Raw genomic sequence first — 52,200 nt, forward strand, 5'->3', positions numbered from 1 at the left:
GCTCGGCGTGACCTACGAGCCGATGGCCTCGGTCGACTTCAACCACGATCCGCGCTCGGGTATCGTGGATGCCACTCAGACACGCGTGGCCGGTGGCCGCCTGCTCAAGCTGCTGTGCTGGTTCGACAACGAATGGGGCTTCGCCAACCGGATGCTCGACGTCGCTCACCACTGGCTCGGACTGTCATCTTCCGTCTCCGAACCCGTCACTTCTCTTCAGCGTAAGGAAAGGATTTCATGACCGTACTCAAGATGTCTGAACTGGATCTCTCCGGAAAACGCGTCCTGATCCGCGAGGATCTCAACGTGCCCGTCAAGGGCGGCAAGGTCACCAGCGACGCCCGTATCCGCGCCTGCCTGCCGACCATCCAGGCCGCGCTCGATGCCGGTGCCAGCGTCATGCTGATGAGCCATCTGGGCCGGCCGACCGAAGGCGAACCGGCAGACGAGTTCACGCTGGCCCCGGTGGCCGAGCACCTTTCCGACCTGCTGGGCAAGCCGGTACGGCTGGAGAAGGACTATCTCGATGGCAAGGTCGAGATCGCCGACGGGGAAGTCGTGCTGCTCGAGAACGTGCGCTACAACAAGGGCGAGAAGAAGGACGACGACGCGCTGGCCAAGGCCTACGCGGCGCTCTGCGATATCTACGTGATGGACGCCTTCGGTACCGCCCACCGCGCCCAGGCTTCCACCCATGGCGTGATCCGGTTCGCGCCACAGTCCTGCGCCGGGCCGCTGCTGGCCAACGAACTCGACGCCCTGGAAAAGGCGCTCAGCGCACCCAAGCGCCCGATGGCCGCCATCGTCGGTGGCTCCAAGGTGTCGACCAAACTCGACGTACTCTATTCGCTGTCGGAGAAATGCGATCAGTTGATCGTCGGTGGCGGCATTGCCAACACCTTCATCGCCGCGGCCGGTTACGGCGTGGGCAAATCGCTCTATGAGGCGGATCTGGTCGACAAGGCCAAGGAGCTGATGGCCAAGGTCAAGATTCCGCTACCCACCGACGTCGTCGTCGCCACCGAGTTTTCCGAATCCGCCACGGCAACGGTCAAACCGGTGGATCAGGTCGGCGATGACGAGATGATCCTGGATATCGGCCCGGACACCGCCAAGCATCTGGCCAGCCTGCTGGAAAACGCCGGCACGATCCTGTGGAACGGCCCGGTCGGCGTGTTCGAGATCGATCAGTTCGGCAAGGGCACCGAAGTGCTGTCGAAGGCGATTGCCGCAAGCCCGGGATTCTCCATCGCCGGCGGCGGCGACACCCTGGCCGCGATCGACAAGTACGGCATCGCCGATCAGGTCTCCTATATCTCCACCGGCGGCGGCGCCTTCCTCGAATATGTCGAGGGCAAGACTCTGCCCGCCGTAGCGGCACTGGAGAAAGCGGGATCGGACAAAGCCGCTGGCTGATCAGGCCAACGGCTTGCGTTCACGTTCGAGGAGCTCGCGTGTCAAGGGAGGCGCGGCGTCACCCCGGTCCTCGAATCCCGATCATGCCGGCCACCTCTCTTCGGCGTGGCCGGCATTGGGCATTCTGCTGGCCGGCGCCCTCTGGGGCTTCTACTGGTTCCCCATTCGCCGGCTCGAAGCGCTCCAGCTCGGGGGCGTCTGGGGGTCGTTGATCATCGCCGCCACGGCGTGCGTGTTGCTCTCTCCCTGGGCCATTGCCCAGCGCCGCCGTCTCGCCCGCTCATCCGGGCTGGGGATCGCCTCGGTCACCCTGGGCGGCGCAGCCTTCATGCTCTATTCCGTCGGCCTGGTTCACGGCCAGGTCGCCGTGGTCATTCTGCTGTTCTACCTGACGCCGATCTGGAGCACGCTGATCGAACGGCTGTGGTGGCGCTGGCCGCTGACCGGACGGCGTATCGCGGTCATCATTGTCGGTGTAGCCGGGCTGGGACTGGTGCTCGGCGCCAACGGTTCACCGCTGCCCCATGGCATCGGCGACTGGCTGGGGCTGGCTTCCGGCCTGCTGTGGGCAATTGCCTCCAGCGGCATGCGTTCCCATAACACGCTCGGCCCCGGGGAAGGCAGTTTCCTGTTCGCCGTCGGCGCCCTGGTCGCCGCGGCACTACTGGCGCCGTTCCTCTCGGCCTGGCCCGGACTCCCGCCGGCGGAGAACGGGTGGCAGGTTATCGCCTGGATCCTGGCCGCCGCCGGCCTGTGGTGGTCAGCATCGTTGGCGATTCTGGTATGGGCAGCGAGGTATCTGTCGCCGGCGCGCCTCGGCATCCTGATGATGAGCGAGGTGCTGGTTGGCGTCTTCTCCGCGGCGCTGCTGGCTGATGAACCGCTGGCGCCAATCCAGATTGTCGGTGCCGTTCTGGTGATTGCCGCCGCGGTCCTGGAAGTGCTGCCTGCGAGAGCAAGCGGCTGAACGCCTCCATTGCGGGTCGTCCAGCAACGAAAAAGCCGGCCCCATAGGGCCGGCTGATTCATCATTCGTGGCGGAGAGGGAGGGATTTGAACCCTCGATACCCGCGAAGGTATGCCGCATTTCGAGTGCGGTGCATTCGACCACTCTGCCACCTCTCCTTGGCGAGACTCGCGCCGAACCGAATGACCTGCGCTCGAGGCGCCGGATTCCGGCTCACGATCATCCCGCGGCGCAAAAATAGCAGAAAAAAATCGGAACGTTAACGTTACGGGCTAAATATTCGATCTCTGCAATGTTTGCGAGTCAATCCGCCGCCTGCGTCTCGTCCTGACCGCTTTCCGCCAACGCGTGCTTCACTACCCCCTGCTGCTTCATGCGAGCGAGAAAATCCTCGACGTAGCGAATGACGGCGTCCGAAGCCTGCGCCTTGGGCACCGCCATGCACTGCTCGATGGCGGTGAAGCGCCCTGGCAGAACACGATAACCGGGATTCGACGCGGCATAGGCCGCGAGTGGCTGACGCACACCGGCGGCGGCATCCAGTTGGCTCTCGACGAACAGCTCGATCGCCGCGGCGGAGGTCGCCGCGCGAACCAGACTTGCGTGCTTCAGCGCACGTGTCAGGTAGAGGTCGTAAGCCGCCCCCTTGCCCACCGCGATCCGAATACCATCCTGGTCCAGCTCTTCGACTGCCTGAAACGGCGCGGTTTCCGGCACCAGGTAGGTGCCTTCGATGATGACATAAGGAGCGGTGAAGTGGATTTTCTCGGCTCGCACCGGATCACGGGCGAGAAAGCCGATTCGCCAGGCGTCATCGTCGATGGCCGCGAACACGTCTCCGGCGCCGTCGAAGGTAGTGAATTCGGGCTCGACCCCGAGTTCCGCCGCCAGCGCCCGCGCCAGCACTGCCGAGACACCGGCCGGCTCGCCATCCTCGCCTCGCTGCGCGAGTACGATATTTCCGTAGTTGATGGCGACACGCAGTCGCCCGTGCGGTGCCAGCGATTCGATGACCGCGGATTTTTCATCGTTCATGTAACTTTCCTCAGAGAGAAAGCGAGTCAGGATAATAGCTGATCGAACTCGTCAATCCTGGGTTTTGGCTCTGGCCGCCTGCATCCGGCGACGCAGGATCGGGCCTACGATGACCGGCAGCAGCAGGCCGATGATCGCCACCGCCCACAGGCCGATGGAGAGACCGCTGCTCCACAGGACCGACCAGTCGCCATCGGAGATCTGCATCGCGTGACGCAGGTTTTTCTCCATCTCCGGCCCCAGCAGCAGGCCGAGAATGACCGGCACCAGCGGAATCTCCAGCTTGCGCAGAATGTAGCCACCGACGCCGAAGGCGATCATGAAGTAGAGATCGAAGGTCGAGTGGCTGATCGAGTAGATGCCCACGAACGCGACCATGGTCACGATCGGCAGCAGATACATCGGCGGCACCGACAGGATCTTCACGAACACCCCGACCAGCGGAATGTTGAGCAGCAGCAGCATGAAGTTACCCACCAGCAGCGCGGCGATCACGCCCCACACCAGTTCGGCGTTCTGGGTGAACATCAGCGGCCCGGGGGTGATGTTGAGCGAGACCAGCATCGCCAGCAGAACCGCCGTGGTGCCGCTGCCCGGTACCCCGAGGGTCAGCATGGGAACCAGCGCACCGCTGGAAGCGCCGTTGTTGCCGGACTCCGGCGCCGCCACGCCACGCGGATCGCCTTCACCGAAGTAGCCTTTCTTGCCAACGATCTTCTTTTCCAGCGTGTAGGTGATGAAACTGCCCAGTGACGCGCCCGCGCCCGGCAACACGCCGGCGATGAAGCCCACCAGCCCGCCGCGGATCGTGGTCGGCAGGATCGACACGATCTCGCGCCACTTGAGCTTGAGCGGGTTGACCTTGATCATCTCGCGGCCGGCACCGGCCTTCTCTTCGATGAAGAACAGCAGTTCCGAGACCGCGAACAGACCGACGATGGCGATGATGAAATCGACACCCTCGTAGAGTTCCAGCACGTTGAAGGTATAACGCTGCGTACCGGTGGAGAGATCGATGCCCACGGTAGCGATGATCAGACCGATCGCCGCGGCCATCAGCGTCTTCATCGGATTCTTGCCGGTAATGCCACCCAGCGTGGCAAACGCCAGCACGAACAGTGCGAAGTACTCGGCCGGGCCGAACGTCAGCGCGAAGCGGGCCAGCAACGGCGCCAGCAGGATCAGGCCGATGGTCGCGATCAGACTCCCCATGAACGAGGCAATTGCCGAGATCGCCAGCGCTTCGGCAGCCTTGCCCTTGCGGGCCATCGGATAACCGTCGAGACAGGTCATCATTGCCGGCTCGTCGCCGGGAATGTTCAACAGAATCGACGAGATTCGCCCGCCGTACATCGCCCCGGCGTAGACCGCCGTCAGCATGATCAGCGCGGTTTCCGGCTTGAGGCCCAGCGTGAACGCCAGCGGAATCAGGATAGCCACGCCGTTGGCGGGGCCGAGACCCGGCAGCGCGCCGATCAACGTACCGATGAAACAGCCCATCAGGGCAAACATCAGATTCTCGGGCTGCAGCGCCACGCCGAAGCCGATCGACAGATAATGCAACGTCTCCATCAGTTGATCTCCAGCAGGCCGAGCGGAAGCGGCAGTTCCAACCCATAAGTGAACAGCACGAATACCACCGCGCCGCTGATCAGGCCCGTGAGATACGCTTTCACCGGCTTCGCGCCCATACGCCAGCACAGCGTACCGACGGCGAGCATGGTCGAAATGATGAAGCCGAGCGGCTCCAGCAGCAGTGCGTAGGCGATCAGCACCACGACGGCGATACCCAACTCCAGAAAGGTCGTGGCGACCGGCCAGGGGTTGTCCGCGTCAGGTTTGACGATCATGTAGAGACTGCAGACAGCCAGAATGACGGCCAACAGCTTGGGGAAGGTCTCCGGCCCAACGGCTTCCGATCCCCCGAAGGGGACCGGAAACTGGGTGGCGCCGTAGTAGTAGGCTACGGCGATCACCAGCATGACCAGGCCGAAGACACGGTCATTGAACTTGCTCATTGCTGAAGCAGACCCAGCTCGACGGAGAGTTCATGAATGTCCTTGACCTGCTGAGCCATGAATTCGTCGAACTCTTCGCCACTGTAGTGGAATGGCATCAGGCCATTGTTCTTCATGACCTGCTGCCATTCATCGCTTTCGTAGAGTTTATTGACGGCATCGATCCAATACTGCTTGGCATCATCATCGATACCTGCCGGCATATAGAAACCACGCCAGTTAGGACCGATAGCATCCACCCCTTGCTCTTTGGCAGTGGGGATTTTTGAAAACTCCCCCGGCAAACGTTCAGGTGACAGCACTGCCAGAATGCGGATATCTCCGGATTCCCAGAACCCACGCGCTTCCGAAACGTCGCCAGTAAAGGCATTCACGTGACCACCAACGACCTGAGTCAGCGCGCTACCGCCATTGTTGTAGGAGAGATAGGGAATCTCTCGCAGGGTCTTGATACCGGCGGCCTTGGCCGCGATCAGTACCTTGAGGTGATCCCAGCCACCGTTGGCGCTAGCACCGGCGAACTTGACAGATTTGGGGTCTTCCTTGATCGCTTCCATCAGGTCATTGAGATCCTGATACGGCGAGTCCTTGGGTACCGCGATGACACCATAGTCGGAACCGACAGTGGCGATCCAGTTGACCATATCCATGTTCATACCGGGGAACTGATTCTGGGCCAGGCGGGTGGGGACCGCCGTAGACGCCGCGATCAACAGGTTGTCGTCGCTGGCACGCTTGCTCACGACATGCGCGAACGCTACGCCCCCACCCGCGCCCGGCATATTGATCGTTTGCACGTTACCTGGCACTAAATTTAGGTCGGATAGCACGCGCCCCGCCGTTCGGCAGGTAAAGTCCCAGCCGCCGCCCGGGTCCGAAGGCGCGATGCATTCGGTACCGGATGAAGGCTCGTAAGCCATAGCAGGAATGGCCGTTGCGGAAAGGGCCGAGGCGACAGCCACGGCGAGTAGCGTTCTAGTCATGAATCATCCTCACTCAAGCGGAGCTACTAGGTTGCCGGCGTTGATCCAATTTACCGGTATACACGCCATTCAAAGACGTTGGAGCAAGCCTAAGGGGGCGTCAGGGCAGGGAGAATTCTCGAATGGGAAACGTCGTGTTATCGACAGGGACATTGAGATTATACTGTTGATATTAATGGTTTTTTAAAATCATCCCCATGCCCGGATGTAGACCTATGTCTAGCATTGCCGGCGTTTCCATCAAGGGTGAAATTGCCTCGCGACCAGGCAGACAGCCGCTCATGAAGACTTGCCTGCCTGCTTCTTATGAAGGCTTGGGGTTTTACTCTTGAATCAGGCGCGTGGTTTGCCGCAGCGCGTCGATCTGGTCATCGAGGAACGTTTCGAACGCTTGGCCGGTGATATGGAACGGCATGAGTCCGTTACGCTGCATGATCTCCTGCCAATGGTCGCTCGCGTACACTTGATCGATCGCATCGATCCAGAACGTCTTATCTGCATCGCTCAAGCCCGCCGGGGCATAGAAACCACGCCAGTTGGGCGCCACGACATCAATGCCCTGCTCTTTTGCGGTCGGTATGGTTTCCAACGGCGCTGGCAGACGCTCGTCGGACAGGACAGCCAACACTCGTAATTGACCGGCTTCTCGAAAAGCGTTGATCTCGGAGATATCACCCACCACGACGTCGAGATGGCCACCGAGCACTTGGGTAATGGCGCTGGCGCCGTTGTTGAAATCGAGATAGACGACTTCACGGATTGGCTCGAGGCCGCCTTGGGACAGGACTCGCAGCAGGTTGATCTGATCCCAACCCAGCACACCGCTACCCCCGGCGAACTTAACCGATTTGACGTTGCCTTTGAGCGCATCGAGGAGTTGCGATAAAGACGCGATCGACGAATCTTCCCGCACGGCGAGAACCGCGTAATCGGCGCCCAGCGTGCCAAGCCAAGTGACGTCATCGACACTCATGCCAGGGTATTGATCCTGCGCCAGGCGCGTCGCGTTCGATGACGAGGCTGCCACCACCGTACCGTCATTGCCCTGACGTTTGCTGACCACGTGAGCAAACGCGACGCCACCTGCGGCACCGGCCATATTGATCGTTTGCATGGACTGATCGGTTACGCCAGCTTCACGCAAACTGACGGCGAATTGCCGACAGGTAAAATCCCAACCGCCACCCGGGTCGGCAGGTGCGAGACATTCCAGACGATTTTGCGGTGACTCAGCACCGAGACACCAGGGCGATACGAAGACGGCGAGACACGCCGCCGCGCTCCAACGGGTTGCTGGCATGATGATTCTCCTGATTATTATCGTGGTTGGTGCGTCGATACCCGAGCCGTCACCGGCAGTTCGTACTGCCGGTGACGAGCGGACCTCATCGGCGCCTAGTCTTCGCGAAAGGCCAGGCACACAGGACTAGGCGTCGACAATCGATGGATGGGGGCGATGTCGAAGCTGGAAAGTACGGAGATATCGAAGCTAACGACCTCGTCGCTGTCTTCGTTGGCGACGTGCAGTAATCCCGGACCGGTATCGAAACCGAGAAACCGCGGTGTTCTGCCGCCGGAGGAGAATGTTTTCAGATGGGTCAGCTCGCCATTACTCGGCTCAACCTCATAGAGCGCGATGCTGTCCTCTCCGCGGTTTGAAGCCAGCACGTAGCGCCCCGTCGGATCGACGGCGACGCCGGCGGCGCGATTGTCTTGCGTGAAATGCATGGAGACACTGGGCAGGACCTGCCTTGGCGTCATGTCTGCCGTCTCGGCATGCATGTCATAGGTCACAAGCGTCGAGTCCAGCTCATTGACCACGTAGGCCAATGGTCGGGTCGGATGAAAATCGATGTGACGCGGCCCCGAGCCTTCACGAGCCGGGACTCTGCGAACACCTTCGCTGCCCAGCCGACCCCGCTGGGCATCGAAGGGAAAGACAAATAGGCAATCCAGTCCCTTGTCGGGTACGACGACGTGACGGCCATCCGGCGTAAACGGATTCGCGTGAGGCTTGGGGAACGGCTGCTCGATCCGATGCGGACCGACCTGGCCGAACAGTTCGATGAGATCGACCACACCCTTTAGATGACCATTGCTCTCCAGCGCGATCACCGCAACCGAACTCGAAATGTGGTTCGAAACCACGATGAATTGCTCACTGGGGTCCAGCGCCAGATGCACCGGGTTGGCGCCACCGGTACTCACGCGATTCAGAAAAGCCAGCTCGCCACTGACGGGATGCACCGAAAACACGCTGATGTCGCTGCGATCACCGTGGATGCAATAGAGACGATCTCCGGCCCGATTCAGCAAGAGATAGGACGGGTTGGTCAGCCCCTCGACGCACTGGACGTGCTCCCACGCCTGACCATGCTCGTCGACGCGGTAGACCTCGATACCTTTGCCTCGCGCCTGACGCCGTTTCGTGGTGCGACAACCGATATAGGCCAACATGTTAGGGCTCTCCTGCGACAGTCTGCGAGCTGGATCGGGCTTTTGGGGGTGGCTCGGAGGAGTGACTCGACTCTGACACGTTGACCGTCTTGCGCACCACATAAGGCAAGATCCCGCCATGGATGAGATATGCCAATTCCTGAGATGAATCGATGCTGAGTTTGAGTTCGACAGTGTCAGTTCCCGTTGCCCTATGCAGCCACATGACAACCGGGTTCTCGCCGACCGCCAGTTCGGTGGCAACCTCGAAGTCGATCGTCTCGTCACCGGTCAGTCCGAGTGATCTCGCGGTTACCTCCGATGGCAACAGTAGCGGCAGCACGCCCATGCCGATCAAATTGCTGCGATGAATGCGCTCGAAACTGCGTGCAACGACAGCGCGCACGCCCATCAACGCTTGAGCCTTCGCCGCCCAGTCCCGGCTGGAACCCGCGCCATAATTGATACCGGCAAAGACGACCAGAGGAACGCCTGCCTCGACATAACTCCCAAATGCTTCGAACAACGGCACTGGTTCGCCGCCATCCAACGGCTTGGCCCATACCCCTTCACCCACCTGAGTGCCTGGAAGTTGATTGGCCACCCGGCGATTGGTGTAGGCTCCGCGCAGCATCACCTCGTGGTTGCTGCGTCGCGTGGAATACTGGTTGAGATCTCCTTCGGCTTCGCCCATCTTCAGCAGATATTCGCCGGCCAGACTTTCGGTAGGAATCGCCCCGGCGGGAGAGATATGGTCGGTGGTGACGTTGTCGCCAAGCTGCATAATCACGCGCGCGTCGGCAACCGCCAGCGAGCTTCGAGCATGCTTGGGGACGTTGTCCAGATAAGCGGGGCGGCGCAGATAGGTCGACGTTTCCCGCCATGGAAAGCGCAAACTGCCTTCAGCATCCATGTGTTGCCAATGCTCGCTGCCGGTCCATAGGCTGGCGTTGCGGGCCGTGAAATCCTCCGGACGCACCACGGCCTGGATCATCGCCTCGACCTCTTCATCGCTTGGCATCAGCTCGTGCAGATAGACCGGGGCACCATCGCCATCATGCGTCAGGGGCTCGTGAGTGATGTCGCGATTGATATCGCCAGCGACAGCGAATGCGACGACCAGCGCCGGCGACATCAAATAGCCCGAGGAAACCCGCGGATTGACGCGCCCCTGAAAGTTACGGTTGCCCGACAGCACCGCGACGCCGTCGAGCCCTGCGTCGACACGGGCCTCGACTTCACGGATCAGGTTGCCCGAATTGCCGATGCAAGTCATGCAGCCGATCCCCGTCAGCCCGAACCCCAGCGCATCGAAATCGGCCTGCAGCCCGGCCGTGTTCAGATAGTCGATGACCACGCGGGAGCCGGGAGAGAGTGATGACTTCACCCAGGGTTTCCGCGTCAAGCCTCGCTTACGTGCGTTGCGCGCCACTAGCCCGGCCTGAATCATTTCCGCGGGATTGGCCGTATTGGTACAACTGGTGATGGCCGCAATCACCACCGCGCCATGATCCAGCGAATCGAGCCACTCAGGGGCTTGGGTCTGATCGCTACGACTCGTCGCTAGCAACGCCGGAACCGCGCCCGACGGGCGCCCCAGGTCGCGGTAGGAACTCGACAGCGCACTCAATGCATGGCGCTGATGCGGCTGATGCGGCCCGGCAACGCTGGGCTCGATCCGAGAAAGATCAATCGCAAGCCGGGTATCGAACTTAGGCTCGGGATCGTCGGATTGCCGCCACAGCCCCTGGGCGCCTAGATAGGCCGCGATACGTTCGCGCAGCGCTTCGTCACGTCCACTGAGTGTCAGATATTCCATGCTGATGTCGTCGAACGGGAAGAACATGACGGTGGCGCCATATTCCGGCGCCATGTTGGCGACCGTTCCCCGTGCGGCGAGACTCAACGAATCGAGTCCCGGACCATGGAATTCGACGAACTTGCCGACCACGCCCTCCGCTCGCAACAGCTCGGCGATATGCAGGGCCAGATCCATGGCCGTCACCGAAGGCGAAAGCGCTCCCGTCAAACGGATACCCACCACCTCCGGCAGGCTCAGCGTGACCGGCTCACCGAGTAGCGCCGCCTGCCCTTCCAGTCCACCTACCCCCCAAGCCAACACGCCTAGCGCATTGATCATCGGCGTGTGGCTGTCGGTCGCCACCATGTTGTCCGGATGAATCCAGTCGGGCTCGCCGCCTTCTCCAGGCGTGGTCCAGACCACGGTGGCCAACGACTCCATGTTGACCTGATGAATGATGCCCGTGCCCGGCGGGACTACGCGGAAATTGTCGAGGCTACGCTCCGCCCATTTCAGAAAACGATAACGCTCCGCGTTACGATGAAAATCGATATCGAGGTTGCGCGCGAAGGCATCAGGCTCGTCGAAATGTTCGACAATGACCGAGTGATCGATCGCCAGCACCGCCGGAATGGCCGGGTTGATTCGTCTGGCGTCCCCACCCATTTCGGCGACGGTGTCGCGCATACCGGCAAAATCGGCCAGCGCCGGCAGACAGGTGGTGTCGTGAAACATCAGCCGATTGGGAAAATAGCTGACTTCGCCTTCCTCGCTCACGCCGGTCAGAAACGCCTTGAAGTTCGGCAACGCCTGCGGCGTTCTGCGGGCGACGTTCTCCAGCAAAATTCGCAGCGAATAAGGCATCCGCGAGAGTTGCTCGGCCTCGACGATATCGGACAATGCCAGGTAGCGGTATGTCTTGCCGGCCACATTCAGCGTGCGCGGCGCTATCTCTTCTGGGGTGGGAAACATCTGCCATGATCTCCTTGGGTGCCAGGCGGCATCGCGATCATGGGAAATTACTGCATCTCCTCTGGAGGCAATATTGAAACCTCACTAAGAGAGCGTTCTCCGTCCGAGAACGACGCGCTAATGCTTCAACGCACACCAAGTAAAGTCACATTTCAGGCAAGCGGAGATGCTCGACGAAAGCCTTCGCCGTTGCCGGCAGCGTCGCGAAATCCCGCATGCCTATCTGCAGATCCCGCTTGGCCCAAGGCTCGTCCAGCCTGAGCCCGACGATGGGAATGGACTGCGCATAGATGTTGATGACGTGACGCGGCAGAATCGCGACGCCCAGGCGCCCTGCCACGAGCTGACACATGCAGTCGAAACTGCTGACCCGAATGCGCACCTTCAGCGACAGATTCAGTTTGGCAGCTTCCTGCATGGTCAACGCATACAGGGCACTTTCGGCATGAGAGGCAATAAACTCATATCGCGTCACCTCGCTGAACCGCACGACTTCACGCTCCGCCAGGGCATGATCGACGGCGACGGCCAAGGCGAGTTCGTCGCTACGATAGGGAATCGTTTCCAGGTCGGGAGCCGGCGTGCGGCTGGCGAAAACGCCGAGATCCGCGCGCCCATCGCTGACTGCTCTGACGATCGCCGCGCCCACCCGCTCCTCGATATCGAACTTGATACCGGGATAAAGTGACGTGAACGTTTCAATACTCTCAGGCAGGAACTGTGCCAGAGCGGATGTCGTCGCATGCAGGCGAATCTGCCCTTTGATACCGGACGAATAGTCGCCAAGCTCCTGCTCCATTAGTTGCAGTGTCTCGAAGACTTGACGCGTGTAGGTCAGCATCGACTGTCCGGCAGGCGTCAGCTCGACTCCTCGGGCAAAACGCGTGAAGAGCGGCGCGCCAACGCGATGTTCGAGCTCCGCGATTCGCTTGCTGATGGCAGAGACCGCCAAATGAGCCCTTTTCGAGGCTCGGGTCAGGCTCTTTTCCTCAGCAACTGCGAGAAAGATGTTAAGAGAGATGAGATCGAAGCGCATAGCGAATTACCGGAACATCGGGAGGCTCCACTATAGCAGCCGGACTCGTCAGGCCCAGGCTAGAACTGCCAACGACGATATTGGGGCTCGCTTCAGCGTCGTGAGTCGACGACAAAGGAAAAGCCCCGCCAGAGCGGGGCCGTCGAATACTTGCAGCACTATCCTGGGTGTCCGTATCAGGAGGCCTTGGCCGGCAGAAACTTCGCCTTGAGCTTACCCGCGAACATCGGCACTAATACCACCAGCGCGGCGGCGATCCACAGCCCGATAGAAAGGCCGGACTGGAACAGGATGGCGACGTCGCCGCCGCTGATCGACAGCGCCCGGCGCAGGTTCTCTTCCATCAGCCCGCCGAGCACGAAACCGAGCACTACCGGCGCCAGCGAGAAGCCGAACTTGCGCAGCAGATACCCGAACACGCCGATGACCAGCATCAGGTAGATCGCCATCAGATCGGAGTGAAGCTGGTAGACGCCGACAAAGGCGAGGATCGCCACGCTCGGCACCAGGATCCAGCGCGGCACCTGCAGCACGCGGGCGAACACGCCGGCCAGCGGCAGGTTCAATAGCAGCAGCATGACGTTGCCGATATAGAGCGAGGCGATCAGACCGCCCACCACCACCGGTTGTTCGCGGAACATCATCGGGCCGGGATTGATGTTGTAGAGCATCAGCGCGCCCAACAGGATCGCCGTGGTGCCCGAGCCGGGAATGCCCAACGTCAGCATCGGCACGAAAGAGCCGGCGGCGGAGGCGTTGTTGGCGGCTTCCGGCGCGGCCAGACCGCGCATGTCCCCGGTGCCGAACGTATTGTCGCGGTCACTGATGCGTTTTTCGGTGGTGTAGGCCACGGCGCTGGCGACCGAGGCGCCGGTGCCCGGCAGCACGCCGATGACGAAACCGATCACGCTGGAACGCAGGATCGCCCACTTGCAGTACATCACTTCGCTCATCTTGACCATGACCCGGCCGATCGGCGCCATTTCGCCGTCCTGGTCATGGCGGAAGGCGTGCTCGAGCATCAGCAGAATCTCGCTGACTGCGAACAGGCCGATGATCATCACCACGAAATCGATGCCGTCGTAGAGCTCGGGCATGTCGAAGGTGAAGCGCAGCACGCCGGTGCCGGAGTCGACGCCGACGGTGGAGATCAGCACGCCGAGCACGGCGCCGATCAGGGTCTTGAGCGGATCCTTGCCCATCATCGCGGACATCGAGGCGAAGGCGAAGATCATCAGCGCGAAGAATTCCGCGGGCCCGAACTTGACCGCGACGACCGCCAGCAGCGGCGCGAACAGGGTCAAACCGACGATCGCCACTGTGGCACCGATGAACGAGCTGACCGCCGACAGGCCCAGCGCCGGCCCGGCCAGGCCCTTCTTGGCCAGCGGATGGCCGTCCAGCGTGGTCATCACCGCACCGGCATCGCCGGGCACGTTGAGCAGGATGCTCGACATCCGCCCGCCGTACTCGGAGCCGGTGTAGATACCCGCCAGCAGGATGAGCGCAGATTCGGCCGGCAGACCCAGCGTGTAGGCCAGCGGCATCAGAATGGCGATGCCGTTGATCGGCCCGATGCCCGGCAGCGCGCCGAATAGCGTGCCCAGCAGCGCGCCCAGGAATGCCAGCCCCAAATTGAGCGGCGTCAGGGCGACACCGAAGCCCTGGATCAGAAAATCGAACATTCAGTTGGCTCCCAGCAACGGCTCGATCCAACTACCGGTCGGCAGCGAGATTCCCAGCCCATAGGTGAATAGCAGGTAGCTGCCGAGCGCCAGCAGCAAACCGCCGACGACCGCCTTCACCGGCGTGGCGCCAAACAGCCAGGCGATGACGATGCTGACCAGCGCGGTCGTCACCAGGAAACCGAGATTGATGAACAGCGCCGCGTAGGCGCCCAGTACCGCCATGGTGAAGACCAGGCGAAGCAGCAGCGCCCCCGTCGGCCAATCGCCGCTGGCACCGGGGCGAACGAACAGCACGATCGCCAGCACCGCCAGCAGGCCCGCCAACATCAGCGGGACGGCCTTCGGCCCCAGCGGGTCGTAGCTGAAAGGCACCTGCAGCTGCCAGGCCTGGACGGCGACGAACGCCGCCAGACCGAGCAACAGCAAACTCAGGATTCGGTCGGCGGCGAGTTTCATTGGGTCAGACCCACTTCCTTGGCGAGCTGCTCGAAGTCAGCGACCTGGTGCTTGACGTACTGGTGGAAGTCGTCACCGAACTTGGCCATCGGGAACAGTCCGCGACCTTCGCGCAGCTTCTTGAAGCTGTCGGTGTCATTCAGTTCGCGCAGACGATCAGCCCACTGCTTATAGGCTTCATCGCTGACATTGGGGCCCATGTAGTAACCGCGCCAGATCGGCCATTCGACGTCGTAACCCTGCTCCTTGGCGGTAGGGATATCGGCGTAGGGCCCGCCCATGCGCTCTTCGGACAGCGCCGCCAGAATGCGGATTTCGCCGCTGTCGAGCTGCGGCTTGAGCTCGGCCAGATCACCGGTGAAGACCTGAATGTGTTCGCCCAGCAGTGCCGCCAGCGCCTCGCCGCCGCCCTCGAAAGAGACGTAACGCAGCTTGCGCGGGTCGACATCGTCGGCCTTGGCCAGCAGCGCGGCTTTCATCCAGTCCTGGCTACCGATCGTGCCGCCGGCGCCGATCACCACGCTGGAGGGATCCTTCTTCATCGCCTTCATCAGCTCGTCGAGGTTGTTCCACGGCGCGTCCTTGCGAACCACCACGGCCCCATAGTCGACACCCAGCGCGCCCAGCCAGCGTACGTCGTCGACCTTGTGCTGCTGACCGAACTTGCCCAGCGCCAGATTGAGTGCGGCGCCGGTGCTGGCGGCCACGATCAGGTTGGGATCGTCGTCGCGCACGCCGGTCAAATGGTTATAGGCCACGGCACCGATCCCGCCGGGCATGTAGCTGACCATCATCGGCTCGTCGATCAGCTTGGCCTCCTGCAGGCCATTGGCCGCCAGACGACAGGTCAGATCGTAACCGCCGCCCGGCTTGGCCGGTGCGATACATTCGGGGGGCTTGGCCTGGGCCTGGACGGCGCCGGCCAGCAGCGCGCCGCCGGTCACGACGGCGACCAGCCAGCGAGGAATGATTCGAGAGTTTGGCATGCTGTGCGTCTCCTACCTGGGTTGTTATGCTCGCAAAGCTCATGGCGGGCACCGGACTCGGGCCGGCTTTGCCTACCGACAGCGCGATGCTAGAGCGCTAACCTTTCATCAACCTGTCATCTAAACCTTTGTCGTATAGGACATTAGTCGCATAGGACAAGAGCTCGATGACGCCGAGACACTGCCATGCACCTGCTCGTGATCGAGGATGACCCGCTGCTGTCGCGCTCGCTGACCCAGGCGATGACCCGCCACGGTTACACCGTCGATGCCCTGGCTCGCGTCGACGATGCCATCCAGGCGCTGCGCCAGGGCCGTTTCGATCTGGTCCTGCTCGATCTCGGCCTGCCCGATGGCAGCGGTCTCGGCGTGCTCGAATGGTTACGTGCCCACGCCGACCCCACGCCGGTGATGATCTTGACGGCACGGGACGCCCTCGAGGATCGCGTGCGCGGGCTGGACCTCGGCGCCGACGACTATCTTGCCAAGCCGTTCTCGATCACCGAGCTGGAAGCGCGGGTTCGCGCCCTGCTGCGTCGCAGCCAGCAGCGGCTCGATAACAGCGTGCGTTTCGGTGCGCTGGTGCTGGATACCCGCTCGGCCAGCGCCTGGTTGAACGACACTTCGCTGGACCTGCCAAGGCGGGAATTCAGCCTGCTGGAAGCGCTGATGCTCAATGCCGGACGAATCGTTCAGCGCGAGGCGCTGGAAAACCGGCTATTCGGCTTCGACGCGGTGGGCGCCAATGCTCTGGACGTCTACGTCAGCCGGCTGCGCAAGCGTCTAGCGGGGTCCGGCCTGTCGATCCGCACGCTGCGCGGCCTGGGCTATCGGCTCGAAGCCTCGCGGGAGACGTTCGACGAGGCGCGGCACGAGTGATTTCACCGCACACCTCGCTCAAGCGCCGTCTGACGCTCTGGCTGATCGTCATCGTCGCCGGCCTCGGCACGCTGTTGCTGATCGAGGCCTACACCAGCGCTCGCAAGGCAGCGGACCGGGCCATGGATGGCCAGCTCGAGGCCGCCAGTCTGACCATTGCCGAGTCGCTGCAGTGGCCGGAAGGGAAGCCGACCCTGGAAATGCCGGCCTCGGCGCTGCAGATCCTCGCCACCCGCTGGCAGGAGCGGGTGTTCTACTGGCTGCAGGCGGATAACGGGGTCTCGATGACACAAAACGCCGATCTGCCCATCACCGACGCGATGCTGGAACAGGCCCGCCATCAGCCGGTCTATCTCGATGCCGTCTACGATGGCCGCCCGATTCGTCTCAGTGGTCGCGAGGTGGATTCCGCCGGCTGGGACACCCAGGAGCCGGTGCAGCTGTGGGTGGGTCATACCCGGCGCGGCCGCGACCTGCTGGCGCAGGAGCTGTTTCGCAAGAGTGCCACCCGCTTCGCCGCGATGGTGCTGATCACCGCGGCGCTGGTGGCCATCGCCATGCGCACCATGCTGGCGCCGCTGCGTCGTCTCCGTCAGGCGCTGCGCAGTCGGCGCGCCGATGACATCAGCCCGTTGACCCTCGGCGTGCCCCGCGAGATGCAGGAGCTGGTCGAAACCCTCAACCGGCTATTCGCCGATCAGCGCGATCAGCGCGATGCCCTGCTGCGCTTCATCGCCGACGCCTCGCATCAGCTCAAGACGCCGCTCGCCGGACTCCAGAGCACCAGTGAGCTGGCGCTGACCAGCCGTGACCCGGACAGCTGGTATCAGGCGTTGAATACCGTCCACGACAGCGCCGAGCGCACCAGCCGCCTGGCCGGCCAGATGCTGAGCCTGACCCGACTGCAACATCTGGGCCCCGGGCACGAGCGTGAACCGCTGGCACTGGATCAACTGCTGCGGGAAGTCGCCGTCGACTGGGCCGATCGTCAGGACAGCCGCGAGCATGACCTCGGGCTGGCCATCGACCTGCCCACACCGATCTGGGTCGAAGGAGAACGCTGGGCGCTGCACGAACTGCTCAACAACCTGATCGACAACGCCTGTCGCTATACGCCGCCCGGCAGCGAAATCACGCTGAGGCTCAGCAACGATGAAGATGAGGACCCCAACGGCGCCGCCGAGCGGGTGACGCTGGCCATCGAGGACGATGGCCCCGGCGTCGATACCGAATCACTCGCCCGTCTGACTCAGCCTTTCGAGCGCGGAAGACGCCAGGATACCCGCGGCTCCGGGCTCGGCCTGGCCATCGCCGATTCCATCGGGTTACGCCATGGCAGCCGGTTGACGGTCACCAACCGCGAGCCTCGAGGACTCAAGGTTTCTCTGACATTGCCGCGCTGTCGGCCACCCGAGGGGAGCGTGACATGAACAGACGCCTTCACGTTGGCCTGGGTTCATGCCTGTGGCTATGGCTCGTTGTCGGCGGCGTTGACATAGCCCAGGCGGACGAAAAGCTGCTCATCGAAGCCGCGCTGGATCGTCAGATCGTCGAACCGGTGCTGGCCGCCTTCGCCGTCGAGAATCCGCAGATCGATCTCGACTATCGCGACCGCTCGACACTGGAGGTCGACCAGCGCGCCCGGGATCACGATTCGCCGCCGGACGTGGTGATCAGCTCGGCGATGCCGTGGCAACTGGCGCTCAGCAACGAAGGCATCGCCCAGCCGCTAGAGGCGCCGGAGGTCGATCAATGGCCGGCCTGGGCGAAATGGCGCAACGAAGTCTTCGGCTTCACATTCGAACCCGTGGTGATGGCCTATCGCCTCGAACTGGCCTCGCACATGCCGCCGCCGGAGACCCACCGCGACCTGCTCGATCTGCTGACCCACTATCGCCAGTGGCTCGACGGCCGCGTGGTCAGCTATTCGCCGCGCGACAGCGGGGTCGGCTACACCCTGCTTCAACAGGACGCCCGCTACACGCCGCGAATGTGGGATCTGATCGCCGCCATGGGCGCCGCCGACGTGCAGCTCGAAACCACCACCCAGCGCATGCTTGAAGGGCTCAGCGACGGCCGCTACTGGCTCGGCTACAACCTGCTGGGCTCCTATGCACTGCTCTGGGCCCAGACCCATCCCGACATCATCGTCCAGGTCCCCAACGACTACTCACTGGTGCTGATGCGCATGGCATTCATCCATCGCGACGCGCCACATCCGGCGGCGGCCAAGCGTTTCGTCCGCTTTCTGCTCAGCCGACGCGGCCAGCATATCCTGGCCGGCCAGACTCCGCTGTTCAGCGTCCGCGACGACGTGATCGGCCCCTACACCGCCCAGCGGCTGCGCGATCAGGTCGGCGATCATCTCTACCCGATTCCGATCAATGCCACGCTGCTCGCCTTCGTCGATCCGCTGCGCCGGCAGGCGTTCCTACGCCGCTGGGATCGGGAGATTCAGATCCTGTCGGAATGAAAGCTGGCGGAATCAGAGATGTCGGAATAAGAGATGTCGGCATCAAAGACGTCGGAAGGGAAGCTAACGAGCACGCGGGCATTACGGTTCAGGTTTGAACCTGTGTCTCTTCATTCAATGACGTAAGATACGGCGCCGCCAACGTGTCGATGCCACACCCTGTCGACACGCCTGGATATAAAGACACCGACGACCGAGAGTTCCGGATGAGCGTAGACGCAACGACCACCACACCAGCCCACTCGACAAGCCAGGCCCGACGCGCCGCCATCGGCAGCTTCGTGGGTGCCGTGGTCGACTGGTACGACTTCCTGCTCTACGGCATCGTCGCCGCGCTGGTCTTCAATTCGCAGTTCTTTCCCAATGTCAGCCCGGCGGCCGGCACGCTGGCGGCGCTGGCAACCTTCGGCGTCGGCTTTCTGTTTCGCCCGCTGGGCGGGCTGGTTTTCGGTCATTACGGCGATCGACTGGGTCGCAAGCGCATGCTGATCCTGACGGTGATCCTGATGGGCGGCGCGACGGCGCTGATCGGCCTGCTGCCGACCTATGCCCAGATCGGCGTGTGGGCGCCAATTCTGCTGGTGACGCTGCGGGCGATCCAGGGGTTTGCCGTCGGCGGCGAATGGGGTGGCGCGGCGTTGATGGCCGTGGAAAGTGCACCCAAAGGCCGACGCGCGTTCTACTCCAGCGGCGTGCAGGTGGGTTACGGCGTGGGCCTGATCCTGGCCACCGGCAGCATTTCGCTGCTCAGCTACTGGCTGAGCGATGCCGACTTCACGGCCTGGGGCTGGCGCCTGCCGTTTCTGTTCAGCGTGGTGCTGGTGCTGGTGGCGCTGAAGATCCGTTCCAGCCTGGAGGAGTCACCGGAGTTCGTCGAAGCGGTCGAACGCAATGACCAGAAGCCGGCCAGGCCACCGATCATCGAGGCGCTCAAACGCCATCCCGGCGCCTTCGGGACCATCATCGCCATGCGTCTGGCCGAACTGTTCACGATGTACATCGTGACCACTTTCGCGTTGAGCTACTCCACCGGCTATCTCGATCTGTCGCGGGATCTGTTTCTGCATATCGGGCTGCTGGTCGGCGCGATCAGCTGCGTCACCATCCCGTTGTTCGCGTTCCTGGCGGATACACTGGGGCGTCGGCGCGTCTACATCACCGGCGCCATCGTCGGCGTGCTGGCCGCCTTCCCGTTCTTCATGGCGCTGCAGGCCGGTTCGATCCTGTGGATCGTGATCTTCGCCGTGGCGCTCGCCAACCTCGCTCACGACATGGTAGTCAGCGTACAGCAGCCGATTTTCGCCGAGCTGTTCGGCACCGCCTACCGTTACAGCGGAGCCGGCGTCGGCTATCAGGTCGCCAGCGTGATCGGCGGCGGCTTCACCCCGTTCATTGCCGCCGCCCTGGTCGATCTCTATGACGGCAGCTGGACTCCCGTCGCGATCTATCTGGCCGCCGGCTGCCTGATTTCTGCCGTGGGCGCCACCTGGATGCTGAGAAGACGATAGCAGTACGGCGATCGATCGTCCGTTGCTCGGGCAGCACGGTCTTTTCAAACGACATTATTTGCGACCAATGTCGCACATCTTCGCCATAGACGAAGCCCCGCTTTGCCAAACGATAATGGCCATCCGTCGCCACGGATGGCTATAGTTCCCTCGCTCGCCGCCTGTGGCATTTTTCGGTCTATTGCGCCGAATTCGTCCTGCCATCGCGCACGCTACCGAGGTACCTCCATGAAGAAAAATATCAGTGAGCCGGTCAGGAAACCGCTGGTCTGGATCGGCTTCGTCGTGCTTTTTGCCCTGATCAATCCCTGGTATTTCCCCGCCGGTTCCTGGTCGCCGCTGGTCTTCGGCGTTCCCTACTGGGCGCTGATCATCCTGCTCGCCTCGCTTGCCTTGTCGATCTTCATTACCTGGGTAGTGATGACCCAGTGGGAAACCGGCGCCGACGAAGACGAGGAGCTGTGACGATGGAAGTGGAACTGGCCTTCAGCGGGTGGTCCGGCATCCTGGTGTTGATGCTCTACGGCGGCCTGATGCTGGCCGTGGGCGTCTATGCCTTCCTGCGCAACCGTGGTGTTCGCGAGAGTCTCGACGAGTACTATCTGGGCGGGCGCGGCCTCGGCGTCATGGTGCTTTTCTTCACCTTTTTCGCCACCCAATACAGCGGCAACACCGTGGTCGGCTACCCGCCAACGGCCTATCGCCTCGGCTATCAGTATCTGGTCTCGGTGCCGTTCTTCATCATGATCATCATGGTCTATCTGCTGTTCGCGCCCAGGCTCTATGCGTTGGGCCGGCGCTTCAACCTGCTGACGCCGGTGGACTGGATCGATCTTCGCTTCCGCTCGAAGAAGGTCACGATCCTGGCCGCGATCCTGATGCTTTACGGGCTGGGCAACTATCTGCTCGAACAGTTCGTCGCCATCGGTCAGGGCGTCTCCGGCCTGACCGGCGGCACGATCCCCTATCAGGTCGGCGTGGTGTTCTTCATCGTGATCATGGTCGCCTACAGCTGGCTGGGCGGAATGCGTTCGGTGGCCTACACCGACACGATCCAGGGCATCGCCCTGCTGTTCGGCGTGTTCACCCTGCTGATCGGCTCGCTGATCTATCTGGGCGGGCTGCCCACAGCGGCCGAGACGATGATCGCCGAGGCCCCGCAGAAACTCGGCGCGCCGACCGGAGGAAGCCTCACTACCTGGTTCTGCCTGCTGGTGCTGGTCGGCATCGGCGCAGCGATCTATCCGCATGCCTTCCAGCGAATTTTCGCTGCACGTAGCGAAAGGACGCTCAAGCGCTCCTTCATCCGCATGGCCTATATGCCGTTTCTGACTGCCGGTGTGGTGTTCATGGTCGGGATCATCGGCATCTCCGCCTTCCCCGACCTGACCACCGCGGAATCCGAACAGCTGGTCGGCATGATGGCCAACGCGCTCGCCAACCAGAATGCCTTTTTCTACTGGGCGATGGTGCTGCTGTTCGGCGGCGTGATCGCGGCGATCGTATCGACCGCCGACTCGGTACTGCTGACGTTCTCGTCGATCGTCTCCAACGACCTCTACGGACGTTACATCGCGCCGAACGCCGAGGAATCACGCAAGATCCTGGTGGGCAAGCTGGTCGGGGTCGCCGCGGTCGTGGTGCTGGTGCTGATCGCCTGGTATCCGCCGGGCACGCTCTATCAGATCTTCGTGCTCAAGTTCGAAGTCTTGATCCAGACCGCACCGGCGCTGATCCTCGGTCTCTACTGGAGTCGGCTCAATACGCAGGCGGTGTTCATCGGCATGCTCGCCGGCACCGTGCTCGCCGCCGCCTTCACCTTCGCTGGTTTGCGCCCGCTGGGCGTCTACAGCGGCCTGTGGGGGTTATTGCTGAATCTGGTGCTGTGCGTCGGTGGAAGCCTGGTCAGTCAGGTAACGGAAGCGCATCGACAGCGGGCGGTCGAGGTCATTGGCTGGCAGCGATGAGCGAGGTGGATCGTCGACAGCGGGATGGCGATCACAGCCAGAACAGCGGCTCGTGGTCGGCATCCCGAACATGCCGTTCGAGCCAGCGCTGATAGCGCCCCCCTGCTCTCTTCAATAGCCGATGGAGCCGCCGCTTCATTATCGATGGTTTACTCCAGGGCTTCATAGGGCAACCCCACGTAGTTCTCGGCGATGGTGGTCAGCCCTGCCTCGGAGCCAGTGACATAGTCCAATTCGGCTTGCTGCATGCGGGCGCCGAAATCCTCTTCCTCGGAGAACTTGTGGAGAACCGAAGTCATCCACCACGAGAAGCGCTCGGCCTTCCAGACGCGCTTGAGGCAGGTCCGGGAGTAACGTGGCACCAGGTCGGTTCGGCCTTCGCGATACACCTTGAGCATCAGCCGGTACAGCGTATTGACGTCGCTGGCCGCCAGGTTGATTCCCTTGGCGCCCGTCGGCGGCACGATATGTGCGGCATCGCCGACCAGGAACAGGCGGCCATATTGCATGGGCTCGACCACGAAGCTGCGCAACGGCGCGATGCTCTTTTCCAGTGAGGACCCCGTCACCAGATTGGCGGCAACGTCCTCGGGGAGACGACGCCGGAGTTCATCCCAGAAGCGCTCGTCGGACCAGTCCTCGACCTTCTCTTCCAGCGGTACCTGCACGTAATAGCGACTGCGCGTCCGGGAGCGCATGCTGCATAGGGCGAATCCCCGCTCGTGGCGGGCATAGATCAGCTCGTCGGAAATGGGCGGTGTGTCGGACAGCAGACCCAGCCAGCCAAACGGATAGCTGCGTTCGAAGGTCTTCAGCCGGTCTTCGGGAATCGACTGGCGCGAGACGCCGTGGAATCCGTCGCAGCCCGCGATATAGTCACAATCTAGCCGCCGTGTTGCGCCGTCATGCTCGAACGTCACATAGGGCGCATCGCTGTCGAGGTCGTGGGGCCGTACGTTATTCACTTCATAGAGCGTCTTTCCGCTCTCGGCCTCGCGCGCTTCCATCAGGTCACGCGTCACTTCGGTCTGGCCATAGACCATGACCCGCTTGCCGCCGGTATGCGCCGCCAGGTCGATACGCACTCGGCGATTGTCGAAGGCCAGCTCGACGCCATCGTGCGGCAAGCCTTCTTCGTCCATGCGGCGGTCGACACCGGCTTCGCGCAGCAAATCGACCATGCCCTGCTCGAGCACGCCGGCACGAATGCGGCTCAAGACGTATTCGCCGCTGCGCCGCTCGAGGATAACGTTGTCGATCCCCGCGCGCTGCAGCAATTGCCCCAACAGCAGCCCCGATGGCCCGGCCCCGATGATTGCGACTTCGGTTTTGATGGTGATCTCCTCTTATTCGGCTCTGAGCGTTGCTCAGTCATCGGGTTGCATTTTTCACCGATAAAAAGCCACGAATAAGACACAAACCTCGGATGAATTTATACTTTTCCAAGATCGGCAAGTAACTTTGGTCGAAGCACCGACTTTCGTCGCACAGGGAGAAAGGCATGACGACACGGCGACAGGGTGTCATCCCGGTCTTCCAACTCTATGGCGAGACGCATCAATGGCCGACACCGGACTTGCTGCACTGTGAGTCCATCGCCGAACGTAGCCGTCTGCATGACTGGCATATCCGCCCGCACCGCCATGGCGATCTGGTGCATGTCCTGCATATCGCCCATGGTGAGGTCCGCTTGACCTTCGATGACGACGTGCAGCGCGTCCAGGGGCCACTGCTGATCGTCGTCCCCGCTATGAAGGTGCATGCGTTTCGCTTTTCGCACGATGTCGATGGCCACATCATCACCCTGGCGATGCCGCTGGCGGCCCATATCGCCGACACGTTGCATCCCCAGGGCCAGGTGCTGGCGCGTGCGGGTTTTTATCCATTGGCCGAACAGGCCGAACGCGCCCCCATCGCCACGCTCGTTGCCCAGCTCGATGCCGAGTACCGCCTGCCGGCCGAAGGGCGCGATGCCTTGCTCGAGGCCTTGCTCAAAAGCCTTCTGGTCCTCGCCTCACGGCGTGCCACGCGGCGTCAAATTCGACACTTACGCCATCATGAACGCGGCGAAGCGCATCTCGCCCGCTTTCAGCAACTCATCGAAGCCCACTACCATCAGCAGCCCAGCATTCCCGAACTTGCCGAGCATCTGGGCATCAGCAGCGCGCACCTCAGCGCGGTCTGCCAACGGCTCGCGGGACGCAGCGCCCAGCAACTGCTGCATGAACGGGTACTTCTCGAGGCCAAGCGTCACTTGACCTATACCAACATGACCATCGGCCAGGTTGCCGAACGGCTGGGGTTCACGGAACCGGCCTATTTCACACGCTTCTTCAAACGCAGTGTCAAGCTGACGCCGACGGCGTTTCGTCAGCGTGGCGGGAGATGAACAAGCAGTTGAGACCTCAACTCTCCGCTGGACGTGGTGGAAGCCAGCATTTGCAACACCGCCTGAGAGTGCTGCTGGCTAGAACCTCCGACAGTCGTTACCGACGATCAGGTAACGCCTGTAAGGTGAAACGGTCACGCTCAGAAGTCGAAAAATACCGTCTCGCCCTCACCCTGGAGGCGAATGTCGAAGCGGTAGCGAGGCTTGTCTTTGCCCTCTTCTCGCGTGGCAATCAGCGTCCGGCGCCGTGTGGGCGACTCGACCGCATTGAGCACCGGGCAAGCCGCGTTGGCGTCGACCTCGTCATCGAAATACAGGCGCGTATGCAACTGGATATTGATGCCACGAGCGAATATGGCGAGCGTGACATGTGGCGCCATCAGGCGACCGTCGCGACACGCGACCTGGCCCGGTTTGACGGTGTGAAAGCACCACTCGCCGTCGTGCTCCGCCGTTGTCGCGGTGCGTCCGAAACTGTTGAAGGGCGCACGCAGATCGAACTCGTACTGATAGTTGCCATGGGCATCGGCCTGCCAGGCTTCCAGCAAGGCGTCACGCACCAGGTCGCCGTTACCGTCGATGACGCGACCCACCAGCTCGATGGCCTCGCCATCGGCTTCGGGTGAGGCGAGCCGGTTCCAGATTTCTTCCCCGCGCGGCGGCAAGCCGGCAATATCCAGGGCCAGGCCGATATGCACGTAAGGCCCTGCCGTCTGTGACGCGGTTTCACGCAGCATGTTTGCAGCGCAAGGCTGTGAGTTCGGCTGTTGCATGGTTTACCCCTGATTCTCGAAATAGGTTTGCAGTTCACCACGGACCACCAGGTCGAAACGGTAGGCCAGGCAATCCATCGAGCGGCTGCGCGCCATGTCGAGACGACCGGTCATCGTCTCCACGGCTTCGGGATCGCGCAGGGTTTGTACGATGGGACACAGCGGAATCAGCGGGTCGCCCTCAAAATACATCTGCGTAATCAGCCGTGTGGAAATCGACGGGCCCATCACCGAGACGTGGATATGCGCCGGACGCCAGCTATTGATGTCGTTGGGCCAGGGGTAAGGGCCGGGCTTGACAGTGCGAAAGCGATACCAGCCCTCGCCGTCACTCAGGCAACGCCCCACGCCGCCGAAATTGGGATCGAGCGGCGCCAGGTAGCCGTCCTTCTTGTGGCGGTAACGCCCACCGGCATTGGCCTGCCACATTTCCACCAGGGTATTGGGCACCGGCTTGCCGAACTGATCGACGACGCGGCCGAACATGATGATCCGTTCACCGATGGGCAACCCGGCCTGTCCGGCGCGCGCAGGATCTTCACGATAGTTGAGCAGCAGGTCATTGTCGTGGAGGCCCATGCGCAGGCGCGAGAAATCCGGGCCGCCGAGTTCGGAGACGCTGGGCACCTGCATGCTGACGTAGGCTTGATTGGGGGAGCGCGCCACCGAGGTCTTGTAGCCCGGCGCATAGGCCGGGGGGTGCCAGTTACGGTCGCGCTCGACGAAGCGCTTGTTATCGTTGCTGGGCATGTCATTCTCCAACTCTTAAAGCGTGTTTGAACTGGTTAGCCGGACAACCTGATCCCGGCGGTACACGAGCTTGCTTCCTGGAATCCGGCAGCTTCACGGCGTCAACCAGAAGAGACTCAGCGCCGGAAAGATGATCAGCAGCGCCAGGCGCACGAAGTCCGAGACGATGAACGGCGCCACGCCGCGAAATATCTCACCCAACCCCACATGCGGGGCCATCGCCTTGATCACGAACACGTTCATGCCTACCGGCGGGGTGATCAGGCCGAGCTCCACGGTGAGCACGGTGACGATGCCGAACCAGATCGGGTCTATGCCCAGCGCCTGGATGATCGGATAGACCACCGGCACGGTGATCACCAGCATGGCGATCGAATCCATGAACATGCCCAGCACGAAATACAGCAGCAGGATGCACAGCAGAACCACTATCGGCGACAACGAGAGGCCGAAAATGAAGTCGCTGATCGAGAATGATATCCGGGACACCGAGATGAAATAGCCCAGCGTATCGGCGCCCACCAGCATGAAAAATACCACTGTCGATAGCGCCAGGGTCTCCTGTACCGCGGCCCATAGCTCTCTGCCACGCAGTCCCTTGAGAAGGGCATAGAGTAACGTGACGAAAGCCCCGACGCTGGCGCCTTCGGTTGGCGTGAACAGCCCGAAGTAGATGCCCAGAATGATCACCAGGAACACGCCAAAAAACGGCAGCAGTCCGGCCAGCGAGGCGAACTTCTCGAGCCACGAGGTGCGTTCGCCCGACGCCGCCAGCGAGGGCCTGAGGTGCACCACCACGGTCACCGTCAGGGCGTAGAATAACAGCCCCATCAGCCCGGGAATCAGCCCGGCCATGAACATGTCGCCCACCGACTGCTCGGTCAGAATGGCGTAGATCAACAGCGCGATGCTCGGCGGGATCATGATCCCCAGCGTGCCGCCTGCGGCCAGCGCCCCGGTGGCCAGGCCGCGGTTGTAACCATGACGCTCCATTTCCGGCAGCGCGACGCGGGTCATGGTGCTGGCGGTGGCCAGTGACGATCCGGAAATCGCCGAGAAGATCCCGCACGAGCCCACCGCGGCGATCGCCAGGCCGCCCTTCCAGCCCCCGCAGATCACCCGTACGGAATTGAACAGCTTGCCGGCCATGCCGGAATGCGCCGCCAGCACCCCCATCAGAATGAACATCGGGATCGCGCTGAAGCTGTAGTTCGACAGCACCTCGACCGGCACCGACTTTACCATCGACAGCGCCGCGCCCCAGGAGATCACCTGAGCAAAGCCGCCGACGCCGACGATCAGCATGCACAATGCCACTGGAACGCGCAGCACCATCAGTACCAGCAGCAACCCGAGGCCCAGGGCGCCGATCATTTCACTACTCATTCGACGCTCTCCACTTGGTGGGCAAATATCGCCCCGAGCGCGGCGTGGAGCAGGCAACGCACGCTGAGCAATACACACAACCCCGAAGCGATGGCATAGATCGGCGCCATCGGCAGGCGCAGGTCCTGGGTAGTCTCGCCGTGAGAGGCAGCGCTGGCCGCCGCATCCCATAACCCAAACGCCAAAACCAGCCCCAGTACCACGAAGCCCAGCAGGTAAACGCCGGCGATGCGCGCCTTGAGGGAATCGCGCAAACCATGGCTGAAGGCTTCCACCACCACTTGGCTCTTCTCGACATTGGCGGCCATCGCCGCCAACAGCGCGAACAGCATCAGGTAGCTGACCAGCTCCACGCTACCCACCACGCTCAGCGAGAGGGCCCCGTCGCTCAAGCGGTAGAGATAACGCAACGCCACGTCGACCACCGTGACACCCAACAGGCCGATCAGGGCGAGGCCGGCGATGAGCCGCGAAAAGACTTCCAGCCAACGGCTGAACCGCAAAAGCGCATGCATGAATCGGGCTCCGAATTTATTGCGCGCAGGCCCGGCTTGCATCCTGCGCGGCCTGGTAGACGTCACGCGCCTGATCGCGACCACGCGATTCGAGATCGCTCAAATAGCCGTCGATGCCATCCTCGAGCGGCTTCTGCCAAACGGGGTCGTCAAGCGGGTTGTCGACCACGCGAATGGTATCGCCGGCCTCTTCGGCCTGCTGCTTACCCGCCCTGTCTTCAGCAGCAAACACCCGACCGGCCTTGTCCGCCCATTTCATTCCCGAGTTGTCGTCGATCACTTGCTGCTGCTCAGGGGTCAGCGACTCGTAGGTGTTCTTGTTCATGGTGGCGACGAAGATCAGCGTGTAGAACGGCACCTGGGTGTGATAACGGGATAGCTCGTTGAGACGGAAACCTTTCATGCCCTCCCAGGGAAAGCTCAGGCCGTCGATCACGCCACGCTGCATCGAGGTGTAGATATCCGGCGCGGGCATGCCCACCGGCTGAGCGCCCATGTTCTCGAGAATGTCTCCGGCGACCGCGGTGGGTCGGCGGATGCGCAGGCCTTCGAGGTCCGCCGGCTTCTGCACGTCGGTTTCCTTGGTATGGATATAGCCCGGCCCGGTGGTGAACATGAACAGCACATGGGAATCGTCATACTCGCCGCTGATCTGGCCGTCGTCGTAAAGCGTCTGCAACACGCAGGCACCCTGCGGAGCCGACTCGGCGACACCCGGCAGCTCGACGATCTGGCTGAGCGGGAAGCGACCGTTGGTATAGCCCTGGGCGGTAATGCCGATATCGGCAATGCCATTGACCGCGGCATCGTAGGTCTCGTCGGCCTGGCTCAAGGTCTGCGAGGGGAAGTTCTGGACCTTCAGCGAGCCGCCCTACTCCTCTTCGATGGTCTTGGCCCATTTCTCGAAGATCTGCTGGTTGATGGCCGAACCACCTGGCCAGAAATGCGACATGCGAAGCGTGGTGTCGGCTTGGGCGGCAGCGGCCGCTCCAGCTACCGAGAGTGCGAGAACGGTGCGAGCGAAGATGCGGTTCATGGTCGAGTCCCTGTTATCCGGCGGTTTTTCAATATCGACTGATATCTTTGCGGGCCAGCCGCACTTCGTCCATTAGACGAACGTTAGTTCGTCTTGCGAACTCGGCGAGAACTGATGCTCTCACTCGCTCTCCTCTCCCCACCCCAGCTGCTTGGCCAGAGAGAAGGCGTGATTGGCTGCCGGAACGCCGGCGTAGATGGCCACGTGCATCAGTACCTGGCGAAGTTCGGCTTCACTCAGACCGAGGCGCTTGGCAGTCTTGAGATGCAGCACCAGTTCTTCCCGACCCAGCGCGGCCAGAATGCCAGTGGTGATCATGCTGCGTTCTCGCCGGCTCAGGTCGTTGTTACTCCACAACTCGCCCCAGGCCAGCCGCGTGATCATCTGCTGGAAAGGCGCATCCAGGCTGGTGGCATTCTCCGTCGAGCGAGCGACGTGCTCCTCGCCGAGCACCTGCTTGCGAGTCTCAAGCCCGGTCGAGTAATCGACGCCGCGCTCGCCGACATCGCCAAGCTCCACCGCCAATGTCGCCAGTAGCAAAGCCGCGAATCGTTCGGGCGCCTCCACCGAAGGCACGTGCCCGACGCCGTCGAATATCTCCAGCGGCGCGCCGTCGCACTCTGCAGCCAATGCCTCGAGCGTCGCCGGCGGCGTTGCCGCATCCTCGCTGCCACCGAACAAGCGGATCGGCACATGCTTGCCGCTCAGGCGCCCGACGAAGGTGTCCCGACCCAGCATCTCGCACAGCCGGGCGTAGGACTCGGCGTCGCCGCACCCCATCTGAATGCACCAGCCGTCCTTGAGCGCCGGCTCGGCTTTGATCCGTGTCGGCGCGAACCAGCGTGGCACGATCTCACCGGCCATCGCTGCCAACCCTTCGTCACGGACGCGCCGCGCTCGGGTGTTCCACAGTTCCGGGCTGCCGATCACGGCGCCGGTATTGGTCAGGGTGGCCGACAGCAGGCGTTCGCCATGCGCGGCGATCATCTGCTGACCGATGACGCCACCGATCGAGGTGCCGACGAAGTGGAAGCGCTCCACACCGGCGAGCTGCACCAGGTCCAGTACTTCGCCGGCCAGCCGCGCCGGCGTTATCGCGCCGCCGTTCGCAGGCCAGGCCTGGCTGGCACCGTGGCCCGGCAGGTCCCAGGTCAGCACGCGATAGTGCGGCAGCAGTTGCGGCAATAGGTCGTCCCATACCGCCTGGGTCATCCCGAGTGGATGAGCCAGAACCACCAGCGGGTTGGCCTCGGCACCCAGCAACCGGTAGGCAACGGTACGCGCTTCAATGTTGGCAAAAGGCATGTCGCGGTCCTCGAGAAGTCAGTGTTTCCTGTCAGGCGAAAGTCGCCAGCGCGACGAAGGTGCCGGCAATCGCCACGCCGGATATCACCAGCCAGATCAACAAGTAGCCCATGATGTCACGCGCTGACAGCCCGGCAACGCCCAGCAGCGGCAGCGCCCAGAAGGGCTGGATCTGGTTGGTCCAGCCATCGCCCCAGGTAAATGCCATGATCGTGCGAGCGGGATCGGCACCGATAGCGGCCGCGGCCTGCATCATGATCGGCCCCTGGATAGCCCACTGGCCGCCGCCGGAGGGTATGAAGAAGTTCACCGCCCCGGCGGAAAGAAACGTCCACAGCGGGAATGTCTCCGGTGTCGCCAATGAGATGATCATTTCCGAGAACTGGGTCACCAGGTCGGCATGGGTCATCATTCCGGCGATTCCGGCATAGAGCGGAAACTGCACGATGATGCCGCGCGCCGCGCCGACAGCCTTTTCGACAGCACTGAGATAGGCCGCCGGACTGTTATGCAGCAACAGGCCGAGCGCCAGGAAGATCAGGATCACGGTATTGAGGTTGAGACTGAATCCCTGAGCGATCATCTGACCGACCAGATAGACCGCGGCCAACAGGCCCATGAATAGTGTCGGCAGGCGGCTATTCTCGATGCGATCCGAGAAGCTGCCATCGTGACGAGCATCCGATTCATTCCCCTCGTCATCGGCATCCGACGTTTCCAGGCGCACGATCTTGTCGGGCTGTTTCTGCAGCACGAAAAACAGCACCAGCAATCCCAGCAGCGCCAGGGTGAGCACGATGTTCCAGCTCGAATAGAGCGTCTCGGAGACCGGGACGATGCCAATGGCATCCTCCATGAAGTGCCCCGGCGTGGCGATGACCAGCGGAATCGAGGAAGACGGACCCCGCACCAGCTCGCCACCGTAAGCGGCGGCAACCAGCAACGGGAAGTGAATCGCGACCCGGCGCCCCATCTCGCGGGCCAGAATCGCCCCCGCGACCATACCGAAGCCCCAGTTGAGGTAGTAACAGACAAAGCTGACCACGATCGTCAGCACCAGCGCCTGACGAGGCGTACTGGCCTGCCGGGTCAATCCGCTCAGCAACTGCTGCATCACCGGCGTCAGCGCCAGCACATAGCCGGTCAACAGCACCAGCACCATCTGCATGCCGAACTTGAACAGCGACGAGAAACCGTCGCCCCAGTAACCGGCCATCGCCATCGGCGACTGGCCCCCCAGCGTCATGCCGAGAACGAAGACGATAGCGGTGAGAATCACCGCCAACACGAACGCGCTGGGCAGATAACGCTGCACGATATGCACGGAAAAACGGGTAACCGCTTCCATCGAAAATCCTTCCCTAAATCGAGCTATCGACGTCGATCACACCCGCTCGAGAACGGTGGCGATCCCCTGTCCGACGCCAATACACATGGTGCAAAGCGCGAAGCGACCGCCTTTCTGCTGCAGTTCGTGCATGGCGCTGGTGATGATGCGACCGCCCGACATGCCGAGCGGGTGCCCTAGCGCAATCGCGCCGCCATTGGGGTTGACGCGCGGGTCGTTGTCATCGAGACCGAGTTCGCGAAGACACGCCAGCGACTGGGAGGCGAAGGCTTCGTTCAGTTCGATGTGATCGAGCTGATCGAGCGTCATGCCCAGGCGCTTGAGCAACTTCTGCGAGGCGGGCACCGGGCCGATACCCATGATGCGGGGCTCGACGCCGGCGGTGGCCATGCCGTGAATTCGCACCATCGGCACCAGGTTGTAACGCTTCACCGCCGCCTCGCTGGCAACGATCATCGCTACCGCACCGTCGTTGACACCGGAGGCGTTGCCGGCGGTGACGGTGCCGGCAACGCTGGAACCGGCGGCACGAAATGGGGTTGGTAGTGTGGCGAGCTTCTCCAGGCTGGTCGCTCGCGGGTGTTCGTCAGTATCGAAGATCAGCGCTTCCTGCTTGCGCCGGGGAATTTCGATCGGCTCGATCTCCAGCGCCAGGCGGCCGCTGTCCTGGGCGCGCTTGGTCTTGCGCTGAGAATCAAAGGCGAACTGATCCTGATCGTCCCGCGAGATATTGAACTGTTCCGCAACGTTTTCCGCCGTTTCCGGCATCGAATCGACGCCGTACTGCGCTTTCAGCAGCGGATTGATAAACCGCCAGCCAATGGTGGTGTCTTCCAGGACCTGGGTGCGCGAGAAGGCGGTCTCGGCCTTGCCGACCACGAGCGGTGCCCGCGACATCGACTCGACCCCGCCGGCCAGCATCAGATTCGCCTCGCCGGCGCGAATCGCCCGCGCCGCGGTGCCGATGGCATCCATGCTCGAACCGCACAGGCGATTGATGGTCGAACCCGGCACGTTGGTGGGCAACCCAGCCAGCAGCAACGCCATGCGCGCGACGTTGCGATTATCTTCGCCTGCCTGATTGGCGCAGCCCATGATCACGTCATCGATAGCGGCGGGATCGAGATCCGGCGCCTGGCGTAACACGGCCTCGAAGATGCGCGCCGCCATGTCGTCGGGCCGCAGCGATGACAGCGCACCGCCGAACTTGCCGACGGCGGTGCGGCGCGGGTGGCACAGATAGACGTCGTTCATGAATTGGCACCCTTGTCCGCTTGATCGTCTGCCTGGTCGTCGGCGCGTCCACCAGCCTGATCGCCCGCATGGTGACGGTCGGTACGCGCCTTGAGCTCACGCAGAACCGTCAGTTCGGTGTCATCCGGTTCCGGTGTCGACTCAAGCGTCGCGGCGAAACGAATCTCCCAACCGGTCGCCTCCTGCACCTGCTGGCGAGTGACCCCGGGATGCAGCGAGACCACTACCAGCTCCTTGGTCTCGGGGTCCGGCTTCATCACGCAGAGATCGCTGATCACGCGGGTTGGCCCACGGCCGATGTTGGGCACACCGTTGCGCGCGGTTCCGTCGCGGCCGAAGCCGACCGTCGTAACGAAATCCACCGCTTCGACAAAGGTGCGTGTCGAGTGCTTGACCGTAATGAACACTTCCCGAGCACAGGTCGCGATCTCTGGCGCCCCGCCGCCGCCCGGCAGCCGCACCTTGGGCTCGCGATAGTCGCCGATCAGTGTGGTGTTGAGGTTGCAGTAACGGTCGATCTGCGCCGTGCCGAGAAAGCCGACATCGACGTGACCGCCCTGCAGCCAGTAGCGAAACATTTCGGGCACCGAGACCGTGGTCAGCGCGGTCTCGCATAGCTCGCCATCACCAATCGACAGCGGCAGCACATCGGGCCGGGTCTGCAAGGTGCCGGATTCGTAGATCAACACCACTTCCGGGGCGTGCGTCAGGCGCGCGAGATTGGACGCCTCGCTGGGCAGACCGATGCCCACGAAACAGGTAGAGCCATTGCTCAGCGCCCGGGCGGCGGTCACGGTCATCATTTCGGCGGCGGTATAGGGTCGAGTGACAGTCGTATCGCTCATGCATCGTCTCCCTGACTGAAGACATGGTCCTGAAGCCACGTATCGAAGGCTTGGCGATCGCGGGCGATGGCGTCCCAGGCCTTGTAGAAGGCGTTGTCCCGCGGATAGTAGCCGTGGGCGTAGGATGGATAGGCACCGCGTTCTGCTACCACGATGGCATCGATCGCCCAGCCTGGAATCACGCAGGCATTGGGGCCGGCGGCGAGATCATCGACGATCTCCTCGACCGTGACGATGCTACGCTCGGCCGCCAGCACGACTTCCTTCTGTACACCGACGATGCCCTCGACCAGCACGTTGCCCTGGCGATCGGCCCGCTGCGCGTGAACGATGCCCACGTCCGGCCGCACCGACGGCACTGCCGCCAGGCGCTCGCCGCTGAACGGACACTCGATGAACCGGATCTGAGGGTTGACCTTGGGTAGATCGCTGCCGACATAGCCGCGCAGCACCGCAAGCGGTAGCCCGGCCGCGCCGGCTTCGAACGCGCAGGCCATGGCCGCATGGCTGTGTTCGAATATCTCGATTGGATGGGGATAGCCCTTCTCGACCGCGTCGCGTAGCCGATGCAGCGAGCCGACACCGGGATTGCCCCCCCAGGAGAAGATCAACCGCTTGGCGCAACCGGCACCGATCATCTGGTCGTAGAGTAGATCCGGCGTCATCCGGATCAGCGTGAGATCACGCCTGCGCTGGCGGATCACTTCATGACCGGCGGCAAAGGGAATCAGATGGGTAAACCCTTCCATGGCAAGGGTCGCACCATCCTCGACGTAACGCGCAACAGCGTCGCGCAGAGAGAGAAATTCAGCCATGTGCGTTCGACTCTCGATAGTGTTCGCTAAACGAACACTGGTTTGTGATACGAACAAAGCTATCGTCTCGATACCCTGTGGTCAAACAGGGAAAAATCGGAAAATCTCATCGCCATGACGCTTTGAAAAAGACAATAAAAACCAAGTAATCAGTTGCTTAGTTGTTATCCAGCAGTCACCAAACGGGCGCTCCCGCCGGAAAAATTACGACCAATGTATAAGGGGTAGCAGGAATTTTTTGAGTGCATCGATGCCCTCTGTCATTACCCGGACACGGTCTACTGGAGGCAAGCGGGGGCGCAGGCAGCCCTGCTCCTGGCAACGGGACCGGCATCATTCGTGGCACAGGGTCAAGACCAGACAGGATCTGAGATCGATGAACATCCCCCGAAGTCGAGCCGATAGGAGACGAACCGATGGAAGCGAATCGTTGGAGAGTCGAATCAAAGGACAAACGACTCGCCCGAGCGCAATACCCCGACGCAATGTCGGGATACCGGATTCGAGCGCTATCGAGCGGATCGTGTCGTCATGACGCTAAGCCATGTTCCTGGTCACAGTTCTCGAGTCATGATTCTCAGGTCAATGATTCTCAGCAATTACAGCCCCAGCAAATGAGGAAGCCCGGTCACCACGACGGGCACGAAGGCGACGATCAACAACACCACGACCTGGACCAGAAACATGGGCAGGATGCGTCTTGTCATCCGCATCATCCCGACATTGGCAATGGAGTCGGCGACGAACAGACAGAGCCCCATGGGCGGGGTAATGAGACCGATCATCAGGTTGAAGATCACCACGATGCCAAAATGGACTGGGTCGATGCCCAGGCTCACGGCGATCGGGTGCAGGATCGGTACCAGCACCAGCATGGCGGCGATACCTTCGAGAAACAGCCCAACCACCAGCAACAGCAGGATCACGGCAACCAGGAATGTCCATGGCGTCGAGATGAACGACAGCGTCCAGTCGGTCAGCAGGTTGGGAATGCGATTGTAAGTCAGTAGCCAGTTGGCCGCGCCGACGGCACCGATGATGATCATGATGACGGCACTGTCGACCATGGTGCGCGAAAAGATCGCCGGCAGAGAGCGCCAGTGGATCTTACGGAAGATGAAGATCCCGACGACCAGCGCATAGGCCACGGCGAAAGCCGCCGCCTCGGTCGGCGTCACCACACCGAGCAGAATCGAGCCAATGACGAACACCGGCATCAACAGGGGAATGATGCCATCGATCAGGATCGTGACCTTCTGCTCGCGGGGCATCTCCACCGGGCGCTTCTGGTAGTGGCTGGCAAACAGCACGACATACAGCGACAGAAACAGTGCCAGCAGAATGCCGGGTACCACGCCCGCCAAGAACAGCGCCGGCACCGAAACGCCACTGACGATCAGGGCGTAGATGATCACCGGGATACTGGGTGGAATGATCGGGCCGATCACCGATGATGCTGCGGTCAACGCCGCGGCGAAGTCTCGCGGATAGCCCTCTTTCTCCATCTCCGGGATGAAAACCCGCCCCAGGGCGGAAGTATCCGCCACTGCCGAGCCCGACAAGCCTGCGAACATCACCGATGCCCAGATATTGACGTGGGCTAGGCCGCCCTTGACGCGTCCGATGACGACCTTTGAGAACGCGATGATACGCATGGTGATACCGCTTTCGTTCATCAGCTCGCCAGCCAGGATGAACAGCGGTATCGCCAGCAGTGAAAAGGAGTTCATGCCGCCAAAGAGCTGTGTAGTGACGCCCTGCAGGCTATAGGGAAAGCCTGCCGTGCCCATGAAATAGAACAGTGCCGCGAGAATGGCGAAGGCAACCGGCACGCCGATCACGAGTGCGATCAGCAAGATGGCATAGACCATGTCACACACCTCCCTTGGACATGGATGACTCGACAGCCGGCTGACGCCATGCCTGAACACGATCGATCAGGCGCAAGATGCCGGCCAGCCACAGCAGCACGCCGCCCAGAATCATGGCGAACTGATAGGGCGCCATGGTCTTGAGCGCTTGAAACATCGGCAACCCGGTGAGTGCCGTCACGTTATCGGCCAATCCGGTCATACCGGATATCCGCATACCTCCCCGGCTTTCCAGAAAGCGTTCCCCGGACAGGACGATCAGCGCACCAAGCACGATGACCGAGAGATCGACCAGGGCAAGGAGTCCCTCTCTGGCCTTGAGCGGCAGGAAATCCACGAGCAGTCCCAGACGCACATGACGATCCTGCAGATAGGCCAGTGCCACGCCGAACATGACCCCGTAGATTCCCAGGAAAATCGGCAACTGCCCGCCCCACGCCAACGAGCTGCCGACAAAGTATCGCAGCACGGCATTGGCGAAAATAATCACGAACAACAGCGCCATGCAGAGCCCCGCACCGCCTGCAAGCAACATCTCAACGCCGGAATGGAAGCGGCTATAGAATCGACTCATAGATGTATCCTGAGGTATCCAGATAGGGGACTAGATTCGGTTTTTCCAGACGGGGGCTTCGAGGCTGAATTTTGAGGCTGGGTTTCCAGACCGGGCCTCGAGACGAACTCTTCGAAACAGGCTCTGGGAGACAGACCCGCCGCCCCGACGGGTCTCCCCGCCGGGCCATCCCTTTACTGTGACTGAGTTTGGGACCGGACCTGGTCGACATTCTCCTGCAGCTTGTCGATCCAGTTGGCCTCGTCGCCGAGATCGCTTTTCAGCCACTCGATGACCGGCGGCTGAGCCGCATCGCGGAACTGGTCCATCTCGTCAGGCGTCGGAGTGTAAACCTCCATACCGGCTTCCTGGACGGCCTTGAGCCCCTTGGCAGCGGTGAACTCCTGGATGGAGCGCCCCATGTTGCCGGCCAGCTTACCGGCCTCCTCGACGATCGCCTGGTCCTCGGGAGAAAGCGACTGGAAATACTGGTCGTTGATCAACAGGAAGTCGGTCGCGTAGATGTGTCGATCCAACGTCATGTACTGCTGCAGTTCGTACAGGTTGTTGTTGTAGATGGTGCTGACCGGATTCTCCTGACCATCCACGACGCCGGTGGAGAGCGCAGTCGGCGTCTCGGACCACGGAATCGGCGCAGGTTCCCCACCCAACCCCTTGACCATCTCGACGTAGAGCGGGATGTCCTGAACACGAAACTTCAGCCCTTTCATGTCAGCAGGAGTCTTGATCGGGTGATCGCTGTTGGTGAAATTGCGAAAGCCGGTCTCGCCGTATGCCAGAGTGCGCAAGCCCGTTTGTTCCAGACAATGCTTCGCCAGCTCGTCACCAAACTGACCATCGAGCACCTTCCAGGCCTGAGGGGCAGTATCGAACATGTAAGGAATATCAAGAACGCCCGCCGCCGGGCAGATCTTGGACATCGCGCCCGAGACCATCACGACCTGAGTCATACCGTCCATCGCCTGCTGAACGGTTTCGTCCTCATCACCCAGCGCGCCAGCGGGGTAGAGCTCGACGGTGAGATCATCGCTCTTGGCCTCGACTGCCGCCTTGAACATGGCGGCCGCGGCGCCCTTCTTGGAGTTTTGCCAGTCATCGGGGTCGACGTGCGCAAAACGAATGGTTTCGGCCTGCGCCAGCGCCGTCACGCTCATCAATCCACCGACCGTGGCCACTTTCCAGACCGACGCTTTCCAGATCGCCATTGACATCGTACTACCCCTCCGAGACTGTCATTTTCGTCATGCGCCGAATCGGTCGCCGCACAAGTCGAACGTTGCGCAAAATCAAATGCCGCATAACGAACATAGGTTTGTGATACGAACTAAAGCTATCGAGCTGCTAAAGCGAGGTCAAATGCCTACAAAAACGGCCCGCCATGGGCCGTTCTGATTCAAGATATATTTTATCAATTTAAATCATAACGTTATTGAAAATCAGGGCGTGAGAGCAACCGATCCACCTGAACGCCACTACTACCAATGTATAGGTCAATGGCCAGTGCGGAGTGCACGGTATCGACGTCGAGACGACCAGCAACGTCAGGTTCTTCGAGCAGCACTCCAGCGTAATCGCGACGTTCCTGCCGCGCCTTTTCACTGGCTCGTTGTGCCAGATTCCGTGCCCTGCCGCTATCCATGATGCGCGACAGCAGACGCGTCGCCGGCTCAGTCATGACCACCCCGCCACTAACATGCAGATTACGGGTCATCGCCTCTTCATGGACTTCCAGTCCTTCGATCAGCGGCACCATCGATTCCAGCGCCCCTTCCAGGCTGATCACGGCGTCCAACAGCGGCGCCCACTCGGCATGCCACTCTCCCAGCCCCCGTTCCAGCGGCTGCGCCCCGGCATTGAGAATCACGCCGTGATGCGCGTGAATCTGTCGCGCCGCAGCACGAATGCGAGCGCAGGCGACCGGGTTACGTTTGTGCGGCATCGACGAGGAACCGCCCACACCGGGCGCGGCAGGCTCGCTGAGCTCGCCGATTTCACTCTGACACAGCAGCGCGATGTCCAGCGCCGTCTTCTCCGCTGCAACCGCCACGGCATCCACGGCGCCGATCAGTTCCAGAACCGGTTGGCGGTCGGTATGCCAGGGCAACATGGGCTCGGCCAGCGCCAGAATTCGCGCGAGATCGGCCATGACCGTCATTCCGCTCGCGTCCAGTCCGGAATGAACTCCCACCGCACCGCCGAACTGCACGTAGAGCCCCGTGTCCACAACCCTCTGCAATCGACGTTCCGCCTGAACCATCCCCCACGCCCACTGCGCGACTTTGACGCCGAAGGTGATCGGCAGCGCCTGTTGCATCAGGGTCCGGCCAATCATCGGCGTATCGCGATGACGTCGCATCAGTTCACCCTGCGCCCGCCGCAGTTTCGCCAGATGCGTGAGGCAGGCCTCCAGGCGTGGTTTCAACAGCAGCATCAGCGCGGTATCGACAATGTCCTGACTGGTGGCGCCGTGATGAAAGGCCGACCTAAGCCTCTCCGGCAACATCGCCTTGGCCTGTTTGACGAAAGGAATGGCGACATTGCCGCCCTTGCCGACATCATCCGCCAGCGCCTCGAGATCAAACGCTTCGGGGCGAAGCGCGCTGGCCAGCGCCTCGGCGGTGCCCGCGGTCAAAACGCCCTCGCTCTCTTCAGCCTGGGCCAACGCCAGTTCCACCTGGCATAGCGCGGCGACGACACATTCGGCACGCAGGGCGTCGATCCCCGTACGGCTCATGAAAGGATGACGAAAGAAGTGATCGAACATGTAGAGTTCCTGTCCCGACAACGTTTGGCATCTGACGCGATGTGACGTCCAGCCTGGTGGTCACGGGCTCGGTCGTCACGAAGAGGATCAACACACCGGTTATCGAGCGAGCGTTTGCCGATAGTGATCGAACAACGTTGCGGCCTGCGCGTCGACACTGGCATGCGTCTTCGCGTCGTCGCAGAAGAACTTGAAGGCATCGATCCCCTGAAAGACGAACAGGCTGACCCCGCTGATGACCTGTGCTCCCGAATCATGAGCGGCAGCGATCAGCTCGGTCACGGCAGGGACGTAGACGGCATCGAACAGCCACTGATCGGCACGGATGCCGTCAGCGGGAAACGGGCATCCAGGGCTCTTCTCATGGCCGATCGGCGTGCAGTTGACCAGGCCATCGCACTCGGACATGGCAGCCTCCAGTGCTGCTGAATCAGCCGCCGATGCCAGCACGCTGGCGTTGAATCCGGCCTCGTTGAGCTGGTCCGCGAGCTTTCCCGCCTTGGCGGTATCCAGATCCACCAGCCGGACCTCTTCGGCTCCGAGTTTACCCAGGCCGAAGGCGACGGCCTTGCCGACGCCGCCGGTCCCCATCAGCAGCACACGGCCCGGCGAACGCGTTCCCACCGTAGCGCGATAGCCGCTGATGAAGCCGGTGAAATCGGTGTTCTCGGCGCGAATGCCGTCGGCTTCGAAGACCAGCGTATTGGCAGCCCCGACCAGCGCTGCACCTTCTCCGTGCCGATCCGCCAGTGCCAGTGCCGATTCTTTATAGGGATACGTCACATTGATGCCACGATAGCCCGAGGCACGAATCTCGGTGACGGCCGATGCCAGTGACTCGATCGGCTCCACCAGCGTATCGAACAGATCGTAGGTGACGGAGAGCTGCGTGAAACGCCCCAACCGGGTGTGGAGATCGGGTGAACTCGAGTGAAGAATTCCCTTGCCAATCAAACCCAGGCGCATGCGTCTTCCCTCTTGTGGCACATCTCGTAGCGGCACGTTGTCATTCCTTCTGTGACAGCCGATCATTGCACGCCGGTTAACGGTCAGGGCTTCTGACCGGCCTGCGCAGCCAGGCGAATCCCCGCGTTGGCGGCACCGAACTGCGAATAGCCATTGCGGCGCTCTACCACTTCGAAGAAGAAGCGCCCCATGAACGTCCGGGTGTAAGCGTGGAAGAACTCACCGTCCTCGTTACGATCGTAGAGCACGTTACGTTCGCGCATCGCTTCCAGCAGCGATTCATCGAGATCGTAGCGGGAAGCCAGATCCTCATAATAGTTTGCCGGGATTTTGAGCATGGGCAGCCCCCGCGCCTGCATCGTCTCAAGCGTCGTGAAGATATCGGGAGTGGCGAACGCGATCTGCTGGACGCCCCCCTGATGCTCGGACAGGAAACGTCCCGACATCGTCTCGTGTGCGCGAGAGGCATTGAGAGGAATCCGAATGGAGCCTTCGGGGCTGGTCATCGTCTGGCTGATCACCATACCTCGTGGGTCGGCAATCTCGTTTTCACTGCCGGCGGTGAAACCGAGCACCGTACGATAGAAGAGCTGCCAGCCCAGCAGCTGGGTCGGTGGCAATACGTAGGAGAGATGGTCGACGTTGACCAGTCCCGCTTCCGGCTTCTCGTCATCGTCGAACAGCACAAAGTCCGTCGTCCATTGTTGCACTCGGGCCTGGGTTTCATCGACCAGATAGATCAGGCTCCCTTCGATACCGCGCAGCGCGGGGATTTCCATCTCGCCGTCGCCCACGGGCCCCTGGAATCTGGGCGCCCGATAAGCACTGGCTCTTGTTGTTGCCGCTTCCAGATCATCGACCCGGAAACCGACGGCGCAAACGGAAGTGCCGTGAAGCAGACGGAAGGTGTGAGCAAAACTGTCGGTCTCGAAGTTGAGCACCAGGTGGATGTCACCCTGCCGCCAGAGCTCGACGTTCTTGGAGCGATGACGGCCGATATGACGAAAACCCAGAGACGACAGCAGCTCACCCAGCGGTGCCGCACTCTCTTCATCGAGAGTGAATTCAATGAAGTGCACGCCATCGTAGGTCGTCTGCGGGGGCACCGGCCGAGACCAGGGCGCATCCTCCACCAGTTGCTCCAACCAGATCAGTGAACGCAAACCATCCTTGGCGTTGGCATCGGCGGGCGCTGCGCGGAAGACGTCGCTGAAGATTTCCAACGACAATGGCCCCGCATAGCCAGTTCGCGCCAGTGACTGCATGAAAGTGTCCAGCGGTAGACGTCCCTGGCCCGGGAAGCAGCGAAAATGGCGGCTCCACTGAAGCACGTCCATATCCATCAGCGGCGCGTCTGCAATCTGTACGAAGGCGATCTTGTCGGCGGGAATCGCCGCCATGGTTTCGAGTTCGAGATTCAGCGACAGAATGTGGAAGCTATCCAGCACCACGCCCAACGCAGGGTGGTCAGCGCGTTTGACCACCTCCCAGGCATCGCGATAGTCACTAATGTAGCGCCCCCAGGCGAGCGCCTCGAAGCCGATTCTGAGCCCCTGCTCGGCGGCGATCTCGGCCAGTTCGCGAAGGTCGGCGGCAGCCTGATCGAGGTCATCGATGCACTGTGGCGATACGTTGCTGCAGATCAGCATGAAATCGGTACCGAGCTCGCGCATCAACGCGAACTTGCGCCTGGCGCGCTCGAAATTACGCCCGCGCTGCGGCTCGGGCATCGCCTCGAAATCCCGAAACGGCTGGAAGGCGACGATTTCGAGACCAAGCCTGACGCAAAGCTCGCGAACGTCAGCCGGAGAGCCGTCGAAGGAGAGCAGATCGTTTTCGAAAATCTCCACGCCATCGAAGCCGGCTCGCGCAATGGCTTCCAATTTGCTGTGCAGATCCCCGCTCAGACAGACGGTGGCGATGGCTCGCATGATGGCCTCCATGACCTCACTGTTGACAATAGCCGCTGACAGTCGGGACAGGCATGTCGGTGAGACAGATAGACTCGGCGCCCGATTGTTCGAATAGCGTCAATAAGTTCGCATTATGAACTTTCACTATCGACGAGTGTCAAGTTTCCCCCGAAAATCCGCCGCCGCTATTCGCTGAAATTCAGGTAAAACGCAGCAACCGCGCGACCTGAGGCCTAACCACGACTTTGGTCTCATCCGCATCGAATCTATAACCGGCTGGCTATCACTCTCCTGTCCTTCCCCCCGCCCTTTTCCTGCCAACGGTGCTTAAACTTTTCATTGGCGAATCATTTCAGAACAGAAGTTCGGCTTTCGAACTTTTCTTTTACCCCTTAAGCTCGTGAACATCGCTTCGATAGACAGTAAGGAATTTCCAGGCATGCCCAGCAAGGATGAAATGCTCAACCCTGACGACCGCGACTTCGTCACCGCGCTGGCCAGCGGGCTCGAGGTAATACTCGCGTTCGATCAGCAGTCACCACGGATGACGCTCAGCGAGGTCGCCGCCAAGACGGGAATGAACCGTGCACGTGCACGGCGATTCCTATTGACGCTGCATGCGCTGGGCTACGTGCGCAAACAGCATCGCTCGTTCGAACTGGCGCCCAAGGCGCTCCAGTTGGGTTATGCCTTTCTCTCCTCCAACGGTTATCGCAGCGTCATTCAACAGCACCTCGAAGACATCACCGATGCCACGGGCGAATCTTCGTCGATGGGCGTACTCGATGGTGACGAGGTGACTTATATCGCGCGTTCGGCGGCCCATCACCGCTTGATGTCCATTTCGTTGTCGATCGGCACGCGTCTGCCAGCGGCGTATACCTCCATGGGTCGAATCCTGCTGGCGCAGTTGCCGGACGCGGAGCGCGCCGCCTATCTCGAGCAGGTCACTCTCTCGCGGCACACCGAACACAGCATCACCGACAAGGCAAAGCTGGCGGCCCACCTCGTCGAGATTCGCGAACAGGGTTACTGTATTGTGGACCAGGAACTGGACTCGGGGCTCCGCTCGCTGGCAATCCCAGCCTTCGACGCCAATGGCGAGCTGTTGGGCGCCATCAACATCAGCACCAATGCGGCACGCATCGACATACCGACATTGACGAAAGACTTCCTGCCGTTGCTTCGGGAGAAGGCAAAACTGATCGCGCAGCAGGTCAATTGAAGGGCTTGCCATGCGCGTTGCGAACACGCGACAGATAACAAGAAAACATCCAACGCCAGCCAGAGGATCCGTGACATAGAGCGAGAGTTGCCTGCGTGAATACCATCTTCGGCGCCATCATTCCCATCTTCATCCTGCTGGGCATCGGCTACCTGGCCGTGCTCAAACGTGTCGTCGACAAGGCCCATATCCAGGGGATGGGCCGATACGTGATCAATATCGCCCTCCCCGCGCTGGTCGTCCAGGCGCTGCTGGAACGTCCGCTGGACGATGTCTTCAACGTCTCTTATCTGCTGACCTACGGTCTCGGATCGGGCCTGGCCTTCGCCGCGATGTACCTATGGATGACTTGGCGCAGCGATCTGCCGCTGGAACGCCGGGCGATGTACGCGCTCGGCACTTCGGCCTCCAACAGCGGCTTCATCGGCTATCCGGTGGCGGTGCTGGTGATCGGCCCCACGGCGAGCATCGCCATGGCGCTCAACATGCTGATCGAGAATCTGCTGGTGATCCCCACAGCGCTGGTCCTGGCGGAGTTCGCGCGCCAGCCCGACAACGGCTTCTGGGCCACGCTCAAGCCAGTGGCACTGCGCATCCTGCGTCACCCGCTGATCATCGCCATCGCCGTGGGGACGCTGCTGGCCGCGCTGGACCTGCATCCACCGGAACCCATCGCCCGGGTGCTGCAGATGCTGGCGGCATCGTCGTCGCCGGTGGCGCTGTTCGTGATCGGCGGGACGCTGTGTGGCCTGCGAGTGAGAGGCATGGTCGGAGAAGTCGCGCAGATCGCGCTGGCCAAGCTGCTGCTGCATCCGCTCTGCGTACTGCTGATGATCCTGCTGATACCCGGCCTTTCGCCGGCATTCGCGACCGCAGCCATTATTTTTGCCTGCGCGCCGATGCTGAGCATGTACCCGCTGCTCGGCCAGCGTTACGGCTTCGCCGAGCTCGGCACCGCTGCGCTGGTGATGGCGACGGTGCTCTCCGCGGTAACGCTGGCGCTGGGGATCTGGCTGAGCCATCTGTGGTTGATGTAGAACGCGCCAGACTCTTTATTTTTCCATTCTTTTATTTTTCCATTCTTCTATCTTTCGATGCCAGCAGCGACTCCAGGGCGTGCTTGCCCTGAAGTGCGGCCATTCCCGTCGGCATGACCGAGAGCGAGTCGCTGAAAATCTCAAGCGACAGTGGCCCGGCGTAACCGGTTCGGTTCAGTGCCGCCAGAAAGCGCTCCAGAGGTAGCTCACCGTCGCCGGGAAACGCCCGCCGGTGGCGGCTCAGCGACTGCAGATCCTGCCCCCGCGGCCAGGGCGAGTCGGCGAGCTGCACCAGACCGATGCTGTCACCGGGAATCGTGGCGAGGGTGTCCAGCTCCAGCTCCCGAGCCAGGACATGATAGCTGTCCAGCACGAGGGAGAGCGCCGTATGATCCACCTGCCGGACGATCTCCCAGGCGTCGCGGTAGTCGAAGACATGACGCCCCCACGCCAGCGCCTCGTAACCCACTCGCATCTCCCGCTCGGCGGCCAGCATTGCCAGATCGTTCAGGGTCTCGGCGGCGCGTAAAGGATCGCTAGAGGCGTCCTCCCGAGTGTTGCTGCAGGCCAGCAGGAAGTCACCGCCGAGATCGGCCAGCGCATCGAATTGACGGTTGGCGTCGTCGAGCATCTTCCGATGCAGAGCGGGCGGTAGCGCCTCGGCGTCCCGAAACGGTTGTAGCGCCACCACGGTCAGGCCAAGCTCGCGGCAACGATCGCCCACGGCTCGCGGCGACAAGCCACTCGACTGCAGGTCGTCGACGAATATCTCCACGCCCTCGAATCCGGCTCGTGCGATCGCCTCCAGCCTGTTCCTCATCTCGCCACTCAGGCAGAGCGTCGCCATCGAAATCTTCGTCACCGGTTTCACCCCCGTTCCTCCCGACCAATGTGCGCCATCGCACTGTTTGCCCAAATCTTTAGCCTAGAAGAAAACGATCACGAGGCCATGCATTCGATACCTCGATACATCATCTACGCTGACCGCATGGTCGTCGATCGGATCCGCGCGGGCCTGGAGCGACAACGACAGATACCGACCTTGGCCAGGGAGGCCGATGCTTTATGTCAGGATCACTGAAGGGAACGCTCTTTATCACGTTGGCAGCGATGTTCTGGGGGATATCCGGCGGCCTGGCGAGCCTGCTAATGCAACAGGGCTGGGACCCTTACCTGATATCGTTCTATCGCGGCGCGATCGGCCTTGCCTGCATGCTGGCCTGGTTCGTCGTCCATCCCTTGCGCAACCTGCGTTTCGACTGGCGACTCGCCGCCTGGTCGGTCGTCGCGGGTTTAGGCGTGGCAGGCAACTTCACCTTCTATTTTCTGAGCATTTCGAACGCCAATGTGGCGATTGCCGCCACCTTGATGTACACCGCACCGCTGTTCGTTTTTCTGGTGTCGTTCGCCTGTGGCCTGGAGAAACCGACACTGGGCAAATGGGCCTCGATCGCCGCAGTGATGGTCGGTATCGTGCTGTTGACCGATATCCTGCGCAGCGGCACGGGCCAGGTCTCGGTCTGGGGAATCGCCTGCGGCCTGCTGTCGGGGCTGTCCTATGCACTTTTCATCTTCGGCTTTCGCTACGCCAGGGCACAGGGGCCGGCACAGGCCGTGCTGTCGATCGCTTTCCTTGTCCTGACGCTACTGTTGCTGGCGTTCGTCGACTTCGAACAGATGCAGAAAGTGCCATTCACCGACGATGCCTACGGTTTCCTGTTGCTGGGGTTGTTCGGCGCGGGTATCTCCTTTTACCTCTACTTGCCCGGGCTGAGGCGAACTTCGCCCTCGGCGGCTTCGATGGTCGCCATGGTGGAGCCTGTCACGGCATCGCTGTTCGGCTTCGTCGTGCTGGGGCAGACGCTCGCTCCGCTGCAGCTGGCGGGCATGGCGATCATTCTGATTACCATTACCTTATTGAGCCTGCAGCGCTGACGCCGAAAGAGATGGACCAGCGGTCGGATCACGCGCTGGTATACTGCCGCCTCGCTCGTCCCTGGATTCGTCGCGATGTCCTCTTCGGTTGCCGTTCTTCCCTGGCGTTTGGGGGTTTCACTGCTGGCCTTGCTGGGCGCGCTCGGCTGGCTGTTGCTGGGTAGCGCCGACGGCTCGGTGCTGCAGGCCGGTATCGTGGTGGTCCTGTGCATCGGCCTGTGGGCCACCGGTTGGCTGCCGCAATGGCTGACCGCACTGATCTTCTTCACCCTGTGTACCGTGGCCAAGGTCGCGCCGGCGTCGACGGCGTTCGCCGGGTTCGAATCGGCGGCGACCTGGCTGGTGTTCTCGGGCATGGTGATCGGCGCCGCGATCAATTACACCGGCCTGGGCGAGCGCGTTGCCGCCAGAGTCGGGCCTCATCTCGCGTCAGGTTATCCACAGGCGGTCGTCGGCGTGGGCCTGCTGGGATTGATCGCCTCGTTCTTCATGCCGTCGGCGATGGGCCGGATCGTGCTGCTGGTGCCGATCCTGCTGATGCTGGCCGATCGGTTCGGCTACGCCGAAGACGATCCCGGGCGTACCGGCGTGCTGCTCAGCGGCATCATGTCGAGCTTTTTGCCCACTTTCACGATCCTGCCGGCCAACGTGCCCAACAACGTATTGATGGGGGCCAGCGAAGCAGTGCTCGGCTTCTCGCCCAGCTATGGCGAATATCTGCTGTTGCACTTTCCGATCCTGGGACTGCTCAAGTGGCTGCTGATCATGGGATTGATCCTGTGGCAGTTCCGCGCTGCCGCGCCATCGCCGTTCTCGACGGAGCCGCCCTCGAAGCTTGGCCGCGGTGGCGCCATGATGGGGGCACTGCTGGCCTTCGCCGTGTTGATGTGGATGACCGATGCCTGGCACGGCATTTCGCCGGCCTGGATCGGCATGGTGGTGGCGCTGGCTTGCCTGTTCCCCGGCAGCGGCCTGCTGCCGGCCCGGCCACTGCAGCAGATGAATCTCGAGCCGTTCATCTACGTGGCCGGCATCGTCAGCCTGGGCGCCCTGGCGCATCAGAGCGGATTGGGCGAGGCGATCGCCGGCCGGCTGCTCGCGGTGCTGCCACTATCGCCGGATGCGACCGTCGGCAACTTCGCCTGGCTCTCGGTGATCGCCACGGTGCTGGGCATGCTGGTCACGCTGCCTGGCGTCCCTGCCGTGATGACGCCGCTGGCGCCGCAGCTGGCCGATGTCACCGGATGGTCACCCTCCGCGGTGGTGATGTCCCAGGTCATTGGCTTCTCGACCGTGGTGTTTCCCTATCAGTCCCCGCCGCTGATCATTGGCCTGCTTACCTCGGGGGTGAGCATCCGCCAGGCCATGCGGATCACGTTGCCGCTGGCGCTGATCACCATCGTGCTGCTGTGGCCGTTGGACTTCGTCTGGTGGCGATGGCTGGGGATCATCTGAGCGCGACCCGAATTTTTTGACATGGGCGAGGGAATAGATCACCTAGACTGAGCGTCATACGAGGCTTGCCCCACGAGAATCCGCACAAGCGGCCTGGGCAGCAAGCCTCGGCGCGCGCCGAATGGCCAAGGCGCATCCAGCCGCGCGCTGCCAGCGTATCCACGACATGCCACTATGGGCGGTTGGAGACTCATCATGTTGATCAAGATTGCCAAACCCAGCGATCTGCGCGAATCGGACGTCACCCCGGAGTCGGTCTATCTCTCGCGCCGTCGCTTCATGGGCGGCCTGGCGGGCGTCGGAGCCGGGCTGGCGCTGGCCGGGCGAGCCCAGGCCGCCGCATCCGACTATCAGGACGTACCGGCTGGCAGCCCGCCGGCCTGGTTAGTCTCCAAACTGGAAAACGCCGAGTGGGATAGCGTGGTACCCGCCGATCGCCAGCTGGACAAGCTGATGCCTTTCGAAGACGCCACTCACTACAACAACTTCTACGAATTCGGCACCGGCAAGGGCGATCCCGCGCGCAACGCCGACTCCCTCGAGACCCAGCCGTGGAGTGTGGTGATCGACGGCGAGGTCGCGAATGGCGGGCGCTTCGACCTCGAGGACATCGCCAAACCGTCGCGCCTGCAGGAGCGTATCTGCCGGCTGCGCTGCGTCGAGGCGTGGTCGATGGTGATTCCGTGGCTGGGGATCCCGCTGGGGGATGTGATCAAGCGCGCCGAGCCCACGTCGAAGGCCAAATACGTCAAGTTCGAGACGCTGGTGGCGCCGGACCAGATGCCGGGGCAGGACTCGTCGTTTGCGCTAATCGACTGGCCCTACACCGAAGGCCTGCGCATGGACGAGGCGATGCACCCGCTGGCGATTCTCGGGCTCGGCATGTACGGCCGCGAGCTGCCCAACCAGAACGGGGCGCCCTTCCGCCTGATCGTGCCGTGGAAGTACGGCTTCAAGAGCATCAAGTCGATCGTGCGCATCTCGCTGGTCGAGGAGCAGCCGGTGAACTCCTGGCAGGCGATCGCCCCGGACGAGTACGGCTTCTATGCCAACGTCAATCCCGAGGTCGACCATCCGCGCTGGAGCCAGGCTACCGAACGCCGGCTGCCCAACAGCCTGTTCAATCCCAACATCATCGACACGCGAATGTTCAACGGCTACGCCGACGAGGTCGCGAGCCTCTATCAGGGCATGGACCTGAGGAAGAACTTCTGATGTCGATGCCACGCCACACGCTGACGCTCTGGCGCATCGCGGTGTTCATCGCCGCGCTGGTGCCGCTGGCCTACTGGAGTTCTCAGGTCGCGATCAACGCCGCCGGCCCGGAGCCCGGACGCTATCTGCTGCTCAATATCGGCCAGGGCATTCTGTGGATGCTGCTGCTGACGCTCAGCCTGACCCCGCTGACCAAGCTGACGCGCTGGAAAGGCTTCACCCTGATCCGGCGCCAGCTCGGCCTGTGGACGCTGGCCTATGCGTTGCTGCACCTGTTCTGCTATGCCGTCTTCATTCTCGGGCTGGATCTGTCGCGGCTAGGCAGCGAGATCGTTCGTCGCCCCTACATCATCGTCGGCATGCTGGCGCTGACCGGACTGATCGTGATGGGCGTGACCTCCAACAAATGGTCGATGCGCAAACTCGGCAAGCGCTGGAAGCCGCTGCACAAGATCGTCTATCTGGTGCTCGGGCTGGGGCTGCTGCACTTTCTGTGGGTGGTCCGTGCCGACCTGGAGCAGTGGAGCCTCTACGCCGCCGTCGGTGCCCTGCTGATGATCCTGCGTATTCCGCCCATCGCTCGACAGCTGCCGAAGTTCCGCCAGCTGATCAAGCGCCCCGGCCGGGCCGACGCGTGACGCCCGTATCGAACCTTGCTGTGATTGGCGATAGAAGTCGCGATTGGCGATAAGTCGCGGCTGGCGATCAAAATCGCGTCGCGGCATACGGCGCGGGATCGATATAGGGCCTCTCGCCACAGATCATTTCCGCCAGCAGTCGGCCGGAAGCCGGGCCTAGGGTAAAGCCCTGATGCGCGTGCCCGAAATGGAACCACAGGCCCGGATGTTTCGGCGCCGGTCCGATGATCGGCTTCATGTCGCTGGTGCAGGGTCGCGCGCCAAGCCACGGGGAGGTTTCGACCGCCTCTCCGAGATCGAGAATCTGACGCGCCGCCACTTCGGCCCTGCCCGATTGCAGCGGCGTGGCGCGGGCGTCGAGACGCGCGAATTCGGCGCCGGTGGTGATCCGCAGGCCCCGGTTCATCGGTGCCAGCATGATGCCGTTTTCGGCATCCAGCATCGCCATGCTGAGCGGCTGCTTCATGGCGTAGTGTCGATGATAGCCACGCTTGACGAACAGCGGCAGACGATAGCCCAGTCGCCGCGTCAGTGTGTCCGACCAGGGCCCGAGCGCGATCACAGCCTGTTCGGCGTCGATGACTCCTTCACGAGTGATGACGCGCCAGCCATTGGCCTGCCGTGACAGCGTCGTGGCGTCGGCGCTGGCGAAATGGCCACCCTGCCGGCGAAAGAGTTCGGCGTAACCGGCAACCAGCGCGCCGGGATCGCGCACCGACCAGGGCTGGGTCCAATGCACCGCCCCGGCCATCGGATGGTTGAGGCCGGGTTCGAGCCGGCCGAGTTCGGCGCCGTCGACGACCGCATGCTCGACGCCGTACTCCTGCTCGAGACGCTCGGCGTAGGCCAGGCCCTGCGCCATGGCCGCCGGAGTGCGAAACGCCGTACGCCAGCCGGTCCGGCGCACCAGCACCTCGGTATCGGACTCCCGGATCAGACTCTCGTGTTCGATCAGGCAATGTTCGATCAGCCGGCTGTACTCACGTGCGACCCTGGCGTAGCGCGACGGTGACGACCACCACCAGTACTGCGCCAGCGGCGATGCCAGCGTCGGCAGCGCCAGCGGATGGTAGTTGACGTCGATGCCGCCCTTGCGCATGACCTTGAAGATCATGCGGCTATCATGAGGAAACGGGTAGGGCTCGACGGCCTCGCGCTGGATCAGCCCGGCGTTGCCGAAGGAAGTCTCCTCGCCCGGCGCCCGCCGGTCGATCAGTGCCACCTGCCTGCCCCGCCGCTGCAACTGCAACGCCGTCGACACGCCGATCATACCGGCACCCAGCACCACTACATCCGCTTGCATCGTCACGCCTCGCGTCATCACGAATATACCGTCCACATTACAAGGTTCCGCCAACGGCGCCACCCCAGGGCGGGAGCCATCGATCCGAGTTTCACTCGCCCAGGCGTTCGTCGGACCAGGCACGCGATGACATTCCCCGCCACTCGCGCGCTCACTGATCTAAGCTCTGTCTGAAAAATCGGCGAGCGATGGCAAGACCGGGGCGCGTAGCTAAGGCAAAAATTGACGAAAAAAGGACCGGGCTGGCGCTCCAGTTTACGAGGTGTA

Annotated in this window: 45 protein-coding genes, 1 tRNA gene and 1 pseudogene (1 of these 47 cut by a window edge); 16 read left to right on the forward strand and 31 right to left on the reverse strand. The window is 62.0% G+C overall.

What is annotated here, in order from left to right:
* The 3 genes in view from DOM36_RS18955 to DOM36_RS18965 are tightly spaced (at most 13 nt apart) and all read left to right on the forward strand, a layout consistent with a single transcriptional unit that may run on beyond the window.
* A protein-coding gene (locus DOM36_RS18955; protein WP_110644067.1) for a glyceraldehyde 3-phosphate dehydrogenase NAD-binding domain-containing protein crosses the window boundary here: on the forward strand, positions 1-241 show its final stretch. 824 nt of this gene lie to the left of the window's left edge; only the last 241 of its 1,065 coding nucleotides appear in the window; its start codon lies off the left edge, out of view; it ends in the stop codon at positions 239-241.
* Complete coding sequence (locus tag DOM36_RS18960; protein WP_110644022.1) at positions 238-1,416, forward strand: phosphoglycerate kinase; 1,179 nt, start codon at positions 238-240, stop codon at positions 1,414-1,416. Before DOM36_RS18955 ends, DOM36_RS18960 begins: the two co-directional genes overlap by 4 nt.
* A 13-nt stretch (positions 1,417-1,429) precedes the next feature.
* Positions 1,430-2,383: a DMT family transporter gene (locus DOM36_RS18965; RefSeq protein WP_198651337.1), complete on the forward strand. Its 954-nt coding sequence runs from the start codon at positions 1,430-1,432 to the stop codon at positions 2,381-2,383.
* A 68-nt stretch (positions 2,384-2,451) separates the two neighbouring features.
* On the opposite strand, the gene DOM36_RS18970 is transcribed toward DOM36_RS18965, so the two are convergent.
* The 12 genes from DOM36_RS18970 to DOM36_RS19025 all read right to left on the reverse strand — a co-directional run bounded on the left by DOM36_RS18970 (position 2,452) and on the right by DOM36_RS19025 (position 15,794).
* Positions 2,452-2,541 (reverse strand) — tRNA-Ser (locus tag DOM36_RS18970).
* 145 nt (positions 2,542-2,686) lie between these two features.
* Positions 2,687-3,418: a transporter substrate-binding domain-containing protein gene (locus tag DOM36_RS18975; RefSeq protein WP_110644024.1), complete on the reverse strand. Its 732-nt coding sequence runs from the start codon at positions 3,416-3,418 to the stop codon at positions 2,687-2,689.
* A 51-nt stretch (positions 3,419-3,469) separates the two neighbouring features.
* Positions 3,470-4,990 carry a tripartite tricarboxylate transporter permease gene (locus tag DOM36_RS18980; RefSeq protein WP_110644025.1) on the reverse strand — a complete coding sequence of 507 codons (1,521 nt, stop codon included), beginning with the start codon at positions 4,988-4,990 and terminating at the stop codon, positions 3,470-3,472.
* Positions 4,990-5,436, reverse strand: coding sequence for a tripartite tricarboxylate transporter TctB family protein (locus DOM36_RS18985; RefSeq protein WP_110644026.1), 447 nt, complete (start codon positions 5,434-5,436; stop codon positions 4,990-4,992). The genes DOM36_RS18980 and DOM36_RS18985 overlap by 1 nt, the downstream gene beginning before the upstream one ends.
* A complete protein-coding gene (locus DOM36_RS18990; protein WP_110644027.1) occupies positions 5,433-6,419 on the reverse strand; it encodes a tripartite tricarboxylate transporter substrate-binding protein in 987 nt (328 codons plus the stop codon). Before DOM36_RS18990 ends, DOM36_RS18985 begins: the two co-directional genes overlap by 4 nt.
* Before the next feature lie 322 nt (positions 6,420-6,741).
* A complete protein-coding gene (locus DOM36_RS18995; protein WP_110644028.1) occupies positions 6,742-7,719 on the reverse strand; it encodes a tripartite tricarboxylate transporter substrate binding protein in 978 nt (325 codons plus the stop codon).
* 95 nt (positions 7,720-7,814) lie between these two features.
* Complete coding sequence (locus tag DOM36_RS19000; protein WP_157958687.1) at positions 7,815-8,876, reverse strand: lactonase family protein; 1,062 nt, start codon at positions 8,874-8,876, stop codon at positions 7,815-7,817.
* Position 8,877: 1 nt separating this feature from the next.
* Positions 8,878-11,628 (reverse strand): aconitate hydratase AcnA, encoded by a 2,751-nt coding sequence (gene acnA, locus DOM36_RS19005; RefSeq protein WP_110644030.1) that lies wholly within the window; start codon positions 11,626-11,628, stop codon positions 8,878-8,880.
* A 145-nt stretch (positions 11,629-11,773) separates the two neighbouring features.
* Positions 11,774-12,664: a LysR family transcriptional regulator gene (locus tag DOM36_RS19010; protein ID WP_110644031.1), complete on the reverse strand. Its 891-nt coding sequence runs from the start codon at positions 12,662-12,664 to the stop codon at positions 11,774-11,776.
* 176 nt (positions 12,665-12,840) lie between these two features.
* Positions 12,841-14,349, reverse strand: a complete 1,509-nt coding sequence (locus DOM36_RS19015; RefSeq protein WP_110644032.1) for a tripartite tricarboxylate transporter permease — start codon at positions 14,347-14,349, stop codon at positions 12,841-12,843.
* Positions 14,350-14,808, reverse strand: coding sequence for a tripartite tricarboxylate transporter TctB family protein (locus DOM36_RS19020; protein ID WP_110644033.1), 459 nt, complete (start codon positions 14,806-14,808; stop codon positions 14,350-14,352).
* Positions 14,805-15,794, reverse strand: a complete 990-nt coding sequence (locus DOM36_RS19025) for a tripartite tricarboxylate transporter substrate binding protein (protein ID WP_110644034.1) — start codon at positions 15,792-15,794, stop codon at positions 14,805-14,807. The genes DOM36_RS19020 and DOM36_RS19025 overlap by 4 nt, the downstream gene beginning before the upstream one ends.
* Positions 15,795-15,980: 186 nt before the next feature.
* Here DOM36_RS19025 and DOM36_RS19030 point away from each other — a divergent pair, with 186 nt between their 5' ends.
* From DOM36_RS19030 to DOM36_RS19055, 6 genes are all read left to right on the forward strand, one after another.
* Complete coding sequence (locus DOM36_RS19030) at positions 15,981-16,673, forward strand: response regulator transcription factor (RefSeq protein ID WP_110644035.1); 693 nt, start codon at positions 15,981-15,983, stop codon at positions 16,671-16,673.
* The gene (locus DOM36_RS19035) at positions 16,670-18,103 is read left to right on the forward strand and encodes a sensor histidine kinase (RefSeq protein ID WP_110644036.1); all 1,434 of its coding nucleotides are present in this window, start codon (positions 16,670-16,672) and stop codon (positions 18,101-18,103) included. Before DOM36_RS19030 ends, DOM36_RS19035 begins: the two co-directional genes overlap by 4 nt.
* The gene (locus DOM36_RS19040; protein ID WP_110644037.1) at positions 18,100-19,146 is read left to right on the forward strand and encodes an ABC transporter substrate-binding protein; all 1,047 of its coding nucleotides are present in this window, start codon (positions 18,100-18,102) and stop codon (positions 19,144-19,146) included. Before DOM36_RS19035 ends, DOM36_RS19040 begins: the two co-directional genes overlap by 4 nt.
* 206 nt (positions 19,147-19,352) lie before the next feature.
* A complete protein-coding gene (shiA, locus tag DOM36_RS19045; RefSeq protein WP_110644038.1) occupies positions 19,353-20,654 on the forward strand; it encodes a shikimate transporter in 1,302 nt (433 codons plus the stop codon).
* A 228-nt stretch (positions 20,655-20,882) separates the two neighbouring features.
* The gene (locus tag DOM36_RS19050; RefSeq protein WP_110644039.1) at positions 20,883-21,119 is read left to right on the forward strand and encodes a hypothetical protein; all 237 of its coding nucleotides are present in this window, start codon (positions 20,883-20,885) and stop codon (positions 21,117-21,119) included.
* 2 nt (positions 21,120-21,121) lie between these two features.
* On the forward strand, positions 21,122-22,621 hold the full coding sequence (locus DOM36_RS19055; protein WP_110644040.1) for a sodium:solute symporter family protein: 1,500 nt from the start codon (positions 21,122-21,124) through the stop codon (positions 22,619-22,621).
* 149 nt (positions 22,622-22,770) lie between these two features.
* On the opposite strand, the gene pobA is transcribed toward DOM36_RS19055, so the two are convergent.
* Entirely contained in the window at positions 22,771-23,955 is a 1,185-nt protein-coding gene (gene pobA, locus DOM36_RS19060; protein WP_110644041.1) for a 4-hydroxybenzoate 3-monooxygenase, read from the reverse strand.
* A 167-nt stretch (positions 23,956-24,122) separates the two neighbouring features.
* On the opposite strand from pobA, the gene DOM36_RS19065 reads away from it, so the two are divergent.
* Positions 24,123-25,010, forward strand: a complete 888-nt coding sequence (locus tag DOM36_RS19065; protein ID WP_110644042.1) for a helix-turn-helix domain-containing protein — start codon at positions 24,123-24,125, stop codon at positions 25,008-25,010.
* Positions 25,011-25,150: 140 nt separating this feature from the next.
* Here the strand turns inward: DOM36_RS19065 and pcaG are convergent, their stop codons facing one another.
* The 16 genes and pseudogenes from pcaG to DOM36_RS19145 form a co-directional block, all read right to left on the reverse strand.
* Positions 25,151-25,783, reverse strand: coding sequence for a protocatechuate 3,4-dioxygenase subunit alpha (gene pcaG, locus DOM36_RS19070; RefSeq protein WP_110644043.1), 633 nt, complete (start codon positions 25,781-25,783; stop codon positions 25,151-25,153).
* 3 nt (positions 25,784-25,786) lie between these two features.
* A complete protein-coding gene (gene pcaH, locus DOM36_RS19075) occupies positions 25,787-26,533 on the reverse strand; it encodes a protocatechuate 3,4-dioxygenase subunit beta (RefSeq protein ID WP_110644044.1) in 747 nt (248 codons plus the stop codon).
* Positions 26,534-26,626: 93 nt separating this feature from the next.
* Positions 26,627-27,919 (reverse strand): TRAP transporter large permease, encoded by a 1,293-nt coding sequence (locus DOM36_RS19080; protein ID WP_110644045.1) that lies wholly within the window; start codon positions 27,917-27,919, stop codon positions 26,627-26,629.
* Positions 27,916-28,434, reverse strand: a complete 519-nt coding sequence (locus tag DOM36_RS19085) for a TRAP transporter small permease subunit (RefSeq protein ID WP_110644046.1) — start codon at positions 28,432-28,434, stop codon at positions 27,916-27,918. The genes DOM36_RS19080 and DOM36_RS19085 overlap by 4 nt, the downstream gene beginning before the upstream one ends.
* 16 nt (positions 28,435-28,450) lie before the next feature.
* Positions 28,451-29,470 (reverse strand): annotated as a pseudogene (locus DOM36_RS19090) (TRAP transporter substrate-binding protein).
* A gap of 120 nt (positions 29,471-29,590) precedes the next feature.
* The gene (locus DOM36_RS19095; RefSeq protein ID WP_110644047.1) at positions 29,591-30,775 is read right to left on the reverse strand and encodes an alpha/beta fold hydrolase; all 1,185 of its coding nucleotides are present in this window, start codon (positions 30,773-30,775) and stop codon (positions 29,591-29,593) included.
* Between the two features lie 31 nt (positions 30,776-30,806).
* Positions 30,807-32,123, reverse strand: coding sequence for a TIGR00366 family protein (locus tag DOM36_RS19100; protein ID WP_110644048.1), 1,317 nt, complete (start codon positions 32,121-32,123; stop codon positions 30,807-30,809).
* A 36-nt stretch (positions 32,124-32,159) separates the two neighbouring features.
* Complete coding sequence (gene pcaF / locus DOM36_RS19105) at positions 32,160-33,377, reverse strand: 3-oxoadipyl-CoA thiolase (protein ID WP_110644049.1); 1,218 nt, start codon at positions 33,375-33,377, stop codon at positions 32,160-32,162.
* Complete coding sequence (locus DOM36_RS19110) at positions 33,374-34,222, reverse strand: CoA-transferase subunit beta (RefSeq protein WP_110644050.1); 849 nt, start codon at positions 34,220-34,222, stop codon at positions 33,374-33,376. The genes pcaF and DOM36_RS19110 overlap by 4 nt, the downstream gene beginning before the upstream one ends.
* Complete coding sequence (locus tag DOM36_RS19115; protein WP_110644051.1) at positions 34,219-35,037, reverse strand: CoA-transferase; 819 nt, start codon at positions 35,035-35,037, stop codon at positions 34,219-34,221. Before DOM36_RS19115 ends, DOM36_RS19110 begins: the two co-directional genes overlap by 4 nt.
* A 599-nt stretch (positions 35,038-35,636) precedes the next feature.
* Complete coding sequence (locus DOM36_RS19120) at positions 35,637-36,908, reverse strand: TRAP transporter large permease (protein ID WP_110644052.1); 1,272 nt, start codon at positions 36,906-36,908, stop codon at positions 35,637-35,639.
* A 1-nt stretch (position 36,909) separates the two neighbouring features.
* Positions 36,910-37,482, reverse strand: a complete 573-nt coding sequence (locus DOM36_RS19125) for a TRAP transporter small permease subunit (protein WP_110644053.1) — start codon at positions 37,480-37,482, stop codon at positions 36,910-36,912.
* A 173-nt stretch (positions 37,483-37,655) separates the two neighbouring features.
* The gene (locus DOM36_RS19130) at positions 37,656-38,693 is read right to left on the reverse strand and encodes a DctP family TRAP transporter solute-binding subunit (RefSeq protein WP_198651339.1); all 1,038 of its coding nucleotides are present in this window, start codon (positions 38,691-38,693) and stop codon (positions 37,656-37,658) included.
* A gap of 215 nt (positions 38,694-38,908) precedes the next feature.
* The gene (locus DOM36_RS19135; protein ID WP_110644055.1) at positions 38,909-40,246 is read right to left on the reverse strand and encodes an adenylosuccinate lyase family protein; all 1,338 of its coding nucleotides are present in this window, start codon (positions 40,244-40,246) and stop codon (positions 38,909-38,911) included.
* A 99-nt stretch (positions 40,247-40,345) separates the two neighbouring features.
* Positions 40,346-41,212, reverse strand: coding sequence for a saccharopine dehydrogenase NADP-binding domain-containing protein (locus DOM36_RS19140; protein WP_110644056.1), 867 nt, complete (start codon positions 41,210-41,212; stop codon positions 40,346-40,348).
* A gap of 83 nt (positions 41,213-41,295) precedes the next feature.
* Positions 41,296-43,143, reverse strand: a complete 1,848-nt coding sequence (locus DOM36_RS19145; RefSeq protein WP_110644057.1) for a sugar phosphate isomerase/epimerase and 4-hydroxyphenylpyruvate domain-containing protein — start codon at positions 43,141-43,143, stop codon at positions 41,296-41,298.
* A gap of 421 nt (positions 43,144-43,564) precedes the next feature.
* Here DOM36_RS19145 and DOM36_RS19150 point away from each other — a divergent pair, with 421 nt between their 5' ends.
* Positions 43,565-44,350, forward strand: a complete 786-nt coding sequence (locus tag DOM36_RS19150) for an IclR family transcriptional regulator C-terminal domain-containing protein (protein ID WP_110644058.1) — start codon at positions 43,565-43,567, stop codon at positions 44,348-44,350.
* 95 nt (positions 44,351-44,445) lie between these two features.
* Positions 44,446-45,387 (forward strand): AEC family transporter, encoded by a 942-nt coding sequence (locus DOM36_RS19155; RefSeq protein WP_232823930.1) that lies wholly within the window; start codon positions 44,446-44,448, stop codon positions 45,385-45,387.
* Positions 45,388-45,418: 31 nt separating this feature from the next.
* Here DOM36_RS19155 and DOM36_RS19160 read toward each other — a convergent pair whose 3' ends face one another.
* The gene (locus DOM36_RS19160; protein ID WP_075569779.1) at positions 45,419-46,258 is read right to left on the reverse strand and encodes a sugar phosphate isomerase/epimerase family protein; all 840 of its coding nucleotides are present in this window, start codon (positions 46,256-46,258) and stop codon (positions 45,419-45,421) included.
* A 194-nt stretch (positions 46,259-46,452) separates the two neighbouring features.
* Here DOM36_RS19160 and DOM36_RS19170 point away from each other — a divergent pair, with 194 nt between their 5' ends.
* The 4 genes from DOM36_RS19170 to msrQ all read left to right on the forward strand — a co-directional run bounded on the left by DOM36_RS19170 (position 46,453) and on the right by msrQ (position 50,630).
* A complete protein-coding gene (locus tag DOM36_RS19170; protein WP_075569781.1) occupies positions 46,453-47,322 on the forward strand; it encodes an EamA family transporter in 870 nt (289 codons plus the stop codon).
* A gap of 75 nt (positions 47,323-47,397) precedes the next feature.
* Entirely contained in the window at positions 47,398-48,777 is a 1,380-nt protein-coding gene (locus DOM36_RS19175; protein WP_110644059.1) for an SLC13 family permease, read from the forward strand.
* A gap of 195 nt (positions 48,778-48,972) precedes the next feature.
* On the forward strand, positions 48,973-49,992 hold the full coding sequence (gene msrP, locus DOM36_RS19180) for a protein-methionine-sulfoxide reductase catalytic subunit MsrP (protein WP_110644060.1): 1,020 nt from the start codon (positions 48,973-48,975) through the stop codon (positions 49,990-49,992).
* Entirely contained in the window at positions 49,992-50,630 is a 639-nt protein-coding gene (gene msrQ, locus DOM36_RS19185; RefSeq protein ID WP_110644061.1) for a protein-methionine-sulfoxide reductase heme-binding subunit MsrQ, read from the forward strand. The genes msrP and msrQ overlap by 1 nt, the downstream gene beginning before the upstream one ends.
* Before the next feature lie 67 nt (positions 50,631-50,697).
* On the opposite strand, the gene DOM36_RS19190 is transcribed toward msrQ, so the two are convergent.
* Positions 50,698-51,933: an FAD-dependent oxidoreductase gene (locus DOM36_RS19190; RefSeq protein ID WP_075569785.1), complete on the reverse strand. Its 1,236-nt coding sequence runs from the start codon at positions 51,931-51,933 to the stop codon at positions 50,698-50,700.
* Positions 51,934-52,200: the final 267 nt, after the last annotated feature.

Origin of the sequence: Salinicola sp. CPA57 (assembly GCF_003206035.1) — a bacterium.
In the GTDB taxonomy this organism is placed as follows: Bacteria; Pseudomonadota; Gammaproteobacteria; order Pseudomonadales; family Halomonadaceae; genus Salinicola; species Salinicola socius.

What these genes read in the sequence shown, in the direction of transcription:
- DOM36_RS19120 (WP_110644052.1), bottom strand. Translation starts at nt 36,908, where the DNA reads ATGGTCTATGCCATCTTGCTGATCGCACTCGTGATCGGCGTGCCGGTT.
- DOM36_RS19135 (WP_110644055.1), bottom strand. Translation starts at nt 40,246, where the DNA reads ATGTTCGATCACTTCTTTCGTCATCCTTTCATGAGCCGTACGGGGATC.
- DOM36_RS19175 (WP_110644059.1), top strand. Translation starts at nt 47,398, where the DNA reads ATGTCCTCTTCGGTTGCCGTTCTTCCCTGGCGTTTGGGGGTTTCACTG.
- DOM36_RS19080 (WP_110644045.1), bottom strand. Translation starts at nt 27,919, where the DNA reads ATGAGTAGTGAAATGATCGGCGCCCTGGGCCTCGGGTTGCTGCTGGTA.
- DOM36_RS19110 (WP_110644050.1), bottom strand. Translation starts at nt 34,222, where the DNA reads ATGAGCGATACGACTGTCACTCGACCCTATACCGCCGCCGAAATGATG.
- DOM36_RS19000 (WP_157958687.1), bottom strand. Translation starts at nt 8,876, where the DNA reads ATGTTGGCCTATATCGGTTGTCGCACCACGAAACGGCGTCAGGCGCGA.
- DOM36_RS19150 (WP_110644058.1), top strand. Translation starts at nt 43,565, where the DNA reads ATGCCCAGCAAGGATGAAATGCTCAACCCTGACGACCGCGACTTCGTC.
- DOM36_RS18985 (WP_110644026.1), bottom strand. Translation starts at nt 5,436, where the DNA reads ATGAGCAAGTTCAATGACCGTGTCTTCGGCCTGGTCATGCTGGTGATC.
- DOM36_RS19170 (WP_075569781.1), top strand. Translation starts at nt 46,453, where the DNA reads ATGTCAGGATCACTGAAGGGAACGCTCTTTATCACGTTGGCAGCGATG.
- pcaF (WP_110644049.1), bottom strand. Translation starts at nt 33,377, where the DNA reads ATGAACGACGTCTATCTGTGCCACCCGCGCCGCACCGCCGTCGGCAAG.
- DOM36_RS19010 (WP_110644031.1), bottom strand. Translation starts at nt 12,664, where the DNA reads ATGCGCTTCGATCTCATCTCTCTTAACATCTTTCTCGCAGTTGCTGAG.
- DOM36_RS19065 (WP_110644042.1), top strand. Translation starts at nt 24,123, where the DNA reads ATGACGACACGGCGACAGGGTGTCATCCCGGTCTTCCAACTCTATGGC.
- DOM36_RS18980 (WP_110644025.1), bottom strand. Translation starts at nt 4,990, where the DNA reads ATGGAGACGTTGCATTATCTGTCGATCGGCTTCGGCGTGGCGCTGCAG.
- DOM36_RS18995 (WP_110644028.1), bottom strand. Translation starts at nt 7,719, where the DNA reads ATGCCAGCAACCCGTTGGAGCGCGGCGGCGTGTCTCGCCGTCTTCGTA.
- DOM36_RS19015 (WP_110644032.1), bottom strand. Translation starts at nt 14,349, where the DNA reads ATGTTCGATTTTCTGATCCAGGGCTTCGGTGTCGCCCTGACGCCGCTC.
- msrQ (WP_110644061.1), top strand. Translation starts at nt 49,992, where the DNA reads ATGTCGATGCCACGCCACACGCTGACGCTCTGGCGCATCGCGGTGTTC.
- pcaG (WP_110644043.1), bottom strand. Translation starts at nt 25,783, where the DNA reads ATGCAACAGCCGAACTCACAGCCTTGCGCTGCAAACATGCTGCGTGAA.
- DOM36_RS19040 (WP_110644037.1), top strand. Translation starts at nt 18,100, where the DNA reads ATGAACAGACGCCTTCACGTTGGCCTGGGTTCATGCCTGTGGCTATGG.
- pcaH (WP_110644044.1), bottom strand. Translation starts at nt 26,533, where the DNA reads ATGCCCAGCAACGATAACAAGCGCTTCGTCGAGCGCGACCGTAACTGG.
- DOM36_RS18960 (WP_110644022.1), top strand. Translation starts at nt 238, where the DNA reads ATGACCGTACTCAAGATGTCTGAACTGGATCTCTCCGGAAAACGCGTC.
- DOM36_RS19050 (WP_110644039.1), top strand. Translation starts at nt 20,883, where the DNA reads ATGAAGAAAAATATCAGTGAGCCGGTCAGGAAACCGCTGGTCTGGATC.
- DOM36_RS19085 (WP_110644046.1), bottom strand. Translation starts at nt 28,434, where the DNA reads ATGCATGCGCTTTTGCGGTTCAGCCGTTGGCTGGAAGTCTTTTCGCGG.
- msrP (WP_110644060.1), top strand. Translation starts at nt 48,973, where the DNA reads ATGTTGATCAAGATTGCCAAACCCAGCGATCTGCGCGAATCGGACGTC.
- DOM36_RS19020 (WP_110644033.1), bottom strand. Translation starts at nt 14,808, where the DNA reads ATGAAACTCGCCGCCGACCGAATCCTGAGTTTGCTGTTGCTCGGTCTG.
- shiA (WP_110644038.1), top strand. Translation starts at nt 19,353, where the DNA reads ATGAGCGTAGACGCAACGACCACCACACCAGCCCACTCGACAAGCCAG.
- DOM36_RS19190 (WP_075569785.1), bottom strand. Translation starts at nt 51,933, where the DNA reads ATGCAAGCGGATGTAGTGGTGCTGGGTGCCGGTATGATCGGCGTGTCG.
- DOM36_RS19115 (WP_110644051.1), bottom strand. Translation starts at nt 35,037, where the DNA reads ATGGCTGAATTTCTCTCTCTGCGCGACGCTGTTGCGCGTTACGTCGAG.
- DOM36_RS19025 (WP_110644034.1), bottom strand. Translation starts at nt 15,794, where the DNA reads ATGCCAAACTCTCGAATCATTCCTCGCTGGCTGGTCGCCGTCGTGACC.
- DOM36_RS19145 (WP_110644057.1), bottom strand. Translation starts at nt 43,143, where the DNA reads ATGCGAGCCATCGCCACCGTCTGTCTGAGCGGGGATCTGCACAGCAAA.
- DOM36_RS19095 (WP_110644047.1), bottom strand. Translation starts at nt 30,775, where the DNA reads ATGCCTTTTGCCAACATTGAAGCGCGTACCGTTGCCTACCGGTTGCTG.
- DOM36_RS19100 (WP_110644048.1), bottom strand. Translation starts at nt 32,123, where the DNA reads ATGGAAGCGGTTACCCGTTTTTCCGTGCATATCGTGCAGCGTTATCTG.
- DOM36_RS19125 (WP_110644053.1), bottom strand. Translation starts at nt 37,482, where the DNA reads ATGAGTCGATTCTATAGCCGCTTCCATTCCGGCGTTGAGATGTTGCTT.
- DOM36_RS19140 (WP_110644056.1), bottom strand. Translation starts at nt 41,212, where the DNA reads ATGCGCCTGGGTTTGATTGGCAAGGGAATTCTTCACTCGAGTTCACCC.
- DOM36_RS19130 (WP_198651339.1), bottom strand. Translation starts at nt 38,693, where the DNA reads ATGTCAATGGCGATCTGGAAAGCGTCGGTCTGGAAAGTGGCCACGGTC.
- DOM36_RS18990 (WP_110644027.1), bottom strand. Translation starts at nt 6,419, where the DNA reads ATGACTAGAACGCTACTCGCCGTGGCTGTCGCCTCGGCCCTTTCCGCA.
- acnA (WP_110644030.1), bottom strand. Translation starts at nt 11,628, where the DNA reads ATGTTTCCCACCCCAGAAGAGATAGCGCCGCGCACGCTGAATGTGGCC.
- DOM36_RS19030 (WP_110644035.1), top strand. Translation starts at nt 15,981, where the DNA reads ATGCACCTGCTCGTGATCGAGGATGACCCGCTGCTGTCGCGCTCGCTG.
- DOM36_RS18975 (WP_110644024.1), bottom strand. Translation starts at nt 3,418, where the DNA reads ATGAACGATGAAAAATCCGCGGTCATCGAATCGCTGGCACCGCACGGG.
- DOM36_RS19055 (WP_110644040.1), top strand. Translation starts at nt 21,122, where the DNA reads ATGGAAGTGGAACTGGCCTTCAGCGGGTGGTCCGGCATCCTGGTGTTG.